42 protein-coding genes, 1 tRNA gene and 1 pseudogene are annotated in these 41,438 nt (G+C 59.7%); 29 read left to right on the top strand and 15 right to left on the bottom strand.

From position 1 onward, the window contains the following. Nucleotides 1-185, bottom strand: a pseudogene (locus EOS_RS48660) (RND transporter); the annotation flags it as partial. A 197-nt stretch (nt 186-382) separates the two neighbouring features. Here EOS_RS48660 and EOS_RS42180 point away from each other — a divergent pair. After that, entirely contained in the window at nt 383-1,321 is a 939-nt protein-coding gene (locus EOS_RS42180) for a LysR family transcriptional regulator (protein ID WP_047898189.1), read from the top strand. A gap of 188 nt (nt 1,322-1,509) precedes the next feature. Continuing rightward, on the top strand, nt 1,510-1,680 hold the full coding sequence (locus tag EOS_RS47385) for a hypothetical protein (protein WP_158934310.1): 171 nt from the start codon (nt 1,510-1,512) through the stop codon (nt 1,678-1,680). Nucleotides 1,681-1,807: 127 nt separating this feature from the next. Here the strand turns inward: EOS_RS47385 and EOS_RS42175 are convergent, their stop codons facing one another. From EOS_RS42175 to wrbA, 4 genes are all read right to left on the bottom strand, one after another. Continuing rightward, nucleotides 1,808-2,611 (bottom strand): metallophosphoesterase, encoded by an 804-nt coding sequence (locus tag EOS_RS42175; protein ID WP_047898188.1) that lies wholly within the window; start codon nt 2,609-2,611, stop codon nt 1,808-1,810. A gap of 13 nt (nt 2,612-2,624) precedes the next feature. Beyond that, entirely contained in the window at nt 2,625-4,100 is a 1,476-nt protein-coding gene (locus EOS_RS42170) for an FAD-binding oxidoreductase (protein ID WP_047898187.1), read from the bottom strand. A gap of 110 nt (nt 4,101-4,210) precedes the next feature. Beyond that, nucleotides 4,211-4,642 (bottom strand): DUF2069 domain-containing protein, encoded by a 432-nt coding sequence (locus EOS_RS42165; RefSeq protein ID WP_407639231.1) that lies wholly within the window; start codon nt 4,640-4,642, stop codon nt 4,211-4,213. Then, nucleotides 4,642-5,244, bottom strand: a complete 603-nt coding sequence (wrbA, locus tag EOS_RS42160; protein ID WP_047898186.1) for an NAD(P)H:quinone oxidoreductase — start codon at nt 5,242-5,244, stop codon at nt 4,642-4,644. The genes EOS_RS42165 and wrbA overlap by 1 nt, the downstream gene beginning before the upstream one ends. 122 nt (nt 5,245-5,366) lie before the next feature. On the opposite strand from wrbA, the gene EOS_RS42155 reads away from it, so the two are divergent. Next, a complete protein-coding gene (locus EOS_RS42155; protein ID WP_047898185.1) occupies nt 5,367-6,674 on the top strand; it encodes a YihY family inner membrane protein in 1,308 nt (435 codons plus the stop codon). A gap of 16 nt (nt 6,675-6,690) precedes the next feature. Here EOS_RS42155 and EOS_RS42150 read toward each other — a convergent pair whose 3' ends face one another. The 3 genes from EOS_RS42150 to EOS_RS42140 form a co-directional block, all read right to left on the bottom strand. Continuing rightward, nucleotides 6,691-7,011 (bottom strand): Mpo1-like protein, encoded by a 321-nt coding sequence (locus tag EOS_RS42150; RefSeq protein ID WP_047898191.1) that lies wholly within the window; start codon nt 7,009-7,011, stop codon nt 6,691-6,693. Between the two features lie 212 nt (nt 7,012-7,223). Beyond that, entirely contained in the window at nt 7,224-8,045 is an 822-nt protein-coding gene (locus EOS_RS42145) for an alpha/beta fold hydrolase (protein WP_047898184.1), read from the bottom strand. Continuing rightward, nucleotides 8,042-9,355, bottom strand: a complete 1,314-nt coding sequence (locus tag EOS_RS42140) for an O-acetylhomoserine aminocarboxypropyltransferase (RefSeq protein ID WP_047898183.1) — start codon at nt 9,353-9,355, stop codon at nt 8,042-8,044. Before EOS_RS42140 ends, EOS_RS42145 begins: the two co-directional genes overlap by 4 nt. A gap of 255 nt (nt 9,356-9,610) precedes the next feature. Here EOS_RS42140 and EOS_RS42135 point away from each other — a divergent pair, with 255 nt between their 5' ends. The 3 genes from EOS_RS42135 (at nt 9,611) to aroC (ending at nt 13,372) form a co-directional block, all read left to right on the top strand. Further along, on the top strand, nt 9,611-10,063 hold the full coding sequence (locus EOS_RS42135) for a CBS domain-containing protein (RefSeq protein ID WP_047898182.1): 453 nt from the start codon (nt 9,611-9,613) through the stop codon (nt 10,061-10,063). A 189-nt stretch (nt 10,064-10,252) separates the two neighbouring features. Next, entirely contained in the window at nt 10,253-12,187 is a 1,935-nt protein-coding gene (locus tag EOS_RS42130) for an MFS transporter (protein ID WP_047898181.1), read from the top strand. Between the two features lie 81 nt (nt 12,188-12,268). Continuing rightward, nucleotides 12,269-13,372: a chorismate synthase gene (aroC, locus tag EOS_RS42125; protein ID WP_047898180.1), complete on the top strand. Its 1,104-nt coding sequence runs from the start codon at nt 12,269-12,271 to the stop codon at nt 13,370-13,372. 60 nt (nt 13,373-13,432) lie between these two features. On the opposite strand, the gene EOS_RS42120 is transcribed toward aroC, so the two are convergent. Next, nucleotides 13,433-15,106 carry an electron transfer flavoprotein-ubiquinone oxidoreductase gene (locus tag EOS_RS42120; protein WP_047898179.1) on the bottom strand — a complete coding sequence of 558 codons (1,674 nt, stop codon included), beginning with the start codon at nt 15,104-15,106 and terminating at the stop codon, nt 13,433-13,435. 213 nt (nt 15,107-15,319) lie between these two features. On the opposite strand from EOS_RS42120, the gene EOS_RS42115 reads away from it, so the two are divergent. Continuing rightward, nucleotides 15,320-16,093, top strand: a complete 774-nt coding sequence (locus tag EOS_RS42115; protein ID WP_047898178.1) for an SDR family oxidoreductase — start codon at nt 15,320-15,322, stop codon at nt 16,091-16,093. Beyond that, nucleotides 16,090-16,563: an acyl-CoA thioesterase gene (locus tag EOS_RS42110; RefSeq protein ID WP_047898177.1), complete on the top strand. Its 474-nt coding sequence runs from the start codon at nt 16,090-16,092 to the stop codon at nt 16,561-16,563. Before EOS_RS42115 ends, EOS_RS42110 begins: the two co-directional genes overlap by 4 nt. On the opposite strand, the gene EOS_RS42105 is transcribed toward EOS_RS42110, so the two are convergent. Continuing rightward, a complete protein-coding gene (locus EOS_RS42105) occupies nt 16,560-17,105 on the bottom strand; it encodes a LuxR C-terminal-related transcriptional regulator (protein WP_047898176.1) in 546 nt (181 codons plus the stop codon). The genes EOS_RS42110 and EOS_RS42105 overlap by 4 nt on opposite strands. 197 nt (nt 17,106-17,302) lie before the next feature. Here EOS_RS42105 and EOS_RS42100 point away from each other — a divergent pair, with 197 nt between their 5' ends. The 14 genes from EOS_RS42100 to EOS_RS42035 all read left to right on the top strand — a co-directional run bounded on the left by EOS_RS42100 (nt 17,303) and on the right by EOS_RS42035 (nt 31,020). Continuing rightward, nucleotides 17,303-18,007: a CoA transferase subunit A gene (locus tag EOS_RS42100; RefSeq protein WP_047898175.1), complete on the top strand. Its 705-nt coding sequence runs from the start codon at nt 17,303-17,305 to the stop codon at nt 18,005-18,007. Between the two features lie 2 nt (nt 18,008-18,009). Beyond that, nucleotides 18,010-18,651, top strand: a complete 642-nt coding sequence (locus EOS_RS42095) for a CoA transferase subunit B (protein WP_047898174.1) — start codon at nt 18,010-18,012, stop codon at nt 18,649-18,651. Between the two features lie 266 nt (nt 18,652-18,917). Next, on the top strand, nt 18,918-19,835 hold the full coding sequence (locus EOS_RS42090; RefSeq protein ID WP_047898173.1) for an alpha/beta fold hydrolase: 918 nt from the start codon (nt 18,918-18,920) through the stop codon (nt 19,833-19,835). Nucleotides 19,836-19,882: 47 nt separating this feature from the next. Further along, a complete protein-coding gene (locus EOS_RS42085; protein ID WP_047898172.1) occupies nt 19,883-20,236 on the top strand; it encodes a RidA family protein in 354 nt (117 codons plus the stop codon). Nucleotides 20,237-20,281: 45 nt separating this feature from the next. Then, entirely contained in the window at nt 20,282-22,522 is a 2,241-nt protein-coding gene (locus EOS_RS42080) for a RelA/SpoT family protein (RefSeq protein WP_047898171.1), read from the top strand. A gap of 202 nt (nt 22,523-22,724) precedes the next feature. Then, nucleotides 22,725-22,801 (top strand) — tRNA-Val (locus EOS_RS42075). Between the two features lie 279 nt (nt 22,802-23,080). Beyond that, complete coding sequence (gene thrS / locus EOS_RS42070; protein WP_047898170.1) at nt 23,081-24,988, top strand: threonine--tRNA ligase; 1,908 nt, start codon at nt 23,081-23,083, stop codon at nt 24,986-24,988. Nucleotides 24,989-25,038: 50 nt separating this feature from the next. After that, on the top strand, nt 25,039-25,563 hold the full coding sequence (infC, locus tag EOS_RS42065; protein WP_075643994.1) for a translation initiation factor IF-3: 525 nt from the start codon (nt 25,039-25,041) through the stop codon (nt 25,561-25,563). 214 nt (nt 25,564-25,777) lie between these two features. Continuing rightward, entirely contained in the window at nt 25,778-25,975 is a 198-nt protein-coding gene (rpmI, locus tag EOS_RS42060) for a 50S ribosomal protein L35 (protein WP_047898168.1), read from the top strand. Between the two features lie 29 nt (nt 25,976-26,004). Then, nucleotides 26,005-26,364, top strand: a complete 360-nt coding sequence (rplT, locus tag EOS_RS42055; protein WP_007585475.1) for a 50S ribosomal protein L20 — start codon at nt 26,005-26,007, stop codon at nt 26,362-26,364. Between the two features lie 199 nt (nt 26,365-26,563). Then, the gene (pheS, locus tag EOS_RS42050; protein ID WP_047898167.1) at nt 26,564-27,577 is read left to right on the top strand and encodes a phenylalanine--tRNA ligase subunit alpha; all 1,014 of its coding nucleotides are present in this window, start codon (nt 26,564-26,566) and stop codon (nt 27,575-27,577) included. Between the two features lie 74 nt (nt 27,578-27,651). After that, complete coding sequence (pheT, locus tag EOS_RS42045) at nt 27,652-30,084, top strand: phenylalanine--tRNA ligase subunit beta (RefSeq protein ID WP_047898166.1); 2,433 nt, start codon at nt 27,652-27,654, stop codon at nt 30,082-30,084. Between the two features lie 47 nt (nt 30,085-30,131). Beyond that, a complete protein-coding gene (locus EOS_RS42040) occupies nt 30,132-30,542 on the top strand; it encodes an integration host factor subunit alpha (protein WP_031359001.1) in 411 nt (136 codons plus the stop codon). 88 nt (nt 30,543-30,630) lie between these two features. Beyond that, entirely contained in the window at nt 30,631-31,020 is a 390-nt protein-coding gene (locus EOS_RS42035) for a MerR family transcriptional regulator (RefSeq protein ID WP_047898165.1), read from the top strand. 128 nt (nt 31,021-31,148) lie between these two features. On the opposite strand, the gene EOS_RS42030 is transcribed toward EOS_RS42035, so the two are convergent. Further along, entirely contained in the window at nt 31,149-31,394 is a 246-nt protein-coding gene (locus EOS_RS42030; protein ID WP_047898164.1) for a hypothetical protein, read from the bottom strand. 200 nt (nt 31,395-31,594) lie between these two features. Between EOS_RS42030 and EOS_RS42025 the strand changes: the two genes are divergently transcribed. The 4 genes from EOS_RS42025 to EOS_RS42010 all read left to right on the top strand — a co-directional run bounded on the left by EOS_RS42025 (nt 31,595) and on the right by EOS_RS42010 (nt 34,542). Next, a complete protein-coding gene (locus EOS_RS42025; protein WP_047898163.1) occupies nt 31,595-32,719 on the top strand; it encodes a Gfo/Idh/MocA family protein in 1,125 nt (374 codons plus the stop codon). A 316-nt stretch (nt 32,720-33,035) separates the two neighbouring features. Beyond that, entirely contained in the window at nt 33,036-33,506 is a 471-nt protein-coding gene (locus tag EOS_RS42020) for a VOC family protein (protein WP_047898162.1), read from the top strand. A 95-nt stretch (nt 33,507-33,601) separates the two neighbouring features. Then, a complete protein-coding gene (locus EOS_RS42015) occupies nt 33,602-34,075 on the top strand; it encodes a VOC family protein (protein WP_047898161.1) in 474 nt (157 codons plus the stop codon). Between the two features lie 140 nt (nt 34,076-34,215). Further along, on the top strand, nt 34,216-34,542 hold the full coding sequence (locus EOS_RS42010; protein WP_047898160.1) for an NIPSNAP family protein: 327 nt from the start codon (nt 34,216-34,218) through the stop codon (nt 34,540-34,542). 501 nt (nt 34,543-35,043) lie between these two features. Here the strand turns inward: EOS_RS42010 and EOS_RS42005 are convergent. From EOS_RS42005 to EOS_RS41995, 3 genes are all read right to left on the bottom strand, one after another. After that, nucleotides 35,044-35,223 (bottom strand): hypothetical protein, encoded by a 180-nt coding sequence (locus EOS_RS42005; protein WP_047898159.1) that lies wholly within the window; start codon nt 35,221-35,223, stop codon nt 35,044-35,046. Nucleotides 35,224-35,480: 257 nt separating this feature from the next. Next, complete coding sequence (locus EOS_RS42000; protein WP_047898158.1) at nt 35,481-35,990, bottom strand: hypothetical protein; 510 nt, start codon at nt 35,988-35,990, stop codon at nt 35,481-35,483. A gap of 512 nt (nt 35,991-36,502) precedes the next feature. Further along, nucleotides 36,503-36,844, bottom strand: a complete 342-nt coding sequence (locus EOS_RS41995; RefSeq protein WP_235443140.1) for a hypothetical protein — start codon at nt 36,842-36,844, stop codon at nt 36,503-36,505. Nucleotides 36,845-37,339: 495 nt separating this feature from the next. On the opposite strand from EOS_RS41995, the gene EOS_RS41990 reads away from it, so the two are divergent. Next, nucleotides 37,340-38,002 (top strand): hypothetical protein, encoded by a 663-nt coding sequence (locus EOS_RS41990; protein ID WP_047898157.1) that lies wholly within the window; start codon nt 37,340-37,342, stop codon nt 38,000-38,002. 463 nt (nt 38,003-38,465) lie between these two features. Here EOS_RS41990 and EOS_RS41985 read toward each other — a convergent pair whose 3' ends face one another. Next, on the bottom strand, nt 38,466-39,383 hold the full coding sequence (locus tag EOS_RS41985) for a LysR family transcriptional regulator (RefSeq protein WP_087882078.1): 918 nt from the start codon (nt 39,381-39,383) through the stop codon (nt 38,466-38,468). A 126-nt stretch (nt 39,384-39,509) separates the two neighbouring features. On the opposite strand from EOS_RS41985, the gene EOS_RS41980 reads away from it, so the two are divergent. Then, nucleotides 39,510-40,226: an SDR family NAD(P)-dependent oxidoreductase gene (locus EOS_RS41980; RefSeq protein WP_047898155.1), complete on the top strand. Its 717-nt coding sequence runs from the start codon at nt 39,510-39,512 to the stop codon at nt 40,224-40,226. Between the two features lie 14 nt (nt 40,227-40,240). Further along, nucleotides 40,241-41,218 (top strand): amidohydrolase family protein, encoded by a 978-nt coding sequence (locus tag EOS_RS41975; protein ID WP_047898154.1) that lies wholly within the window; start codon nt 40,241-40,243, stop codon nt 41,216-41,218. Nucleotides 41,219-41,438: the final 220 nt, after the last annotated feature.

Here is a 41,438-nt window from a genome sequence, read left to right as displayed (position 1 = left end):
CACGCGTCGAGCTGGGGATCGTTGTAGGCGCGCCACCAGGTCGACGCCGGCCATGCCGCGTCGGCGTTAGCCGCGCGCAGCGTCGCGCCGGCATCGAGCGACGACGCGTCCTTCAAGGTGTCTTCGGGACCGACGTTTTTAGTGCTCGCGCAGCCTGCTATTGTTAAAATAAATGTAAGAACCATCGGGATGATGGTCTTTCTGATCGTGCGGTCTAGCAAAATTATTTCTCAAATTGGATTGAGACACAGACCAGAATTATATTTTTGCCCGTATTAACGAGTAACTGGTAAAAATGCAAAGCATTGTTACGGGTTATGAGTTAATCATTGTTGCCCAGAGCGCAACAATGGCGGCATCACTTGAACGAGACTCAAGGCTCATGGATACGCTCCAAAACATGCGCGTGTTTTCGCGGGTTGTCGAAGCTGGCAGCTTTACCGCTGCGGCTCAGCACCTGAACACGACCACGGCCTATGCATCGCGCGCCGTCTCCGATCTCGAAGCGCATTTACGTACCCGCTTGCTCAACCGGACCACGCGCCGGATTGCGCTGACTGAGGCGGGAGAGCGTTATCTGCAGCGTTGCGAGCAAATCCTTGCGTACGTCGATCAGGCGGAAGCCGAAGCCGGCGATGCGCACGCGAAGCCGTCCGGAAAGCTCAAGATCCACACCATGGCGGGCATTGGCCAGCATTACATCGTGCCGATGATTTCGCGCTATCAGACGCTGCATCCGTCGGTGCAGATAGACCTGACGCTTGCTCAGCGCGTGCCCGATCTGCTGGATGAGGGATTTGACGTATCGATCGTGCTTGGCACCGAACTGCCCGATTCGGGGTTGGTTTCGCAGCGCCTGGGCGGCGTGTTCAGCATTGCGTGTGCATCACCGGCTTATATCCAGCGGCACGGCGTGCCGCATGTGTTGTCGGATCTGGTGAAACACACATGCCTGCAACTCATCACGCCCGCGTTTCCGCCGAACAAATGGACCTTCGATGGCCCGAACGGCCAGGAAACCATCACTCTGGGTCCGGCAACCTTTACGGTCAACGTGGCTGAAGCCATGGCCGTGGCAATCAGCGAGGGCATGGGGGTTGGCATATTGCCGACCTCGTCCGCGTTGCCTGCATTGCGCGCAGGAACATTGGTGCGTGTCTTGCCGCAGTACACCATGCAGTTGCTCAACGTCTTCGCGCTGTATCCGTCACGTCAATATCTGGATGCGAAAATCCGCACCTGGGTGGAGTTTTTGCGCAATGAGTTGCCTGCCGCACTCGCCGCCGACGAAAAATCATTGCAGGAATTTGTGGCGTCGTAAGCTTATGAGCAGGAGAATAAGAACAAGCCGATGGGCATTTTCATGATCTTGCCGCGTCGCAACACTTGCTTACGACTATTTCAGCCGCATCTTGATAGCTTGTGGATTGTCTCTTTGCTTCACCGATTCACTGATTCACTGATTCACTGATTCACTATTTACCGATTTCGACAAAATCCGAGGAAGTTATGAATACGCCGCTGATGATCGCCATCTACGCACTGCTGGCTCTGATCGCCGTGCCCGCTACCCGTGAACTGCTGCGTACGGCCCGCGAAAATGCGAAACGCGCGCGCCTGATCCCAATCCGCATCGACGAGCGCAAGAATCGTCAATCGCGAGATTCGTCGGATCGTTGAGAAAAAAAGACCGATTTATCGGTCTTTTTGCATTTTTGCGGTTAATGGGGCCGGTTTTAACGCCGCCGGGGTAGAGTCGCATGTGGTGTGACGATTTACGCGCCCCGCAGTTTGTCGCGCGTAGCGCTCAAATCTCGACCACCTTGTCCCATTTGAACAACGGGTTTTCAGGCGCCCCTGTGCGTCGGTCGCGATACCCCCGCGGATTGCAGATCACACGCGTTGCCTCAACGACATAATCGAATGCCGTGTGCGTGTGGCCATGAACCCACAGCGCGACCGGCGCGCGCACGAGCGAGGGCAGATCGCTCACAAAACCTGCCGATGCCCGGTCCGTCGCGAACTTTTCAGCCAGACTCTGTTTGAGCGGGGCGTGATGCGTGACGACAATCGTCTTGCCGTCAAAGGGCTTCGCAAGCTCATCTTCCAGCCATGCTCGCGCCTGTTCGTGCAGCGCCAGTGCATCACTCGGACTAAACGAGCGCGGTTCGTCTTCCGGCTCCGGCCACGCAACCTGGATCACGCCCCGAAAGTCGACCATCACGCGCTCGGCCGCTTCGATGGACTCGCGCATCGCTTGATCGCTTGCTCCGAATAACGCGAAATCCGTCCATAGCGTGGTGCCAAGCACGCGCCATTTACCGTATCGATCGGTGAGGGTGGTGTTGTTCAGAAAATGCACGTTGGGCAAGCTGCGCGCGGCGTCCTGCATTGCACTTTCAAGTGCGCCGAATTCACCGTCGTAATACTCGTGGTTGCCCGGCACATAAACGACAGGTATCTGCGAGTCGAAGTTTTCCGCCGCCCAGCGCAGACCTTCAGCGTGGTTGTGGATGTCGCCGGCCAGCACGACGAGATCGGCCTGCGCGTACGGAATGGCGAGCGGTTCGTCGTGTTCGAGATGCAGGTCGGATAGAACGCGAATCTTCACGGCGCTTATCTCCTCAGTACGGTTCGGTTACGACACGCGAAGTACGAAGCGCGTGGACATCAGGCAAGACCTTCGCCGGATTCATCAGGTTCTCGGGGTCCAGCGCTGTTTTGAGCGCGCGCATGAGCCGCACTTCCACCGGGGATTTGTAGTGCATGGCTTCTTCCACCTTCAATTGTCCCAACCCGTGCTCCGCGCTGATGCTGCCGCCATGCGCGTGCACGCGCTCGTAGACGAGCGCATTGACCGGCGTTTGGAATTCGGCGAGAAAGCTTTTGGGATCGACACCTTCCGGTGCCTGCACGTTGTAATGCAGATTGCCGTCGCCGAGATGGCCGAACGTCACCATGCGCACACCCGGTATTCGCTCGGCGATAAGCACATCGGTTTCCTCGATGAAATGCCCGATACGTGAAATAGGCACCGCAATATCGTGCTTGATGTTGAGTCCTTCCACGGACTGCGCGAGCGGAATGTGCTCGCGCAAATTCCAGAACGCCTGCGACTGCGACAAACTCTCCGCCACGACCGCATCCTCGACCAGGCCTTGCTCCATGGCATGTTCCATCAGCCGTTCGAACAAACCGCGGCCGTGCTCCTCGCTCTCGCTATCCGACAATTCGAGCAACACGGTCTGGCCATGTTTTTTCTCGAACGGATGACGCATCTGCGGGAAATGCGTGGTCACCAGATGCAGCGAAAAATCCGACATCAGCTCGAAGCCGGTCAGCAACGGACCTGCGTAACGTTGCGCGGTGACAAGGAAATCGAGCGCGGCCTGGGGTGAAGCTACGGCGGCCAGTGCCGTCACGCGCGCAACCGGTGCCGGATGCAGTTTCATCACGGCGGCGGTAATGATGCCGAGCGTCCCTTCAGCCCCGATGTACAGGTCGCGCAGATCGTAGCCGGTGTTGTCCTTGCGCAGCCCGCGCAAACCGTTCCAGATCTCACCTTGCGGCGTCACCACTTCCAGCCCGAGGCATAACTCGCGCGTATTGCCGTAGCGCAGAACGGCAGTACCACCGGCGTTCGTGGACAGATTGCCGCCGATCGTGCAACTGCCCTCAGCCGCGAGACTCAGCGCAAAGAGACGCTCTTCCTGTTCGGCGCGCGCCTGGATATCGGCGAGGATCACACCGGCTTCCACCGTGATGGTGTTGTTGAGCGGATCGACGTCGCGAATCCGGTTCAGCCTGCGCAAGCTGATAACCACTTGCGTGCCACTGGCGTCCGGCGTCGCGCCGCCGGAATGACCCGTGTTGCCGCCTTGCGGCACGATAGGGACGCGAAACTCCCGCGCGAGCTGCACGATTTTCGCGACCTGTTCGGTCGTGCCGGGAAGCACCACGGCGCATGTTTCGCCGCGGTAACGCTTGCGCCAGTCAGTGAGAAACGGTGCGGTGTCGTGCGCGCCGGTCAGCACATGGGCCGTGCCGATCGCCTCGATGCAGGCGTCTACAAAATAACGTGAACGGTCGGATGCAGTCATGAATTTCGATGGCGGTAGCGTGGACGACAGGTGACACAGTATCGCGTAACGTCAAGCCGGGCGCACCCTGGCCTGATGGCATAGGTCTCGTTCACGTGAACGATTCCGTGCTACAAACGATTGCCGTCGGATGTTGAAGCTGTGGCGGCTTTTGCCCGCTTCGCGGCTCGCGCGGCGCGTTTGAACGGCGCGACAAAGCCAAGCGCGCAGACGAAGAACGCAAGGGCGAGCAGCGCTTCGAGCCAGCCAAGGCGTGCGGATAATCCTCTGTCCGTCATGCCGCGCACGATACCTTCGGCCAAGTACAGCAGCACGAGCATCGACGCCCATTGCAGCGTGTACACGTTGCGCCTGAGCGTGCCGCGCAGCGCGAACAGCAGCGGGATCGTCTTGAGCGCGAGCGCGGAGCCGCCCGGGCGCAGCGGTGCGAGCCAAAGCTCCCACGCAAGCGCCAACGCAATCAGCGCAATCAGGCTGAACAGCGCGCCGCGTGCAAAGCCGGGTTGTGTCCTGGCTGGGTCCATAGCGGGCGTGGTGGTCATCAGGCGCCGCGCTGAAGCTTTAGCGCCGTATGGGCCAAGCGTGCGCCGAGCGCAATGGCTAATGCCTTTTCGTCGGCGGAGATACCGCTCTCGGCGGTTTCAGCGCGGGCGAAATGGGACGCGCCATAAGGCGTGCCCCCGGTTTGCGTGGTGGTTAGCTTCGGCTCGGTGTACGGAATGCCCACGATCAGCATGCCGTGGTGAAGCAAGGGCAGCATCATGGAAAGCAGGGTGGTTTCCTGCCCGCCATGCAAGCTGCCAGTGGCGGTGAAGACGCTGGCGGGTTTGCCGGCCAGCGTGCCGGATAGCCACTGAGGCGAGGTGCCGTCGAGGAAATATTTCAGCGGCGCCGCCATGTTGCCAAAGCGCGTGGGCGATCCGAGCGCGAGCCCGGCGCATTCTTCGAGGTCGCGGACTTCGGCGTAGGGCGGGCCGTCGGCGGGAATATCCGGCTGCGTGGCTTCGCAAACGGTGGAGACAGGAGGCACGGTGCGCACGCGCGCCTGCATGCCGGGCACGCTGTCAACGCCTTGAGCGATCGCCTGGGCGAGCTCGCGAGTGGCGCCGTTGCGGCTGTAATAGAGCACGAGAATGTCGTTCATGAGCCTTTTCGGTGAACGGGTATTATAAGGACCGGGTGCGTGAGCGTGACTTTTTGGCGTGGTTTTGCCCGCTATTCAGGCTGCATCGCGGATCTGTTGTAACGATTGAAGGAGAGAGATTCTTGTTGAGGTTTCCCATCGATCTGGACACAACGAAGCGGCTCGCTGGATTCGTCGCACGTCGTACGGGTGAAGATCGCGTGCCGCAGGTGGCCGGCAGCCTGACATTTACCACCGTGTTGTCGCTCGTGCCGCTTGCGACGGTTGCGTTCGCGCTGTTCACCGCGTTTCCGATCTTCGCTTCGTTTCAGATGTCGTTGCAGGATTTTCTTGCCGCGCACCTGATGCCGTCGCAGATCAACAGCCAGATCTTCAAGTACCTGAACCAGTTTGCATCGAAGGCAAAAGGGCTTACCACGGTCGGCATGATCATCTTGTTCGTCACGTCGGTGATGACCATGATGACCGTCGAATCCGCGTTCAACGTGATCTGGCGCGTGCGCAAATCCCGGCCGTTGGCTCAACGCATCATGGTCTATTGGGCCATCATCACGCTCGGGCCCATCCTGTTCGGCGTGAGCCTGTCGACCTCGTCCTACCTGTTCGCGCAGTCCATTGCATTTGCCGGCTCGCATAATCTCCTGCCGCCAGTGATCGAGTGGGCGCTCGCCAGCGCATCGGTGCCGTTCACGGTGCTAGCGTTCTCGATGCTCTATGTGTTCCTGCCGAATTGCAAAGTGGAGTGGCGCGATGCGCTGGTCGGCGGGCTCGTCGCCGCTATTGCGTTCGAACTGGCGAAGCGCGGTTTCGGTTATTACGTGCGCCGTATTCCGACTTACACCGCCGTGTATGGCGCGTTCGCGGCGTTGCCCGTGTTCCTGTTATGGGTCTATCTGTGCTGGATGATCACGCTGATCGGCGCAATGCTCACGTCGGCGCTGCCGGCTATTCGCATCGGCCAGTTTCATCGAACTGATTTTCCGGGTAGCGATCTGCTCGATGCTCTCGAATTGCTCGCGCGTCTCGCGCAGGCGCGCGAAGCCGGCTTGCCGGGTTACACGGCGCTCGAACTCGCGCGGATGCTGCGTTGTGACATGGATACCTCCATGCGCCTGGTCCGCAAGCTCGATTCTTTGGAGTGGATTGCGAGGCTGGAGAACCTTCGCGTGCCGCGCTATGTGCTGATCGCCAATCCGCAACAGATCACGGTGGCTGGCTTGTTCGACCTCTTTGTGATCGAACGCGAAGAGCTGGATTATCAGTTGCGCCTCGATTCATCGCATATCGACCGTGCCGTATTGATGAGCGCCCTGAGCAACGAGAAACTCGACGTCACGCTCGCCACGCTGGTCGCGGCGCGTTCGGCTTCTCGTCAGGAAGGCACACGCGAGGCGCAAGGGGCGGGGGCCATACCGCATCAAACCGCCTGAAGCATCTTGATCCGACCTAAAGCGAAATCTTGCCGATGCAGATGTCCTTGAACATGACCCAGTCGCCCATCAGGCTGTAGAGCGGATGGCGAAAGGTGGCCGGGCGATTTTTCTCGAAGAAGAAATGGCCGACCCAGGCGAAGCCGTAGCCGCAAATCACGGCAGCAGGAAGCCAGAGCCAGTCGCCAGTGGCGATAGCCATGGCAAGGCAGCCGATCACACCCAGTGAACCGATGAAATGTAGCCGGCGCGACACCACATTGCGGTGCTCCTCGAGATAGTACGGATAGAACTCGGCGAAGCTCGCGAAGTGATCGGAATGTGCGGTTTGGGCCATGACAGTCTCCTTGTCGAGCGTTTCCAGCAGAGGCTCAGCAAGATTCATTTTCCGGCGATTAAGGCCGGTGCGCAACTGCGATTCCCAGGGATCTGGGTACGAATCTGGAAAGAGTGGGAGACCCCCTCCCATCAGGCCAATGGCGCATCGGGGCGAGGGTGGTTAAGCTTGTTTCATGAGCTAGATTCATGAACCTGAAAGTGATCTGTCACCTAAGCCGATCGCGTCGCAAAACTGAATAATGCGCAGAGGGTCGCATCGGGTTGTTCGCTCATCAACGCGTGTCCGGCATTGAGCGTGACCGTTTCGACTGCGACGTCCGCGCGCTTCATCGCGTCGATCAGTGCGCGGCTGGCGCGCGGTGGCGTCATGGCATCGTGGCGACCAGCGATGATTTGTACCGGGCACCGCAATGCCGCTGCCCGTTCAAGTCCCGCCGCATAGGCGTTGCAGGCGTTGAAATCGGTGAGGAAGAGATGAGCTTCGCCGCGCACGGCCACGCGTTCCATCAGCCGCTGGTTGGCGCCATGCAGCCAGAAGCCCGGAGCGGGGCTCGATGGTTTTGCGGCGATCGACGAATGCGACCACTGGTTCACCATCTCGATGGCCTCGGGTTCGCGGTCGCGAGCGGCGTCGAGAAGCGTGTCGGACACGGTCATCGGGAACGCGGTGGCGAGAAGCGCGAGACGGGTGACGCGCGACGGATAGCGCGCGGCGGTATCAAGGGCAATCAATGAGCCCATGCTGTGGCCGATCAGCATCGCCTCGCTGACCTTGGCGGCGTCCAGCAGCGCGATAAGCCAGTCCGCGAGCGCTGCGATGCTTCGCCGCGCCGGGCCCGCACTGCGGCCGTGACCGGGAAGGTCGACTGCGAGCACGTTCAGGCCGTGATGGGCGAAGTAGCGCGTCTGCAGTGCCCAGACGCTGTGATCGTGCTGTGCGCCGTGCACGAACACGGCCACCGGACGTCCCGGCTCGAACGCGTGGCCGCCGGTGTAGGCGTAGGCCGAAGCACCATCGACGTCGAGCATCATGCGCGGCTCCCGCTGGTGCTCGGCGATGCCTTTTGCGATGCCTTGAGCCCGCGTTTGAGGTCGTCGATGAGATCGTCAGGATCCTCCAGGCCGATCGACAGCCGGATACGCCCTGGCGCAATCCCCGCTGCGGCGAGGGCAGCGGCGTCCATGCGGAAATGCGTGGTTGAAGCGGGGTGGATGACGAGGGAGCGTGCGTCGCCGACGTTGGCAAGATGCGAGAACAGCGTTAACGCCTCAATGAAGCGCCGTGCCGCCGCTACGTCGCCGCGAAGATCGAAGCTGAACACAGCGCCCGCGCCGCGCGGCAGCAGGCGTTTTGCGAGCGCATAGTCGCGATGGCTCTCGAGTTCCGGATAAGCCACGCCTTGCACGGCAGGATGCGCGAGCAGGAATTCGACTACCTTTCGCGTGTTGGCGACGTGCCGGTCCATTCGCAACGGCAAGGTTTCGATGCCCTGCAAGAGCTGCCATGCGGCTTGCGGATGCAGACAGGCTCCGAAGTCGCGCAATCCCTCGCGACGGGCGCGCAGCAGGAACGGTGCAACGGTGCTTTCTTCGGCGAAGACCATGCCGTGGAAACCGTCGTAGGGTTCGGTGAATTCGGGGAAGAGATCGGTGGTCGTGAAGTCGAATGTGCCGCCGTCCACCAGTACGCCGCCGATCGTTGTTCCGTGGCCGCCCAGGAATTTCGTCGCCGAGTGATAGACGAAGTCGGCGCCATGCTCGAAGGGACGGAGCAAATAAGGCGTGGTGAAGGTTGAATCGACCAGCAACGGCACGTGATTCGAATGCGCGATTTCCGCGATCGTCTCGATGTCCAGCACATCGAGACCGGGGTTTCCCAGCGTTTCGCCAAACAGCAGGCGCGTGTTGGGCCGAATGGCGGCCCGCCACGCGTCGGAATCGTGCGGCGGCACGAACGTGGTGTCGATACCGAAGCGCCGCAGCGTGTAATGAAGCAGGTTGTGCGAGCCGCCATAAAGCGCGCTCGACGCAACCACGTGCGAGCCCGCGCCCATCAGTGTCGCGATCGCAAGATGCAGCGCGGCCTGTCCGCTGGCGGTTCCGATCGCGCCCACACCGCCTTCCAACGCGGCGACGCGCTCCTCGAACACGGCGACGGTCGGGTTCGAAATGCGCGAATAGACGTGTCCTGAGCGCTCCATGTTGAAGAGCGAAGCGGCGTGGTCGGTGTCGCGAAAGGAGAACGACGTGGTCTGGTAGATCGGCGTAGCGCGAGCGCCGGTGGTAGGGTCGGGCGCAGCGCCGGCGTGCAGCACGAGCGTGTCGAAGCGGTTGGCGGGCATCGTGGGCGGGCTACCATGAGAAAGAGTCATTTATCGTAACATCGGGTGTGGCCGGACAAACTTGGGGTAGACGCCAGCGTTGGCGCTCCACGTCAGGCGTGGCAACGGCAGCCGCGGCCCGGTATGCGCCGACCCGGTGCAAAAGCCCGCCCCGCGTGCTTTTGCAGACAAAACACGGGGTTCTTGCGCGCTTTCTTTTTAAGTGTCTTTCCGCTAGGATCGACAGATATTCAGGCTTTTCGCGAGGAGACAATCATGCGAGTCAGCGACATTTTGAACGTCAAGGGCAACGCGCTCTTCACGGTAACGCCCGATACACCGCTGCACGAAGCGATCAACACAATGGCGTCACACGACATTGGTTCACTGGTGGTGATCGAATACGGCGATCTCGCCGGCATGCTGACGTTTCGGGAGATCATTCTCACACTGAGCGAGAACGGCGGCAGCGTGGGCACATCCACCATCCGTAAGGTCATGGATGACCATCCGATCACGTGTACACCGGAAACGGATGTGAACGAGGTGCGCCGGATGATGCTCGAGCATCACGTTCGTTACCTGCCGGTGATGGAAAAAGGCGTGCTGATGGGCGTGATTTCTTTCTATGACGTCGCCAAGGCCGTGGTGGAAGAGCAGGGTTTCGAGAACAAGATGCTCAAGGCCTATATCCGTGACTGGCCGGAGCAGCAAGAAGAAGCGCGCTGATCCGAGCGTTGCGCGAGTTGCGCTAACCCGGACGAAGCGCATCACCACGTCACGCAAAAATGCGCGCCAGAGCGGCGCGCATTTTTTTCGCCCCTTGGGTCTTACACGAACACGGGCCCGGCGGAGCGTCGCGGTCGTTTCTGGAACCTCAAGCGCCAACACTCTCTCAGCTACCAACTCCAATAATCCATGAGCGAATCATCCGCATCACCGCGCGCGAAAGCAGCCAAGGCTCAACATGGCGACGGTCAATTCCGGCTGTTGCGCGAACGCCGTTTCGCGCCGTTTTTCTGGACGCAATTTCTTGGGGCGCTCAACGACAACGTCTTCAAGGTCGGTTTCACGTCGCTGGTCACGTTTCAGGCTGCGCGCTTTTCAGGCGTCGATCCGAAGACCGCCGCCTTCCTGATCTCCGCTATCTTCATCATCCCGTTCGTTCTCTTTTCCGCGACATCGGGCCAGGTCGCCGATAAATACGAAAAGGCCATGCTCACACGCTTGGTGAAGACGTTCGAAATCGTGGTGATGCTGATCGGCGGCGCGGGTTTCATGTTGCACAGCGCTCCACTGCTTTACGTCTGCACGTTCCTGATGGGTGTCCATTCGACCGTGTTCGGACCCGTGAAATACGCTTATCTGCCACAGCATCTCCAGCCGTCAGAACTTGTAGGAGGCAATGGGCTCGTCGAAATGGGCACGTTCGTGGCTATCCTGATCGGGACGATCATCGGCGGGGCAGCGGCGGGGCTGACCGAGCACGGCGCCATGTTGCTCGCCGGGTGCTGCGTGACGGTTGCGCTGATCGGGCGCGTCGCGTCGGGTTTCGTGCCGAAAACCGCGGCGCTGCAACCCGATCTCAAGATCAACTGGAACCCGTTCAGCGAGACGTGGCGCAACCTCGCGCTTGCGCGGCAAGACCGCACCGTGTTCCTGAGCCTGCTCGGGATTTCGTGGCTGTGGTTCGTCGGTGCGACGTTTCTCACGTCGTTTTTCAACTTCGCGAAGGACGTGCTGTCGGCGAATCCGGATGTCGTGACCGTTCTGCTCGGCACGTTTTCGATCGGTATCGGGATCGGTTCACTCATGTGCGAAAAGCTCTCGAAGCGCCGCGTCGAGATCGGACTTGTTCCGCTTGGGTCCATCGGGATCAGCGTCTTCGCCATTGATCTGTTTTTTGCCAGCCACGGCATTGCACCGGCCGGTCATCTGATGGGCGTCAGCGAGTTTCTTCAGATCGGCGTGCACTGGCGCATCCTGGCCGACCTGTTCCTGCTCGCCATGTTCGGTGGCTTTTACAGCGTGCCGCTCTACGCGCTGATCCAGTCGCGCAGCCAACCGACGCACCGCGCGCGCATCATTGCCGCGAACAACATTCTCAACTCGTTTTTCATGATCGTCTCGGCGCTGATGGCCATGGGATTGACGTCGGCGGGTGTAGGCATTCCGGGGCTGTTTCTCACCACGGCGTTGCTCAATATCGTGGTGGCCGTGTATATCTATTCGCTCGTACCCGAGTTCCTGCTGCGCTTTCTCGCGTGGATTCTCGTGCACACGTTCTACCGGATCAGGCTCGTGAACGCCGAGCGCATCCCTGAGCAAGGGGCGGCCGTGCTGGTGTGCAATCACGTGAGTTTCGTCGATGCCATTGTGATCATGTCGGAAAGTCCGCGGCCGATCCGCTTTGTCATGGATCACCGGATTTTCCGCTCGCCGCTGGTCGGCTGGCTGTTCCGCCATGTCAAGGCCATTCCGATTGCGCCCGCTCACGAAGACGCGAAGTTGCTGGAAAAAGCTTACGACGCCTGCGGCCGCGCGCTCGCTGAGGGCGATCTGGTCTGCATCTTCCCGGAGGGCAAGCTCACCCGAACCGGTGATATCAACCCGTTTCGCCATGGCTTCAGTGAAATTCTCAAGCGCCATTCGGCGCCGGTCGTGCCTATCGCGTTGCGTGGCCTGTGGGGCAGTGTTTTTTCGCGCCACGATGACAACCGCTGGCCGCGTCCGGTCCAGCGCGGCGTGATGAGTCGCCTGACGTTGGCGGTGGGTGAGCCGATCGATCCCGCCGAGGCCACGCCGGAACATCTGCAACAGGTGGTCGCGATGCTGCGAGGCGCCCGCAAATAGGCGTTGAGCGGGGCGTGAGGGAACTCAAAGCGTGCCCGGCTGGCATAATATTGGATCTTTCGCTCTTTCAGGACGACGCTCATGTCCGGCAATACTCTCGGCACGCTTTTCACCGTCACGAACTTCGGCGAGTCGCACGGTCCCGCGATCGGCTGCGTGATCGACGGCTGCCCGCCGGGCATGGAGTTATCTGAGGCGGATATCCAGATCGAACTGGACCGGCGCAAACCGGGTACCTCGCGGCATGTGACGCAGCGTCAGGAAGCGGATCAGGTCGAGGTTCTTTCGGGCGTGTTCGAAGGCAAAACGACCGGCACGCCGATCGCCTTGCTCATCCGCAACACGGATCAGCGCAGCAAGGATTACGGCAACATTGTCGAAACGTTTCGTCCCGGACACGCCGACTACACCTATTGGCAGAAGTACGGCATCCGCGATTATCGCGGCGGTGGACGTTCGTCGGCTCGGCTGACTGCGCCGACTGTGGCGGCCGGCGCGGTAGCGAAGAAATGGCTGCGTGAACGGATGGGCATCGAAACACGCGGCTTCATGAGCGCGCTGGGTGAGATCGCAATTCCGTTTGTCGCGTGGGAGCACGTGCGCGAAAACCCGTTTTTCTCGCCGAATGCAGAGATCGTGCCGCGTCTCGAGGAGTACATGGACGCGCTGCGCAAGGACGGCGATTCCATCGGCGCGCGCATCGGCGTGATGGCGACGGGCGTGCCGGCTGGACTGGGCGAACCTCTCTATGACCGCCTCGACGCCGATATCGCGAAAGCGATGATGGGCATCAACGCGGTGAAAGGCGTTGAGATCGGCGCGGGCTTCGCCAGCGTCGCGCAACGCGGTTCGGTTCATGGCGACGAAATGACGCCTGCGGGGTTCGCGGCGAACAATGCGGGTGGCGTGCTCGGCGGCATTTCGAGCGGCCAGGACATCACCGTATCGATTGCGATCAAGCCGACGTCGAGCATCCGCACGCCGCGTGAATCCATCGATAAAGCCGGGCATTCCGCGACGGTGGAAACCTTCGGCCGCCATGATCCGTGTGTTGGTATTCGCGCGACGCCTATCGCTGAAGCGCTGCTCGCGCTCGTGCTGATCGATCATGCGTTGCGGCACCGCGCGCAGAACGGCGATGTTGTGACGACGACGCCTCATATCGCGGCGCACATCGCTAAATGAAATAGCGCCGGTTCTAAACTAAAGAACCGGCGCTTTTCTTAAAGCCTCAAATCCGAACGATCACATATTCGGATAATTTGGCCCGCCGCCGCCCTCGGGCGGCACCCACACAATATTCTGCGTCGGGTCTTTGATATCGCAGGTCTTGCAGTGCACGCAGTTCTGCGCATTGATCTGCAGGCGTTCGCTACCATCATCGTTCTTCACGAACTCGTACACCTGCGCCGGGCAATACCGGCCTTCCGGTCCCGCGTACGTGCGCAAATTCACATCCACCGGTACCGATGCATCCTTCAGCGTCAAATGCGCCGGCTGGTTTTCCTCGTGATTCGTATTCGATATGAACACCGACGCCAGCCGGTCAAACGTCAGCTTCCCATCCGGCTTCGGATAAACAATCGGCTTGCATTGCGACGCGGGTTTGAGCGTTTCGTTATCGGCGTGCTGATGATGCAATGTCCACGGCACATTGCCGCCCAATACCTTCTGCTCGAGCCCGACCATCAGCGTGCCGAGATACAAACCCTTGCTCATCCACTGCTTGAAATTGCGTGCGCGATAGAGTTCGGTCTTGAGCCACGAGCTATCGAAAGCGTCGGGGTAAGCGGTCAGTTCGTCCGCTTGACGACCGGCCTGCACTGCATCGAACGCGGCTTCGGCGGCCATCTTCCCGGATTTGATCGCGGCGTGACTGCCCTTGATCCGCGATGCATTCAGGAAGCCGGCATCGTCGCCAGCCAGCGCTCCACCCGGGAACACCAGCTTCGGCAACGACATTAAACCACCGGCCGTGATCGCCCGTGCGCCATAGGACACACGCTTGCCGCCTTCGAGGAAGGTGCGAATAGCCGGATGTGTCTTGTAGCGCTGGAATTCCTCGAACGGCGACAGGTACGGATTCGAATACCCCAGTCCGACGACAAAACCCACCATCACCTGGTTATCGTCCATGTGATAGAGGAACGAGCCACCGTAGGTATCGTTTTCCAACGGCCAGCCGGCGGTGTGGATCACCAGACCCGGTTTATGTTTCGACGGATCGATCTGCCACAGCTCTTTAATACCGAGGCCATAGACTTGCGGATCGGCGTCGCGAGCGAGCTTGAATTTATCGGTGAGCTGACGGCCCAGATTCCCCCGCGCGCCTTCGCAGAACAGCGTGTATTTGGCGTGCAGTTCCATGCCGAGCTGGAAGTTGGCGGTTGGCTCGCCGTCCTTGCCCACGCCCATGTTGCCCGTGGCCACGCCGCGCACGGCGCCCTCTTCGGTGTAGAGCACCTCGGCCGCGGGGAAGCCCGGGAATATCTCCACGCCCAGCGCTTCGGCTTGTTGCCCCAGCCAGCGTGTGACGTTCGCCAGGCTCACCACATAATTGCCATGGTTCTTGAAGTTGTCGGGAAGCAGCCAGTTCGGCACCTGCTTCGCGCTGTCCTTCGACAGGAACAGGAAGCGATCCTCGGTGACTTCCACATCGAGCGGCGCGCCCTGGGTCTTCCAGTCGGGCAGCAGTTCGCTCAACCCGCGCGGGTCCATCACGGCCCCCGAGAGGATGTGCGCACCGATCTCGGAGCCTTTCTCCAGCACGCAGACGCCCAGTTCGATGCCTTTTTCCTGCGCGAGCTGCTTCAGCCGGATAGCCGCCGATAATCCCGCAGGACCGCCGCCCACGATCACGACGTCGTACTCCATTGACTCACGGGGACCGTACTGCTCGATGAGACTCTCCGGGGTCATCCAATGCTCCTGTCTAACGTTAGAATGCTTTTTTTGGGGATCGCGTATTGTCAGGGAACCCATGGTAGGGCGCAACCGGCGTTCCCATTATTAGCACGATCGTATTATTTCACGATAACATATCGGCTGCCTCGATTCGACGCTGATTCGGAGCGAACGGTGTCAAGACGGTTCGATCCGGGCACCTCAATCGCTTTCAACCAAGGAAAAACAATGGGCCGTTCGATCAACCTGGAAGGCAAATGCGCGCTGATCACCGGCGCCTCCAGCGGACTTGGCAAGCGCTTTGCGCAAGTATTGTCGCAGGCGGGCGCCCGCGTCGTGCTGGCAAGCCGGCGCACCGAGCGCCTCAAGGAACTGCGCGCTGAGATCGAGGCGTCCGGCGGTGCGGCTCACGTCGTGTCGCTCGACGTCACCGATTATCAAAGCATCAAGTCGGCCGTCGCACACGCGGAGACGGAGGCCGGCATGATCGACATTCTCGTGAACAATTCGGGCGTCTCGACCCAGCAAAAGCTCACGGACGTCACGCCGTCGGACTTCGATTTCGTTTTCGATACCAACACCCGCGGCGCATTTTTCGTCGCCCAGGAAGTGGCTAAGCGGATGATCATGCGTGGCAACGGCACAGGCAAGCCGGGTTACCGGATCATCAATATCGCGTCCATGGCGGGGCTCAAGACCTTGCCGCAGATCGGCATCTATTCCATGAGCAAGGCCGCCGTCATTCATATGACGAAGGCAATGGCGCAGGAATGGGGCCGTCACGGCATCAACGTGAACGCGATCTGCCCGGGTTATATCGATACCGAACTCAATCACCATCACTGGAAGAGCGAGGCGGGGCAAAAACTGCTGGCCATGTTGCCGCGCCGCCGGGTGGGAACGCCTGAAGACCTGGATGGTTTGCTGCTGCTGCTTGCCGCCGACGAATCCCAGTTCATTAACGGCTCGGTGATCGCCGCGGACGACGGGTTTGGCCTATGAGCCAGGTTTTCGACCAAGTATCCGCGACGAAGACGGACGGTTTTCATCGCGTATTCGAACTATCCATGCCGCTGCGGTGGGGCGACATGGACGCATTCGGCCACGTCAACAACACGGTGTACTTCCGTTTCATGGAAGAGGTGCGGATCTCGTGGTTCCGGCAATTGGCTATTGCAGGCGCCAATGTCGAAGGGCAGGGGCCGGTGATCGTGAATGCATCGATGGAATTCCTGAGGCAGCTCCACTATCCCGGCAATGTAATCGGCAGCATGTTTGTCGGACCACCCGGGCGCAGCAGTTTTGACACGCGCTTCGAGCTGTTTCGTGCCGACGATCCCACCACGCTCTACGCCCGGGGCACGGCGAAATGCGTGTGGATCGACTATGCGGCGGCGAAATCGGTGCAGATTCCTGAGCTGCTGCGTCACGCGATCGAAACGGCGGCGCCGGGTCTCCAATCACGCGGCTAGTCGCCCAGCAGGCGCTGCAGCAGCTCGGTCGCGTTTCCCGTGTCGTATTTGCGCATGAGTTTTGCCCGGTAGATGTCCACGGTCCGCGGGCTGATATCCAGCGCGCGGCCGATTTGCTTGCTGGTCTTGCCCGTGACGAGCTGCGCGGCAATTTCGCGTTCGCGCGGCGTGAGTTCGATGGCAACCCGCCGGGTTGCGCTCAAATCCTCGAAGGTCCAGACGCCGGCGGCGTGGGGTGCGCTCAGATCGAGTGAACGCCCGGTCACATGGCACCAGAACAGTTCCCCGTTTGCCCGTTTCATGATGCGGTCGTCCGCGTAACTGCCCTGGCGCTGCATCAACGCGGCAATGCGGGCGCCGATCCGCTCGAATTCCACCGGCGACGGATACAGCACTTCAAACGAGCGGCCCAGCAGGGCTTCCGGCGCGACGCCGAAAATCGCGCAGAGCTGCGCATTGCAGTCTTCGATGATCCGTTTCCGTGACAACACCAGTCCGACCGGCGCAAGATGAAACGCTGTTTGGTAATCCAGTTGAGGCATTTGGCTGGCGCGACTCGCGTTTAACTATTTCGTCGCCGTGCAGTACGGCAATTACTTATGTATTTTTGCGTATTGTGCCGGATCGATCCGGCGTCGTACTCTTTTGCCACGTCAGAAGGTCGTCTCGCGCTATGCAAACCGGCAGCGCGGACGGCTTAAATAAACGGATTTCATCCAGATCAGGAAGGGACAAACAGATGAACAAGGTCTATCCCAGCGCGAAAGAGGCGCTCGATGGCATCGTGAAGGACGGCCAGACGTTTGCCGTCGGCGGTTTCGGCCTGTGCGGCATTCCCGAAGCGCTAATCGCGGCATTGCGCGACACGGGCGTCCAGGGCATCACGTGCATCAGCAATAACGCGGGCGTCGATGGCTTCGGACTTGGGCTGCTGCTCGAAACCCGTCAGGTCAAGAAGATGATTTCGTCGTACGTGGGCGAGAACAAGGAATTCGAGCGCCAGTATCTGGCCGGCGAACTCGAACTCGAATTCACGCCGCAAGGCACGCTGGCCGAAAAGCTGCGCGCGGGCGGCTCGGGCATACCGGCGTTCTTCACCAACACGGGCTACGGCACGGTGATCGCGGAAGGCAAGGAAACGCGTCAATTTGGCGAAAACCACTACGTGCTCGAACATTCGCTTACCGCCGATGTAGCGCTCGTGAAAGCGTGGAAAGCCGATAAATCGGGCAATTTGATTTATCGCCGCACCGCCCGCAACTTCAACCCGATGTGCGCGATGGCCGGCAAGATCACCGTGGTCGAGGTGGAGGAAATCGTGGAAACGGGCGCACTCGATCCCGACGCCATTCACACGCCGGGCATTTTCGTGCAGCGCATCGTGCTGAACGCACATCCGGAAAAACGCATTGAACAACGCGTCGTGCGCGCGAAAGGAGACTGATCATGGCATGGGACCGGAACCAGATGGCCGCGCGGGCGGGCAAGGAATTGCAGGACGGTTTTTACGTGAACCTGGGCATCGGACTGCCCACGCTGGTGGCGAACTTCGTGCCCGAAGGCATGGAAGTGTGGTTGCAATCGGAGAATGGCTTGCTCGGCATCGGGCCGTCGCCGACGGAAGAAGAAGTCGACGCCGATTTGATCAACGCCGGCAAGCAAACGGTAACGACGCTGCCGGGATCGTCGATTTTTTCGTCGGCGGATTCGTTCGCGATGATCCGTGGCGGGCACGTGAACCTGGCCATCCTGGGCGCCATGCAGATCAGCAAGACGGGCGACCTGGCCAACTGGATGATCCCCGGCAAGATGATCAAGGGCATGGGCGGCGCGATGGACCTGGTCGCGGGCGTGAAGCGCGTGATCGTGTTGATGGAGCACGTGGCGAAGGGCGACCAGCACAAGATTCTCGAGGCGTGCACGTTGCCGCTGACGGGTGTGGGCGTGGTCGACCGGATCATCACGGATCTTGGCGTGATCGACGTAACCGATACTGGACTGAAACTGGTCGAACTGGCGCCGGGTGTCAGCGTGCAAGAGATCCAGCAGAAAACGGGCGCGCCGTTGGATGTGAGCGGCGTTAAGTAAGGTTTTTCTGCACTGACGCCGGTTTATGTTGCCGGCCGCAATAGGCCGTTCTGACGTGAGTTGGAACGGCCTTTGTATTTGTGTCGCGCGGCTCTTGAGTCGGGCGGCACGGGTAAGGCGGCTGGCGTTTCAGGTTCGTATGACTTTGCTTGAGGCAGATCGGCTAACGCTGCGGCGTCGCACCGAAGCGAGCCCGGCAAAGCGTTTACAATCGATTGCAGTTGAGTTGCCCCATGCAGCAGCGTCATCGTACCGAGGAAAACCTTATGTCCGCGTCTATCGTCGAAGCTGCGCTTTCATTTGTTCCCACACCGCGCCAACGCCACGTGCAGTGCGTGAGCCCCTCGGGCCTGCATCGCATGGCTTATACCGAATGGGGCGATCCGGCGAACCCGCGCGTGCTCGTGTGCGTGCATGGGCTGACGCGCTCGGGCAGGGACTTCGACGAGGTAGCGAAGGCGCTCGGCCGCGAGTATCGGGTGGTGTGTCCGGACGTGGTCGGGCGAGGTTTGTCGGACTGGCTCGCCGATCCGAAACATTACGCGGTGCCGCAGTACGTGTCGGACATGGTTGCGCTCATTGCGCGGCTGAACGTGGAAACGGTGGACTGGTTCGGCACGTCGATGGGCGGCCTGATCGGGCTGGGGCTCGCCGGAATGCCGAATTCGCCTATTCGGAAAATGTTGCTGAACGACGTTGGGCCGCATGTTGAACCGGTGGCGCTCGAGCGTATCGGCACCTATCTTGGAAAGGACGAGACATTCGCTACGCTGCAAGAAGGGATCGACAACGCTGCACTGCTCGCCGCGTTTTTCGGACCGCTGACGGCCGATGAATGGCGCGCGATCAACACGCCGTTGATGCAGGAGCGCGAGGGCCGTTGGGGGTATCGATACGACCCGAAAATTGCGGTCCCTTTCGCTGCTGCGGACGAGAATGCGGCCGCGCTCGGTGAAGCGATCCTGTGGCGTTCGCTCGCGGCGATCCAGCATCCGGTGCTCGTCGTTCGAGGCGAACATTCGGATTTGCTATCGCGCGAGACGGTAGAAAAAATGGTCGCGAGCGGGCAGGCCGTGACGAGCAGGCAGATCGCAGGCGTGGGCCACGCGCCGGCGTTTCTGGCGCCCGATCAGATCGAGATCGCGTACCGGTTCTTCCTCGATACTGAAGCGTCCAAGGCATAATATCGGGCTTTGTGCAGTTTTTTGACAACTCACTCTCAGGAACAGTCATGGCAGTCATTCGTCACCATGTCGGCGCGCGTCTTTCCGAAATCGCAATCCACAACGGCACCATTTATCTTGCCGGCCAGATTGCCGAAGACACCGATCAGGACATCACGGGCCAGACCCGCGAAGTGCTCGGCCATATCGACCGTTTGCTGGCCGAAGCCGGCAGCGACAAGACCCAGTTGTTGTCGGTGCAGATCTATCTGTCCGACATGGTCAATTTCGCCGCCATGAACGCGGCATGGGACATGTGGGTTCCGGAAGGCAATGCGCCGCCGCGGGCTACCGTGGAATCGAAGCTTGCCAATCCGGCATGCCTCGTGGAAGTGGTGGTCGTGGCTGCCTTGCGTAGCTGAATAGCTGAGTAGCCAAGCCCCGACTTCACGCGCACTGAACAAAGCATGACCGATACCGCCGTTTCCCCCGCAGTGATACCCGAGCCGTCCTTTGACGACGCGCTCGCGTTCGTGCGCGAACATGCGGGTGATGCACGGTTGACCAGCGGGGAATTGCTGGTTGAGCACGCGGCCGGCACGGCGCGGATCATGCAAACCTTGAACGTCGATGCGGCGGCTATCGCCGCGGCGGCGCTGTTCGCGATTGCACCGCATATCGACGATCCCGAGCGCGTGATCAGCGAGCGTTTCGGCGCGGAAGTGCAGAGCCTCGTCGCCGATGTCCGCAAGCTGTGGCGGCTCGGTTCGGTCAGCTCGCGGGCCACGCAGGCAACGTTGCCGGAAACGGGCCGCGACGCGCAAGCCGCGCGCCGGGCCCAGGTGGAAGCGCTGCGCAAGATGCTGCTCGCGTTCGCGCAGGATATTCGCGTGGTGTTGATCCGGCTGGCTTCGCGGCTCCAGTCATTGCGCTACTACGCGGCGAACAAGCTCGACCCATCGCCGGACGTGCCGCGTGAGACGCTCGAAATCTATGCGCCGCTCGCGAACCGGCTCGGCATCTGGCAACTGAAGTGGGAACTGGAGGACCTCGCGTTTCGCTTCGAGGAGCCGCCCACTTACAAGCGCATCGCAAAGTTGCTCGACGAGAAACGCGTCGAGCGTGAAGCCTATGTGACCGACGCCATCGCTCGCTTGCAGAAGGAGCTGGCCACCGCGCACATCCGGGCGGAAGTGAGCGGCCGGCCGAAGCACATCTACAGCATCTGGAAAAAGATGCGCGGCAAGGAACTGGATTTTTCCGAGGTGAACGACGTGCGCGCGTTTCGCGTGATTGTCGACGACATCAAGGATTGCTACACCGTGCTCGGCATCGTCCATAACCTGTGGCAGCCAGTGCCACGGGAATTCGACGACTACATTTCGCGGCCGAAGCCGAATGGGTACAAGTCGCTGCATACGGTGGTGGTTGGCGACGACGGCCGTGCGTTCGAAGTCCAGATCCGCACGCAGGAAATGCACGGATTCGCCGAATATGGCGTGGCGGCGCACTGGCGCTACAAGGAAGCCGGCACACGCGCGTACGGCGGCCAGGTCACGGCCGACGACAAGTACGACGAGAAAATCGCGTGGCTGCGCCAATTGCTGGCGTGGAAAGAAGACGTTTCCGAGGGCGACCAGCCGCAGGCGGGCGCGCAACCGTGGCAGCATTTGCGCGACGCCACACTCGACGACGACCACATTTACGTGCTCACGCCCCAGGCGCGTGTGATCGCGATGCCACAAGGCTCGACGGCCGTCGACTTCGCCTATCACCTGCACAGCGAGCTTGGGCATCGTTGCCGCGGCGCTCGCGTCGACGGGGCCATGGTGCCGCTCAACACGCCGCTGCAGAACGGCCAGACGGTCGAGATCGTCGCAGTGAAGGAGGGTGGGCCGTCGCGCGACTGGCTCAACCCCTTGCTCGGCTATTTGCACAGCCCGCGCGCACGGCAAAAGGTGCGCGCGTGGTTCAACGCGGTCGATTCTGAGGAGAACATCGCGAACGGGCGCGCGCTCGTTGAAAAGACGTTGCAGCGTGAAGGCAAGACATCCGTCAATCTGGATCAACTGGCATCGAAGCTCGGCTTCAAGACGCCCGACGATCTGTACGCGGTTGTCGCCAAGGAAGAGTTCAGCCTGCGCAACATCGAGCAGGCGCTGCACGACAGCCCGCCGCCAGAGCCCGAGGTCGAAGCGCCGGCGCAGTTCGAAAAGCGCAGCAGCGGCCAAAGCGTGGCGCAGGGCGCGTCTACGGGTGTGCTGGTTGTGGGCGTGGATGCGTTGCTCACGCAACTCGCCCGGTGCTGTCGTCCGGCTCCTCCCGACCGCATCTCGGGCTTTGTCACACGCGGCAAGGGCATGTCGATTCACCGCAGCGACTGCGCCACCTTCCAGCGCATGGCCGAGCGCTCGCCCGAACGGGTGCTCGAAACGGCCTGGTCCGCTGACGTGATGAGCGGGCGCGGATCGTCGGTGTATCCGGTCGATCTCGCCGTGGAGTCAAACGATCGGCAAGGTTTGCTGCGCGACATTTCCGAAGTCTTCGCGCGCGAGAAGATGAACGTGACCGGCGTGAAGACGCAGAGCCGGCGCAACGTCGCGTACATGCAATTTACCGTCGAGGTCTCGAGCGCCGCGCAGATTCAGCGCGCGTGCTCGTTGCTCAGCGACGTGCAGGGCGTAGTGCGCGCGTCGAGACGGGCCTGAAGCCGTTCGCCTGAAGGAAAGCGGGCAGGGCCTCATGCCCTTAACGCTTTGATCATGCCCTTAACGCTTTGATCATGCCCTTAACGCTTTGAATTTGAAGCGCATTGTTGATGCTTCTTAAACGTATCGACGAATATCTTCAGTGTCATCGCATGAAAGCACTTGCCAGTATTCAAAACGCACCATATAATTTCGCTTCTTCAGGCTCGTAGCTCAGCTGGTTAGAGCACCACCTTGACATGGTGGGGGTCGTTGGTTCGAGTCCAATCGAGCCTACCAACGAAAGTGAAATTCCGGTTTGTGCCGGTTTTTCAAAACTGCAGCAAGCGTCTTGGCGCGACAGGCAAATGAACAAGATGGCACCGCGAACGTTGACCGAAACAACTTCGGAGCGACGCTAGTCGAGGACCACTTTCGCCTTTGCAGTTTGTAGGAAAGTGAATGCGGCCCCTCGAAAAGTGGGGCCGCATTTTTTTTGCCTTCGCGCGTTCGACTCGCGCCTTGCAAGGCATTGTTGAATGAACTTGGGCGCCGGCTGGCGGCGTCTTGGAGAACGAAATGGTTTCGATACGTTTGCCCGACGGGTCAGTTCGACAGTACGACCACCCTGTGACGGTTGCGGAGGTCGCCGCCTCGATCGGCGCAGGTCTCGCGAAGGCTGCGCTCGGCGGTAAGCTCGACGGCGAACTCGTCGATACGTCCACGCTGATCGATCACGACGCGTCGCTTTCCATCGTCACGGAAAAGGACACCGACGGTCTCGACATCATTCGTCACTCCACGGCGCATTTGCTCGCCTACGCGGTCAAGGATCTGTATCCCGACGCGCAGGTGACAATCGGCCCGGTGATTGAAAACGGCTTCTACTACGACTTCGCGTACAGCCGTCCCTTCACGCCGGAAGATCTCGAGAAGATCGAAAAGCGCATGGCCGAGATCGCGAAGAAGGACGAGCCGGTCTCGCGCCGCGTGGTGACGCGCGGTGAAGCCATCGACTACTTCAAGAGCATCGGCGAGAAGTACAAGGCCGAGATCATCGAATCGATCCCGTCCTCCGACGACATCAAGCTCTACTCGCACGGCGCTTTCACCGACCTCTGCCGCGGCCCGCACGTGCCGTCCACGGGCAAGCTGAAGGTCTTCAAGCTGATGAAGGTCGCAGGCGCGTACTGGCGCGGCGATTCAAAGAACGAACAGTTGCAGCGTATCTACGGCACGGCCTGGACGAAGAAGGAAGACCAGGAAGCGTATCTGCACATGCTCGAGGAAGCCGAGAAGCGCGATCACCGCAAGCTCGCCAAGCAACTCGACCTGTTCCATCTGCAGGAAGAAGCGCCGGGTATGGTGTTCTGGCATCCGAAGGGCTGGGCGATCTGGCAACAAGTCGAGCAATACATCCGCCGCCGGTTGGGCGAGGTCGGTTATCTCGAAATCAAGACGCCGATGATCATGGACCGCTCGCTGTGGGAAGCGTCGGGTCACTGGCAGAACTATCGTGAAAACATGTTCACGACGGAGTCGGAGAAGCGCGATTACGCGATCAAGCCGATGAACTGCCCTGGCCACGTGCAGGTGTTCAATCACGGCCTGCGTTCGTATCGCGATCTGCCGCTGCGTTACGCGGAATTTGGCTCGTGCCATCGGAATGAGGCCTCGGGTGCGTTGCATGGCCTGATGCGCGTGCGCGGCTTCGTCCAGGACGACGCGCACATTTTCTGCACGGAAGACCAGTTCATTGAAGAGTCGATTGCGTTCAACACGCTCGCGATGAGCATCTACAAGGATTTCGGCTTCGATCACATCGACATCAAGTTGTCGTTGCGTCCCGATGCGCGTGCCGGCACTGACGAAACCTGGGATCGCGCCGAACAAGGTCTGCGCGACGCGCTGACGGCGTGCGGGCTGACGTGGGAAGAATTGCCGGGCGAGGGTGCCTTCTACGGTCCGAAGATCGAGTACCACATCAAGGACGCGCTTGGCCGGTCGTGGCAATGCGGCACGTTGCAGCTCGACATGGTGCTGCCGGAGCGCCTTGGCGCCGAATACGTGGCGGAAGACAACAGCCGCAAGCGTCCGGTGATGTTGCACCGTGCAATCGTCGGATCGATGGAACGTTTCCTCGGCATTCTGATCGAGCACCACGCTGGTGCAATGCCGTCCTGGCTCGCGCCAGTGCAGGCTGTGGTCCTGAATATCGCTGAAAGTCAGGCTGAATATGCACTGCAACTGACCCAATCGTTGCAAAAACAAGGGCTTAGAGTAGAGAGCGATTTGCGCAACGAGAAGATTAGCTATAAAATACGGGAGCACACGCTGCAGAAGGTCCCGTATTTGCTGGTTGTCGGAGACAAGGAGCGTGAGGCGCAAACCGTAGCCGTGCGTGCTCGTGGCGGTATCGATGCTGGCGTGATGCCAGCCGATGCATTCCTTGAGCGTCTGCAGCAGGACGTGCAGGCGTACAAGTAAGCCCACCCGCAGCGCGGCTAGTTTTTTTGAATTTTTAGAGGAAACGTAACATCGCTACTGATAAGTCTGCACATCGCATCAACGGGGAAATCACTGCACCGGAAGTGCGCTTGGTCGGAGTGGACAACGAGCCGCTCGGAATCGTGAAACTGGCCGATGCTTTCCGCATGTCGGAACAGCAGGACGTGGATCTTGTCGAAATTGCGCCGCAGGCTGTTCCGCCTGTTTGCCGGTTGATGGATTACGGTAAGTTCAAGTACTCGGAAGCGAAGAAGCAGCACGAGGCGAAACTCAAGCAGAAGATCGTTCAGGTCAAGGAAGTCAAGTTCCGGCCGGGCACCGACGACGGTGACTACAACGTGAAACTGCGTAACCTCACGCGCTTCCTCGAAGATGGCGACAAGACGAAAATCACGTTGCGTTTTCGCGGTCGGGAAATGGCTCACCAGGAAATCGGCATGCGCGTGCTTGAGCGGTTGAAGACCGATCTCGAAGAGCACGGTCAGGTCGAGCAAATGCCGAAGATGGAAGGGCGCCAGATGATCATGGTCATGGCGCCGAAGAAAAAGAAGTAACTGATGGATCGCGCGGCTTGGGGTCGTTTCAAGGTCTGCGCGGCATCGGTAAAGCGGGTTTCAGAGCATCGCCGGGTAACCGGTGACACTCATGAAAAAGCGGTGGCTGTTAACAGTCTGCCGCTCATAAGTGGTATGTGGGTTTCGAAGGGCGGGTCAGGATCGAATGGATCGACCGCACACCCATATCCATCAAATAAACTGGAGTAGTTTCATGCCGAAGATGAAGACCAAGAAGAGTGCTGCAAAGCGCTTCGTGGTGCGTCCGGGCGGTACCGTCAAGCGCGGTCAAGCCTTCAAGCGCCACATCCTGACGAAGAAGACCACCAAGGTCAAACGCCATTTGCGCGGTTCCACGGCTGTTCATCATGCAGATATGAACTCCGTGCGCGCAATGCTGCCGTTCGCTTAACCCTTAACTGACACTCACAGGAGCGCATTATGCCTAGAGTCAAACGTGGGGTTACCGCACGGGCCCGTCACAAGAAGATCATCAAGCTGGCCAAGGGTTACCGCGGCCGTCGCAATAACGTCTATCGCATCGCCAAGCAAGCGGTCATGCGCGCCGGGCAATATGCCTATCGCGATCGCCGCAACAAGAAGCGTGTGTTCCGTGCTTTGTGGATCACGCGTATCAACGCTGCGGTGCGTCAGCACGACATGACGTACAGCGTGTTCATCAACGGCCTGAAGAAGGCTTCGATCGAACTCGACCGCAAGGTGCTGGCCGACATGGCTGTGTTCGACAAGGCTGCTTTTGCTGCGATCGTCAAGCAAGTAAAAGCCGCCGTTGCAGCCTGATCGAGCTTGTTAGCAAGATTGGTACTGCGTGGTTCGTTGTAGCGTTGTTCTTGACTGGACAGCGCAACGACCGTAAACGGGGCTCTTGTCGAGCCCCGTTTTTGTTGGTGAAGCCGGGTTGACGCGCGACGTGTAAGCATCGCGCAAACATCGGCCCGGAAACGATCAGAAGAACTTTGACGCTGAAATGATGGGATCAATGGATCTGGACCAGATTGTCGCCGACGCGCGAAATGCCTTCGAACACGCCGCCGACGCGGCCACGCTCGAAAACGAAAAGGCCCGCTTTCTTGGCAAGTCCGGGGTGCTCACGGAACTGCTGAAAGGCTTGGGCAAACTCGACCCGGAAGCCCGCAAGACCGAAGGCGCACGCATCAACGCGGTCAAGCAACAGGTGGAAGCAGCACTGAACGCGCGCCGTCAGGCGCTGGCCGATGTGTTGCTCAATCAGCGGCTGGCATCGGAATCGATCGATGTCACCTTGCCTGGCCGCGGTCTTGGCGCTGGCAGCCTGCATCCGGTGATGCGCACGTGGGAACGCGTGGAACAGATTTTCAGCACGATTGGTTTCGATGTGGCCGATGGCCCCGAGATCGAAACGGACTGGTACAACTTCACTGCGCTGAACAGCCCGGAAAATCATCCGGCGCGTTCGATGCAGGACACGTTTTATATCGACGGGAAGGATGCGGATGGCCGGCAACTGCTGCTGCGCACGCATACCAGCCCGATGCAAGTGCGCTACGCGCGCATGAATAAACCGCCGATCAAGGTGATCGTGCCGGGCCGGACGTATCGGGTGGACAGCGACGCCACGCATTCGCCAATGTTCAATCAGGTCGAAGGTTTGTGGATCGACGAGAACATCAGCTTTGCCGACTTGAAGGGCGTGTACTCCGACTTCCTGAAGAAATTTTTCGAGCGCGATGACATTCTCGTGCGCTTCCGGCCGTCGTATTTTCCGTTTACCGAGCCGTCTGCCGAAATCGACATGATGTTCGAGCAGGGCAAGAACGCCGGTAAATGGCTCGAAATTTCGGGCTCGGGGCAAGTTCATCCGAACGTGATCCGCAACATGGGACTCGACCCAGAACGCTATATCGGTTTTGCATTCGGCAGCGGCCTCGAACGCCTGACGATGCTGCGCTACGGCGTGCAGGATCTGCGCCTTTTCTTCGAAAACGATCTGCGTTTCCTCGAGCAATTTGCCTGACGCTTATTGCTGCGAGCCGTGGTCTGGACGCAGTAGTCCAGACACAGACACCACTCATTTCGAACTAGACACACATGCAATTCCCGGAATCCTGGCTTAGAACTTTCGTCGATCCCAAGCTCTCGACCGACGAACTCTCGCACGCGCTGACCATGGCGGGTCTCGAAGTGGAAGGCCTCTCGCCCGTCGCGCCGCCGACCACGAAGATTGTCGTCGGGCAGGTGCTGGAAGTGGCGAAGCACCCGAACGCCGACAAGCTCAACGTTTGTCAGGTCGACGCCGGCACCGGCGAGACGCTGAACATCGTGTGCGGTGCGCCGAACGTGTCGCCGGGCATCAAGGTGCCGGTCGCGCTGGTCGGCGCCGAATTGCCGCCGGCCGAAGCGGGCGGTGCGCCGTTCGCGATCAAGCTGTCCAAGTTGCGCGGCGTGGAAAGCCAGGGCATGTTGTGCTCGGCACGTGAACTGAAGCTGTCGGAAGATCACAGCGGTTTGCTGATCCTGCCCGCCGATACCCCGATTGGCCAGGACATCCGCCAAACGCTCAATCTCGACGACACCGTTTTCGAGATCAAACTCACACCGAACAAGGCCGATTGTTTGTCGGTATTCGGCGTCGCGCGGGAAACCGCCGCGATCACGGGCGCGCCGTTGCATGCGCTCGAGATGCCGCCGGTGGACGTGACGATCGATGAAATTTTGCCGGTCAACGTGCTGGCGCCGGATCTGTGCGGACGTTTTTCAGGTCGCGTGATTCGCGGCGTGAACGCGCACGCGAAAACGCCGCATTGGATGGTCGAGCGTCTTGAGCGCTCGGGACAGCGCAGCATTTCCGCCCTCGTCGATATCTCGAATTACGTGATGCTCGAACTCGGCCGGCCGACGCATGTGTTCGATCTGGACAAGATTCACGGTGGCATCGAAGTGCGCTGGGGTAAAAAGGGCGAGTCGCTCAAGCTGCTAAACGGCAACACGGTCGAACTGGATGAAACCGTCGGTGTGATCGCCGACGACCAGCACGTCGAAAGCCTCGCCGGAATCATGGGCGGCGACAGCACGGCCGTTTCGCTCGATACGACCAACATTTATCTGGAAGCTGCGTTCTGGTGGCCGGACAGCATCCGCGGCCGCGCGCGCAAGTACAACTTTTCCACCGACGCGGCGCATCGCTTCGAACGTGGGGTCGATTATTCGACGACCGTCGAGCATATCGAGCGTATTTCGCGCCTGATTCTCGATATTTGCGGCGGCAATGCCGGTCCTGTAGATGACCAGACGCTCAATGTGCCGACACGCGAGCCGGTGAGCATGCGCGTTTCGCGGGCGAACCGGATTATCGGCGTGGCGATCGGCGCGGAAGAAATCGCACAGATTTTCACGCGGCTCGGCCTGACGTTCACGCACGACGGCGATATCTTCGCCGTGACGCCGCCGCCGTATCGTTTCGATATCGAGATTGAAGAGGATCTGATCGAGGAAGTCGCGCGCATTTACGGCTTCGAGAAGATTCCCGCGCGTCCGCCGGTCGCGACCAGCGAAATGCGGCCGACCAACGAGACGAAGCGTTCGATTCACGTGCTGCGCCACGCGGTCGCCGCGCGAGATTACGCGGAGACGGTGAATTTCAGTTTCGTCGATGCCGAATGGGAAGCGGATTTCGCGGGCAACGATAACCCGGTGAAATTGCTGAACCCGATCGCAAGCCAGCTTTCGGTCATGCGTACGACCTTGTTCGGCAGCCTGATCAGCGTGCTGCGCTACAACCTGAACCGTCGCGCAGACCGGATCCGCGTGTTCGAAGCGGGTCGTGTGTTCCTGCACGACCCGGCGATCAAGGCCGGCGAGTTGGCCATTGAAGGTTTCGACCAGCCGAAGATGATCGGCGGTCTGGCTTACGGTCCCGCGCTCGAAGAGCAGTGGGGTGCGCCGTCCCGCACGGTCGACTTCTTCGACGTGAAAGGCGACGTGGAAGCACTGTTCGCGCCGGTCGCGCCGCGTTTCGTGAAAGCGGAACATCCGGCGCTGCACCCGGGACGCAGCGCCCGGATCGAAATCGACGGCCGGGCGGTAGGCTGGATCGGCGACCTGCATCCGCGCTGGATGCAGAAATACGACCTGCCGCATGCACCGGTTTTGTTCGAAATCGAAGCCGAGGCATTGATGCAACGCGCGTTACCGGTGCCTTCGGACGTACCGAAATTCCCGCCGGTTCGCCGCGATATCGCGATCGTTGTGGATCAAAAAGTTCAAGTGCAGGCACTCATCGACGAGCTGGAAAGTGCCCGTTCGGAGCCTGCCTGCAAGCATGTCACCAGGGTTGCTTTATTCGACGAATTTCGTCCAAAATCAAGCACTTCCGGTGGGTTGGACGCGCATGAGAAAAGCCTTGCCTTCCGTGTAACGTTGCAAGATACTGGCGGGACGCTTCAGGACGAAACGGTCGAAACGGCCATCAAAACGCTGGTGGAACGCTTGGCTCGAGTACATGGCGCGCGATTGCGCGGGTAGCCTGCAGTTGGCCCCCTCCGTCTTCATCGTTACGCCATTTTTTCGATATGAACCAAATGAACTCGAGTGATTTCGAAGCCCTTCTTTCGGCGCAACGTAGCGCCATGATCCGAGATGTTCCCACTTCGAACGGTGCGGCAACGGCAGAAACGCCTACGCTGACAAAAGCCGAATTGGCGGAGATGCTATTTGACCATGTCGGGTTGAATAAGCGCGAAGCCAAAGACATGGTGGAAGCATTTTTCGAGGTCATTCGCGACGCGCTTGAAAGCGGCGACAGTGTCAAGCTATCCGGCTTTGGCAACTTTCAGCTACGCGACAAACCGCAGCGTCCCGGACGTAATCCAAAAACGGGGGAAGCCATTCCCATCGCGGCGCGCCGTGTCGTCACGTTTCATGCGAGTCAGAAGTTGAAAGCGCTGGTCGAAGCCGGTGCTGAAAACAGTTTCGGCCGCTGACGTGACGGGCATTTTGCCGTGTGCTGCCCGAGCGCTTATTAGCGACATTCGCCCCATTCGCGACATTCACCACGATGGTTGATTGACGATGGAAAAAGTCGTCCTGCCTCCGATTCCGGCTAAACGCTACTTCACAATTGGTGAGGTCAGCGAGCTATGCGGTGTCAAGCCGCACGTGCTGCGCTACTGGGAACAGGAGTTCACGCAACTGAGGCCTGTCAAGCGGCGGGGTAACCGTCGCTATTATCAGCATCACGAAGTACTGCTGATTCGCCGCATCCGTGAATTGCTTTATGAGCAGGGTTTCACGATCAATGGCGCGCGTAACCGACTTGATTCACATGGGCGTCCGAATGGCTCGTCCGGCGATATTGAGGACATGCAGGAAGGCGGCGCGGTTCCTCAAGTGAATGTTGCGGTCGATGTCGATCAATTGCGCAAGGACATTTTGCAAGTGATCGATTTACTGGGCGGATGAGAGCCGGCAGGATTCAAGCAAAACTCAAGCAAAAAGGCGTCGCGATTAATCAGCGACGCCTTTTTTCATTTTGATCGGGCCGGGAACGGGTGCTCGGTTTTACCCGCTTTAAGCATCGCCTGAAACGGTTATTTTCTGGCGTTGTCGCGTTTGAATTCGAGGATCGGCAAATCCGGTTCCGAAAGCATCGCTTTCAGTACATCATTCGCAAATTCTTCGACCACCGCATGCCATTCGATCGTGCCGACCGGGAAATCGCCGGGGCATTTTTTGCCTTGGGCCTTGCGAATGGCACCGACGCTCAGACTCAACGCTCTCGCCCTCAGAAAGGTCGGATCGTTTGGATCGGCGGGCGGAGTGATTTCGTGGTCCATAAACGGGCTTTCGGCAGCGGTTGGGAAAACTTTAGGAGAATTTGGCGAAATTTCTACGCGCCGAAAGTCGCCGGCACATGAGTGTACACAAGTGAGGCAGGGGCAAAACAGGGACATATTGCAGCGGCACGCATCCCCCGATTGCCCCGACCCGCGCTCAGCGGGTATCGTGCTTCGAGAAACCAAGAACGGAGCGCAGCATGGCGGAGACATTGGGCGTCGCGATCATCGGCGCGGGCATGATGGGCGAGGTACATACGCGCGCAATACGGCTCGCCGGTGCAACGGTGCGCGGCATTGCTTCATCGAGTGAAAGCCGTGCGGCGGAGGCGGCCGAACGGCTGGGAATTGAACGTGGTTATGCATCGGCGCAAGCGGCGATTGCAGATCCTTCAGTGTCGGTTATCCACGTGTGCACGCCGAACGCCAGCCATTTTCGCCTCGCGATGGCCGCGCTCGACGCCGGCAAGCACGTCATTTGCGAGAAGCCGCTGGCGACCAGTGCTCGCGACGCCGAAGCGCTTGCGCTCGCCGCGCGCAAGTCGGGCCGTATCGCGACGGTTCCATTCGTCTACCGCTATCACCCGATGGTCCGCGAAGCCCGTGCGCTTGTGCAGGACGGCAGCGTGGGTCCGCTGCAACTGATGCACGGCAGTTATCTCCAGGACTGGCTGCTGGGTGCCGACGATACCAACTGGCGCATCGATGCCGCCTTGGGCGGAGCGTCGCGGGCATTCGCGGACATCGGCTCGCACTGGTGCGACCTCGTGGAATGGATCAGCGGCGAGCGTTTCGACTCGGTCGTAGCGAGCCTGCAGACAACGGTCGCCGAACGTCCGGCCGGTTCTGTGCAATCGTTCACCGCGGCGGTTAAAGGCGGGCCGACCCAGATGGTCGGTACGGAGGATGTCGCCGTCGCGTTGCTGCGCACAAAAAGCGGCGTGCTCACGACGCTGAGCGTCAGCCAGGTGTCGGCGGGGCGCAAGAACCGGCTTTGGTTCGAAATCGATGGCGCGAAGGCGAGCCTTGTATTCGATCAGGAGGACCCGGAACGGCTATGGGTCGGCGGGCGCGATTCCACGCGCTTGCTGGTGCGCGATCCGTCGCGTGGAAGCGCTGAGCAGCGCCGCCTAGCCACGTTACCGGCGGGGCATGCGCAGGGTTACGCACAGTGTTTCGAGGCGTTCGTGGCGGACACTTACGCGGTGATTCGCGGAGAAACGCGCGATGGCTTGCCGACATTCGACGACGGCTGGCGCTCGGCGCGCATCGTGGATGCGGTGCTGGCGTCGTCGAAGGCGAATGGGTGGGTACGGATCGCGTAGCGATGCCGGCGCCGCGTTTCTGAACACATGTCCGATGTGACTGCGCTTGCCGGCTTGTTATTACACGTCGTCACAAATCAGTTGGTTCCGTGCAGGACAATGGGCGCACGAACCGGCTCGCTCCATACGCTCCGGCAATTTTCCGGGGCCTGACGCCAATAAACCAGCCCGCCGCAGCAACTGAACACCGGTTCGCATAAAAAAAGTCTCGCCGATGTGTCGATTTGCGGGCTGATCGCACGTCGTGTCGACAGAGGGCGCCTGTTTGGGCACCGTCTCTCCAGTTGGTCAACCCGTTACATCTAGGAGCACAGCAATGTCCACTTCAGCTGTCAAACCGATCCCGGAAGGGATGCATACGATCACGCCTCATCTGGTTTGCAAGGGCGCCTCCGACGCCATCGAGTTCTATAAGAAAGCGTTCAATGCTGTCGAACAAATGCGCTTGCCTGGTCCCGACAACACGGTGATGCACGCCATGCTCACCATCGGCGATTCGACGCTGATGCTGGCAGAAGAATTTCCGAATTGCGGCAATAGCAGCCCGCTGACACTGAAAGGCTCGCCCGTCACGCTGCATTTGTACACGAAGGACGTCGATGCCTCGGTCGCCCAAGCCGTCGCAGCCGGCGCAAAGGTGACGATGCCCGTCAGCGATATGTTCTGGGGCGACCGCTACGGGCAGATTGAGGATCCGTTCGGTCACCGCTGGTCGCTCGCGACTCACACGCGGGATCTGACTCCGGAACAGATCCAGGAAAACATGGCGAAAGAGATGCCGAGGTAACTACTGAAAGAAGCGTGATAGAGAACGGCGCCGCGTACTGACGTGTCAGTGTGCGGCGCCGTACCGGTCAAACTCGCAGACCTCCAGGAGTTTCCATGCAAAAGATTTCACCTTTTCTATGGTTCGATAACAACGCAGAGGAAGCCGCGCAGTTCTACACCAGCATCTTCAACAACTCGCGAATCGTGTCTGTCATGCGATCTGGCGACTCAGGACCGGGACCGAAGGGCTCGGTCATGGGCATTGCGTTTGAACTGGAAGGCCAGGCGTTCAAGGCGTTGAACGGCGGCCCAGTGTTCACCTTTACGCCTGCCATTTCGATGTTTGTCGATTGTGAAACCCAGGAAGAAGTCGACAACTTATGGGCCCGCCTCGGCGACGGCGGTAAGCCGCAGCAGTGCGGCTGGATCACGGACAAGTTCGGCGTGTCGTGGCAGATCGTGCCGTTGACGCTCGGCAGATTGCTTCAGGACCCGGACGCCGAGAAATCGTCGCGTGTCATGCGCGCGATGATGGGCATGATCAAGCTCGATATCGCGGGGCTGGAGCGGGCTTACCGGGGCGAGTGACAGGGTTAAATCGCATGGGAGGGCTGGAGAAGGTCCGCCCGTCGCGTGCGGGCCGCGCCAAACGCCGGTACGATCACTCATGGTGAATTCCAACCGCAGCGTGTTTGACGGCTGCATCACTCCATGTCCATGAGGAAAAAATGATCGTTGAAATGCGTATTTATCACTGCGCGCCGGGTCGTCTGCCGGCATTGAACGACCGGTTCGCCAACATTACGCTCGGCTTTTTCAAGAAATATGGAATCGAGCAGATCGGTTTCTGGACCACGATCGCCGGCCCGAGCAACCATGCGCTGACCTATCTGCTGAAATGGGAAAGCCTGGCTGAGCGTGAAACCAAATGGAATGCGTTCCAGTCCGATGCCGAATGGATCGCGAAGCGCGGCGAAACCGAGGCGAAGCAACCTATTGTCGAGCGGATTGAAAACCACTTTTTGACGCCGACGGCTTATTCCGCGCTGCGTTGATGGGTTTGATGCGGTTTTAAGCGATAAAGATGCGGTGCTACGCCCGGTTGTCGGATTCGACAAGCGGGCGTTTTTGCGAACAGAAGCGAAGTGCCTTAGCGACAGAAGCGCAAGCGATTGGCGCTGAAGATCGCGAGGGTAATCGACACGCAAAACGGCTTACAAGTTGCTAAGGACGCTGAAGAGCGCCACGGCACCGGCCACGCAAAGCGTGACCTTGCTGGCCTCGAGAAGTCCAGCCAGCACCTGGCTTGAAAATGGCGATGCAAACAGGAGGACTAGCGGGAAAATCGACGCGCCGGCCCCGAAGTCTTTTGTGGTGTCCGGGCATATGATCGTGCGAAACCAGGAGATGTAATCGGCGACGCTGTGGGCCAGGATTCTGCGCTTACACGCCTTTGCTGCTGCCTACAAGCTAGCGACGCTAATCGTGCCGATATCTACCCAGCCGCCGTCAAACTGAAAACCAAAGAACAAGCGGCCACCCCACGCAATGACGAACTATACGATATGGAAGACCCGGATCGCAGCAATGCCGCCACCCATCACCGCGCCGATGGAACGAAGATCGAACGGTGCGGCAATGGGGTAGAAGTACAACAGTGTGCCGACCGCTGCGCAGCCAACCAAAGCAAAGCTGGCGACTACGCGCAGCCTGCGAAACGTGGTGTGTGCGGTCATTCTGAACCCCCGTCGAGCCTGCCGGACTTGCTCGTACTGCACTTGTAGGAGTCTTTGGCGTCAATTCTTGATAAAAAACATGAGAGGGGTCGAGTGGGCCGAAACGGGCACACAAAGTCACGTTGGCAAGGCAGGTCGGATAAATATCATCTGCGATCGGCTAGAGGCGCCATTGCCTGCACATGGGCGTCAAACTACGCAGTACGGAGCAGATAAGCCTGCACGCGATCATCTCTCTGTTCCGACCACCCGAGGGCTTATGGAAACGCCGGTATCGTCGGATCCGTCCCCTCGATGTCCGCTTCCGGATGGTGACTCTTGATCAGTTGCTCGATTTCTTCGACGCGATCCTTCCCGACGTCAACCATCATCAGCAACTCACCTTTCTCGATCGCGTCTTCGAAGCGTTTCAAACGAGTGTTTGGCACGTCGACACCGATCATTGTCGCTGTCCATGCGCCGAACCCTGCGCTCGCCAGCGTCAGCAAGACGACGACGCCACCGGCGATCGTGAGTCCGGCCGGAGGAAAGGCCATCGCGACAAGGCCGGCCAGCATGCCCGTGACGCCGCCCGCCGCGGTGCCCCGTGCGAGGGCGGGAAGCAGGTCGCTGCGCTGCGCGAGTGTCGCCTGCGGCAAGTCCTCAAGTCGGACGCCCGGATGCGCGAGCACGTGGATATGTCTCCACTCGATCCGCTTCAGCAACAGTTCGTCGACGATTCCTTTCGCGCTTTGCACATTGGGCAACAGAAAATAGATGCGCCTCATTTTGGGCCTCCTACCGGGAATACCCGCGACCCTGTCCGTCGCACCGGCCATGACGGTACCTGCTGTTCCGGCGGCCAAGTTCGACAGAGTCTTATCGTTCAATATAGTCGCAATCGCGCTCGAATTCCCGGTCCGGAATGATCCGCCGGACTCGTCGCGCTCGTGCTCGCAGTGCATTCGGGTAGGTTCGGCGCGGGCAAAACGGGCGTGTTGCCGCTTCCCGTACTGGGTGCGCTACGGGCGATCGACCAGTCTGGGCTGAAGGCTTGGTTGACTTAATTCCGGCGTGAGGAATCCTGGAGTCGGACGGCAAGTAATTACCACGTCCCGGTAAGGGTAAATCATACTGATTGATTCGGATAACTATGTATAAGAAAGCCGATTTACCGGGTAGCATGCCGTTCAACCTGTGTGAAGTGCACAACGGAACCGTCCCGTCAAAGCACTCCCCGAGCGTGCGCCTTGTGAACGCGAGGCGCGCCCAGTGCTGCCCAAAACCCGACATCCATCTCTTAGCCTAGCCGTACCAACAAAATCGCAAGGACCTCACCTGCCGCGGCTATCGCAACGGCAGATTCGACCGGGTTCGTGTTGAGGAACGTCCACAGGCTGACATCGTCTCTGAACTGATTCCACGTTCCGAAAAACCCGAGCGACAGAATCAGCCCGAAGAGCAGGCTGAATGCGATTGCCGCGGACAGCCACTTGTTGTGATCGAGACTGTCCGGTGAAAACGCGAACGCGCTCAGGCAGAGCAATTGCACGGCGAGAACCACCAGCATTCCTGGATGATATTGGACACCTTTGTGCGTGAACGAACGCGACATGCGCGAGCGTTCATATCTGTTCCCCATGGCTCGTCCTCCCTGGATCGTAGAGTCTACATACGATCTGTCGCGACGCGAGGCTCTCTCGTCGTTGGATCCGGGGGGCACTATCAATATCGCCCGGATCGATCCCTATATTTGCGGCGGACAAACCAGCCGGTCGATCCCGCCCAAATACGACCGCTACACCCTCCGGCCCAAGTTTAGCGCTGAGGATGAACCCGCAGCCGGAGCAGCACGAGGTCTGCCCGTTTCTTACAATCGTCTGGCGGATTCGACTACTCGCCTTTGGCACATCATCTTGCTCGGATAAGCCGGTTTCAACAGTGTCAAAACTTCACAACACTGCTCGTGTCATTCATACAAATAGAGTGACAGCGATCACAGCAAAATGCTTAAATTGGACGCACTGCTCTAGATGTGGATGGCGTCGATATGCCACGTCTAGGGAGTCACTTCGTTCTGCATCGGCATCTATTGAGATCGGCCGATGAAGTGCCGATGGAATCTAGCGAGAGCACTATGTCGCCCTGGTTACCCGTAGCCCTAGGTGCTGGAGTCTTCAGCGCGGTCGTCAACCTGGCTTGTAATGCGCTCGCTCGCAGGCGCAATTCGGCACGCAGCGCCGCAGAGCGTATCCAAGCAGAACGTCACACCGCATTGACCGTGGCCATAGCACTCGAGGATTTCGTCCATCGATGTCACGCGACGATCAATCGCGCCGAACGTAAAGACGTGCTGGAGCAACAGCAGGTGCTGTTAGGCGAGATAGATCTCCCGCTTTTTGCGTTTTCCGATGACATTCAATGGCGCGATCTTGACGCGGGAAAAGCGTCTTACCTTCGAGCGTTCGGCGCCAACGTCACGTACAGTGAGGAGCAGATCCGTTCGAACGACGAATGCCCGAGCGTTGTTGAGTTCGTCGCGAACATCAAGGGGCATTGCGCGGAGTTTGGGCGGCGAGCATGGCTGATGGCGCTGGAATTGCGCGAAGAAAACGAATTGCGCGCAGTTGAGGATCACAATTGCGTCGTTGATTTTGACGCGGCACTCAGCCGATATTCAGCGTGGAAACAGCGCCAAAATGCGCGCAACGGCAGAGTGCCCGTTCAGTCCCATGTGGCTCAAAGTGCGTACTCTTCACGAAGTAAGGGCAGGGCCTTGACCGTCGGCGGCGCAGCATAAGCCTGCTCTTGCCATTCGCGGCCAAGCGCTGGATCGCCGCTCAGGGCCATGGTTCGCGCACTTCCTCGCCTTTTAAGGGCCGTGCGGAGATCTTTGTTGACGCTCAGGTCTTGAGCACCGCGAGCGCTGTCAGCCGGTGGTGCACGAACTCGAACCAACACCTCTACGTCCTCCTAAGCAGAACCTACTCCTGATTCGGCGAAGGTCGTCGTGTTTGTCAGCTCGGCGTATTGCCCGAAGAACCTCAATTGGCCTCGGCGATAAGTAGCCTCCAGTTCTTCGTTCAAGCCCACGCCCACACAGGCCGACGGAGCCATTGCACTGTAAGCGCGCAATCCAGGACACGGAACGGCGAAGTTCGCGTCAATGCGCCGGTTGGATCAATTAGGGTTACGTGCTGCAGCCATTCCGAACTGCGGCCCACGACAACAGCTTGCCTAAAGCGCGTGTAGTGATGACTGGATTATGGGACAGCATTTTTGCAAATAGCAAAGATGGTATCGCGCAGCCAGCGATGGGCGGGATCAGCATGGAGGCGAGGATGCCAAATGGCCGACACTTTGATCTCGGGCGTTCGTACCGGGAGTTCAAAGAGCTGAACGCCCGCACTACCCGCATGACCGCCCAGCAGGGCACTGCCAAGGCATGAATGCGGGACGAGTCCAAGAAGATCCGAGTGGCGTGCGATCTGCATCGCGTTGGCATAGGTGAGCACGACCATGGCAATGGTCCTGCGCAGACCCAACTGGCCCAACGCATCGTCTACCGGGCCGGAGAATTGCCGTTTGCGCGACACCACCACGTGCTGATAACTGGCGTAGCGTTTCGCAGTCACCCTTGTCAAAAGAGGATGCCCAGCTCGACAAATACCCACGAACCGATCACGAAACAGCAACCGCGTCTTCAGTTCCGGCGCGGCGGTTCCGAGTACGCCGACCTCTAGGTCAATCAGGCCTTCCCGAAGTGGCCGTGCATCCTTGTCAGGCTTCGATACGAACCGGATACGGACGTGGGGCGCGGTTTGGGTGATCGCCGCCATGAGCGATGCGCCGACCAGTTCGACGAAGCCATCATTCGCACGAATCGTGAACGTCCGCTCCAGTATGGCAACGTCCAAGGTGCTGTTGGCGGGTTGAAGCACGGCCCTGGCGTTTCGGGCGAGTTCATGGACGTGCTCGCTGAGTTGCTCGGCATACGGTGTCGGAACCAGCGTCCTCCCCGCTAGCACGAGCAGTTGATCCCCTGTCGCTATCCGCAGTCTCGAAAGCGTCCTGCTCATGGCAGAGGGACTCAAGCCGAGTCGGTGCGCTGCCTTGGTCACGCTGCACTCGGCGAGCAATACATCCAGCGCAGTGAGGAGATTCAAGTCCACGTCTTGCATGTCAAGTCGCCCCCCTTGCATTGACTATTCATTGATTCCAATGCAATCGATTATTGCATCCCTCGCGTCTGGTGCAATGGATTTTTCTCCACCAGAATCAGGGCTGTCCGATCTCAAGGAACTTTGATGAAACACTCAAGTGGCGATAAGGCCCCTGCCATTCTGCTCATCGGTGCATCGCGTGGCCTCGGACACGCCATGGCCGCCGAACTCTTGAAAAAGGGGTGGAACGTCGTCGGCACCACGCGCCCGATCGAAGGCCGAACTCAACTGCATGACCTGGCCGACGAGAACCAGGGCCGCGTTGAGGTCGAGACCGTCGACATCTGCGAACCGGAGCAGATCGCGGCACTCCGTGCACGCTTGTCGGGCCGGGTGTTCGACATCCTGTTCGTGAACGCCGGCACCGCCAATGCGAATCCGAATGACACCATCGCTGAAGTATCCACCGAGGAGTTCATCCGCGTGATGGTCACGAATGCACTTGGCCCTATGCGTATCGTCGAGGCGCTGCAGGATCTTGTCCCCCCCGACGGCCTCATTGGCGTCATGTCGTCGGGACAGGGCAGCATCGCCAACAATACTAACGGTGGGTTTGAAGTCTATCGCGGCAGCAAGTCGGCTCTGAACCAGTACATGCGAAGCTACGCTGCTCGCCATGCAAGTGAGCCACGCGCCTTGGTGCTGATGGCTCCGGGCTGGATTCGCACGGCATTGGGCGGTCCGAACGCGCCGTTCGGCCTTGAGGAAACCATTCCTGACATCGTGAACACGCTGCTCTCGAAGCGGGGAAAGCCTGGCCTGGAGTACCTCGACCGCATGGGCCGCACTGTCCTGTGGTGAACGGAGGCTCAGCCATGAAACTGATCGGAATTGAAGAGCATTTTCTGACGTTGGAAATTCGCGATGCCTGGAGTGCCATCGCCTTGGATGCGACCGATCCGAGCGTGGCGTTTCATTCCGGCACGATCGAAGGACGCCTGCTTGATCTCGCGCAAGATCGACTCGCGCTGATGGACGAAACCGGACTGGATGTGCAGGTCTTGTCACTGACAACTCCCGCGCTTCACGACCTTGGGCCGGAAAGCATCGATATAGCGCAGCGAACCAACGACGCTCTTGCTGAGGTGGTTGCGCACCATCCGACACGCTTCCAGGCCATGGCCACGTTGCCCGTGTCCATGCCGGAAGAGGCGGCTCTCGAACTGGAGCGTTGCGTCAGGACGCTGGGCTTCAAAGGAACGGTGTTGTGCGGAAAAGTGGGCCAGCGCCATCTCGATGACCCGAGCCTCTCGCCCATCTTTCAAAGTGCGCAAGCACTAGGCGCCCCGATACTGATCCATCCCCGTGTGCCTGATGCCGCCGTGAGGGCTGCCTACTACTCGGGCTTCAGACCCGAGGTTGACGCGGCTTTCGCCACCTACGGCCTTGGCTGGCACTATGACGCAGGCATCCAGTTCCTTCGTCTCGTGCTCGCCGGCACGTTCGATCGCATGCCGGGCCTTCGGGTGATTCTCGGTCATTGGGGGGAAGTGGTGCTGTTCTATGCCGAGCGTTTGGCCGCAATGGACAAGGTATCCGGGCTGGCCCAGCCGATTGCGAGCTACCTGCGGAAAAATCTCTACGTCACAGCGAGCGGTATGTTTCTGCCTCATTACTTAGAGCGTGCCGCTGCCGTTGTCGGCGTTGATCGCCTGCTCTTCTCGACGGACTTTCCTTACCAATATCGTCCAGGCCACGACGCAAGTCGGTTTCTGGAGAATTGCGGGCTCACCGAGCAGGACAAAGCTGGATTCGCGCATCGCAACTGGATGCAACTGACCGGCGAGAAGTAGAAAAGCGCCCGCGATTTACGATTGGTACAAAACCTTGCCCGCTTTGGCGAGCACTGACTGGCCGTACCGCGCGCAAAACCCTTGCCGCCGGCACCAACGCGTGTCACCCGCAAGGGAAAAAAGGTCAGGTCATCCTGGGTCATGGATTGCGTCCGCAAGTTGGGTTGCGGACGCAATCGTGGACCTTCTCAAGCACGGAAGCTTGGTGGGCGGAAACTCT

This window comes from Caballeronia mineralivorans PML1(12) (assembly GCF_001028175.1).
In the GTDB taxonomy this organism is placed as follows: Bacteria; Pseudomonadota; Gammaproteobacteria; order Burkholderiales; family Burkholderiaceae; genus Caballeronia; species Caballeronia mineralivorans.
Note: the sequence above shows the minus strand (reverse complement) of the source record. Positions and strands in the feature narration are given on the sequence as shown.

What these genes read in the sequence shown, in the direction of transcription:
- EOS_RS42145 (WP_047898184.1), bottom strand. Translation starts at nt 8,045, where the DNA reads ATGATGCTCGACGTCGATGGTGCTTCGGCCTACGCCTACACCGGCGGC.
- EOS_RS42035 (WP_047898165.1), top strand. Translation starts at nt 30,631, where the DNA reads ATGGAAAAAGTCGTCCTGCCTCCGATTCCGGCTAAACGCTACTTCACA.
- rplT (WP_007585475.1), top strand. Translation starts at nt 26,005, where the DNA reads ATGCCTAGAGTCAAACGTGGGGTTACCGCACGGGCCCGTCACAAGAAG.
- EOS_RS41975 (WP_047898154.1), top strand. Translation starts at nt 40,241, where the DNA reads ATGAAACTGATCGGAATTGAAGAGCATTTTCTGACGTTGGAAATTCGC.
- EOS_RS42085 (WP_047898172.1), top strand. Translation starts at nt 19,883, where the DNA reads ATGGCAGTCATTCGTCACCATGTCGGCGCGCGTCTTTCCGAAATCGCA.
- pheS (WP_047898167.1), top strand. Translation starts at nt 26,564, where the DNA reads ATGGATCTGGACCAGATTGTCGCCGACGCGCGAAATGCCTTCGAACAC.
- thrS (WP_047898170.1), top strand. Translation starts at nt 23,081, where the DNA reads ATGGTTTCGATACGTTTGCCCGACGGGTCAGTTCGACAGTACGACCAC.
- EOS_RS42140 (WP_047898183.1), bottom strand. Translation starts at nt 9,355, where the DNA reads ATGCCCGCCAACCGCTTCGACACGCTCGTGCTGCACGCCGGCGCTGCG.
- EOS_RS41995 (WP_235443140.1), bottom strand. Translation starts at nt 36,844, where the DNA reads ATGGGGAACAGATATGAACGCTCGCGCATGTCGCGTTCGTTCACGCAC.
- EOS_RS41980 (WP_047898155.1), top strand. Translation starts at nt 39,510, where the DNA reads ATGAAACACTCAAGTGGCGATAAGGCCCCTGCCATTCTGCTCATCGGT.
- EOS_RS42105 (WP_047898176.1), bottom strand. Translation starts at nt 17,105, where the DNA reads ATGCCTCAACTGGATTACCAAACAGCGTTTCATCTTGCGCCGGTCGGA.
- EOS_RS42020 (WP_047898162.1), top strand. Translation starts at nt 33,036, where the DNA reads ATGTCCACTTCAGCTGTCAAACCGATCCCGGAAGGGATGCATACGATC.
- EOS_RS47385 (WP_158934310.1), top strand. Translation starts at nt 1,510, where the DNA reads ATGAATACGCCGCTGATGATCGCCATCTACGCACTGCTGGCTCTGATC.
- EOS_RS42000 (WP_047898158.1), bottom strand. Translation starts at nt 35,990, where the DNA reads ATGAGGCGCATCTATTTTCTGTTGCCCAATGTGCAAAGCGCGAAAGGA.
- EOS_RS42180 (WP_047898189.1), top strand. Translation starts at nt 383, where the DNA reads ATGGATACGCTCCAAAACATGCGCGTGTTTTCGCGGGTTGTCGAAGCT.
- EOS_RS41985 (WP_087882078.1), bottom strand. Translation starts at nt 39,383, where the DNA reads ATGCAAGACGTGGACTTGAATCTCCTCACTGCGCTGGATGTATTGCTC.
- EOS_RS42100 (WP_047898175.1), top strand. Translation starts at nt 17,303, where the DNA reads ATGAACAAGGTCTATCCCAGCGCGAAAGAGGCGCTCGATGGCATCGTG.
- EOS_RS42120 (WP_047898179.1), bottom strand. Translation starts at nt 15,106, where the DNA reads ATGACCCCGGAGAGTCTCATCGAGCAGTACGGTCCCCGTGAGTCAATG.
- wrbA (WP_047898186.1), bottom strand. Translation starts at nt 5,244, where the DNA reads ATGAACGACATTCTCGTGCTCTATTACAGCCGCAACGGCGCCACTCGC.
- EOS_RS42095 (WP_047898174.1), top strand. Translation starts at nt 18,010, where the DNA reads ATGGCATGGGACCGGAACCAGATGGCCGCGCGGGCGGGCAAGGAATTG.
- EOS_RS42040 (WP_031359001.1), top strand. Translation starts at nt 30,132, where the DNA reads ATGAACCAAATGAACTCGAGTGATTTCGAAGCCCTTCTTTCGGCGCAA.
- EOS_RS42130 (WP_047898181.1), top strand. Translation starts at nt 10,253, where the DNA reads ATGAGCGAATCATCCGCATCACCGCGCGCGAAAGCAGCCAAGGCTCAA.
- EOS_RS42015 (WP_047898161.1), top strand. Translation starts at nt 33,602, where the DNA reads ATGCAAAAGATTTCACCTTTTCTATGGTTCGATAACAACGCAGAGGAA.
- EOS_RS42170 (WP_047898187.1), bottom strand. Translation starts at nt 4,100, where the DNA reads ATGACTGCATCCGACCGTTCACGTTATTTTGTAGACGCCTGCATCGAG.
- EOS_RS42025 (WP_047898163.1), top strand. Translation starts at nt 31,595, where the DNA reads ATGGCGGAGACATTGGGCGTCGCGATCATCGGCGCGGGCATGATGGGC.
- EOS_RS42165 (WP_407639231.1), bottom strand. Translation starts at nt 4,642, where the DNA reads ATGACCACCACGCCCGCTATGGACCCAGCCAGGACACAACCCGGCTTT.
- EOS_RS42080 (WP_047898171.1), top strand. Translation starts at nt 20,282, where the DNA reads ATGACCGATACCGCCGTTTCCCCCGCAGTGATACCCGAGCCGTCCTTT.
- EOS_RS42005 (WP_047898159.1), bottom strand. Translation starts at nt 35,223, where the DNA reads ATGACCGCACACACCACGTTTCGCAGGCTGCGCGTAGTCGCCAGCTTT.
- EOS_RS42135 (WP_047898182.1), top strand. Translation starts at nt 9,611, where the DNA reads ATGCGAGTCAGCGACATTTTGAACGTCAAGGGCAACGCGCTCTTCACG.
- EOS_RS42090 (WP_047898173.1), top strand. Translation starts at nt 18,918, where the DNA reads ATGTCCGCGTCTATCGTCGAAGCTGCGCTTTCATTTGTTCCCACACCG.
- EOS_RS42110 (WP_047898177.1), top strand. Translation starts at nt 16,090, where the DNA reads ATGAGCCAGGTTTTCGACCAAGTATCCGCGACGAAGACGGACGGTTTT.
- rpmI (WP_047898168.1), top strand. Translation starts at nt 25,778, where the DNA reads ATGCCGAAGATGAAGACCAAGAAGAGTGCTGCAAAGCGCTTCGTGGTG.
- aroC (WP_047898180.1), top strand. Translation starts at nt 12,269, where the DNA reads ATGTCCGGCAATACTCTCGGCACGCTTTTCACCGTCACGAACTTCGGC.
- EOS_RS42150 (WP_047898191.1), bottom strand. Translation starts at nt 7,011, where the DNA reads ATGGCCCAAACCGCACATTCCGATCACTTCGCGAGCTTCGCCGAGTTC.
- EOS_RS42010 (WP_047898160.1), top strand. Translation starts at nt 34,216, where the DNA reads ATGATCGTTGAAATGCGTATTTATCACTGCGCGCCGGGTCGTCTGCCG.
- pheT (WP_047898166.1), top strand. Translation starts at nt 27,652, where the DNA reads ATGCAATTCCCGGAATCCTGGCTTAGAACTTTCGTCGATCCCAAGCTC.
- EOS_RS41990 (WP_047898157.1), top strand. Translation starts at nt 37,340, where the DNA reads ATGTCGCCCTGGTTACCCGTAGCCCTAGGTGCTGGAGTCTTCAGCGCG.
- EOS_RS42115 (WP_047898178.1), top strand. Translation starts at nt 15,320, where the DNA reads ATGGGCCGTTCGATCAACCTGGAAGGCAAATGCGCGCTGATCACCGGC.
- EOS_RS42030 (WP_047898164.1), bottom strand. Translation starts at nt 31,394, where the DNA reads ATGGACCACGAAATCACTCCGCCCGCCGATCCAAACGATCCGACCTTT.